The organism is Pseudomonas sp. UM16, assembly GCF_050312595.1.
Classification (GTDB): Bacteria; Pseudomonadota; Gammaproteobacteria; order Pseudomonadales; family Pseudomonadaceae; genus Aquipseudomonas.
The window spans coordinates 112,054-159,545 of the sequence record NZ_JBNPJT010000015.1 but is presented as its reverse complement, the minus strand read 5'-3'; the positions used below and the strand labels follow the sequence as shown (position 1 = coordinate 159,545).

Annotated in this window: 40 protein-coding genes and 2 pseudogenes (1 of these 42 running past the window's edge); 25 read left to right on the top strand and 17 right to left on the bottom strand. The window is 60.4% G+C overall.

All coding sequences use genetic code 11. The features are described 5' to 3' along the window. The 4 genes and pseudogenes from ACQRAX_RS19025 to ACQRAX_RS19010 all read right to left on the bottom strand — a co-directional run. On the bottom strand, nucleotides 1–647 hold a 647-nt coding region (locus tag ACQRAX_RS19025), incomplete at its 3' end, for a hypothetical protein (protein WP_427867749.1). Next, nucleotides 644–3,916 (bottom strand): toxin VasX, encoded by a 3,273-nt coding sequence (locus ACQRAX_RS19020; protein ID WP_412040935.1) that lies wholly within the window; start codon nucleotides 3,914–3,916, stop codon nucleotides 644–646. The genes ACQRAX_RS19025 and ACQRAX_RS19020, both read right to left, overlap by 4 nt. Further along, nucleotides 3,913–4,764, bottom strand: coding sequence for a DUF4123 domain-containing protein (locus ACQRAX_RS19015; protein WP_412040934.1), 852 nt, complete (start codon nucleotides 4,762–4,764; stop codon nucleotides 3,913–3,915). Before ACQRAX_RS19015 ends, ACQRAX_RS19020 begins: the two co-directional genes overlap by 4 nt. Continuing rightward, nucleotides 4,761–6,785, bottom strand: a pseudogene (locus ACQRAX_RS19010) (type VI secretion system tip protein VgrG). Before ACQRAX_RS19010 ends, ACQRAX_RS19015 begins: the two are co-directional and overlap by 4 nt. A 441-nt stretch (nucleotides 6,786–7,226) precedes the next feature. Between ACQRAX_RS19010 and ACQRAX_RS19005 the strand changes: the two are divergent. From ACQRAX_RS19005 to ureG, 8 genes are read left to right on the top strand one after another with little or no spacing between them, the layout of a single operon-like run. Next, nucleotides 7,227–8,060 (top strand): urease accessory protein UreD, encoded by an 834-nt coding sequence (locus tag ACQRAX_RS19005; protein ID WP_045190138.1) that lies wholly within the window; start codon nucleotides 7,227–7,229, stop codon nucleotides 8,058–8,060. Nucleotides 8,061–8,069: 9 nt separating this feature from the next. Next, nucleotides 8,070–8,372, top strand: a complete 303-nt coding sequence (locus ACQRAX_RS19000; RefSeq protein ID WP_045190136.1) for an urease subunit gamma — start codon at nucleotides 8,070–8,072, stop codon at nucleotides 8,370–8,372. 9 nt (nucleotides 8,373–8,381) lie between these two features. Next, nucleotides 8,382–8,699 (top strand): urease subunit beta, encoded by a 318-nt coding sequence (locus ACQRAX_RS18995; protein ID WP_412040933.1) that lies wholly within the window; start codon nucleotides 8,382–8,384, stop codon nucleotides 8,697–8,699. Further along, nucleotides 8,696–10,399: an urease subunit alpha gene (gene ureC / locus ACQRAX_RS18990; protein WP_412040932.1), complete on the top strand. Its 1,704-nt coding sequence runs from the start codon at nucleotides 8,696–8,698 to the stop codon at nucleotides 10,397–10,399. Before ACQRAX_RS18995 ends, ureC begins: the two co-directional genes overlap by 4 nt. 10 nt (nucleotides 10,400–10,409) lie before the next feature. Then, the gene (gene ureE / locus ACQRAX_RS18985) at nucleotides 10,410–10,889 is read left to right on the top strand and encodes an urease accessory protein UreE (protein ID WP_412040931.1); all 480 of its coding nucleotides are present in this window, start codon (nucleotides 10,410–10,412) and stop codon (nucleotides 10,887–10,889) included. Nucleotides 10,890–10,910: 21 nt separating this feature from the next. After that, a complete protein-coding gene (locus ACQRAX_RS18980; protein ID WP_412040930.1) occupies nucleotides 10,911–11,456 on the top strand; it encodes a HupE/UreJ family protein in 546 nt (181 codons plus the stop codon). Continuing rightward, nucleotides 11,456–12,130, top strand: coding sequence for an urease accessory protein UreF (locus ACQRAX_RS18975; protein ID WP_412040929.1), 675 nt, complete (start codon nucleotides 11,456–11,458; stop codon nucleotides 12,128–12,130). Before ACQRAX_RS18980 ends, ACQRAX_RS18975 begins: the two co-directional genes overlap by 1 nt. A gap of 10 nt (nucleotides 12,131–12,140) precedes the next feature. Beyond that, nucleotides 12,141–12,755 carry an urease accessory protein UreG gene (ureG, locus tag ACQRAX_RS18970; RefSeq protein ID WP_045190125.1) on the top strand — a complete coding sequence of 205 codons (615 nt, stop codon included), beginning with the start codon at nucleotides 12,141–12,143 and terminating at the stop codon, nucleotides 12,753–12,755. Nucleotides 12,756–12,818: 63 nt separating this feature from the next. Here the strand turns inward: ureG and ACQRAX_RS18965 are convergent, their stop codons facing one another. After that, nucleotides 12,819–13,871: an NAD(P)-dependent alcohol dehydrogenase gene (locus tag ACQRAX_RS18965; RefSeq protein WP_412040928.1), complete on the bottom strand. Its 1,053-nt coding sequence runs from the start codon at nucleotides 13,869–13,871 to the stop codon at nucleotides 12,819–12,821. Nucleotides 13,872–14,050: 179 nt separating this feature from the next. Here ACQRAX_RS18965 and ACQRAX_RS18960 point away from each other — a divergent pair, with 179 nt between their 5' ends. Then, entirely contained in the window at nucleotides 14,051–14,956 is a 906-nt protein-coding gene (locus tag ACQRAX_RS18960; protein WP_412040927.1) for an AraC family transcriptional regulator, read from the top strand. Between the two features lie 27 nt (nucleotides 14,957–14,983). On the opposite strand, the gene ACQRAX_RS18955 is transcribed toward ACQRAX_RS18960, so the two are convergent. Further along, nucleotides 14,984–15,310: a cupin domain-containing protein gene (locus ACQRAX_RS18955; protein ID WP_412040926.1), complete on the bottom strand. Its 327-nt coding sequence runs from the start codon at nucleotides 15,308–15,310 to the stop codon at nucleotides 14,984–14,986. Nucleotides 15,311–15,382: 72 nt separating this feature from the next. On the opposite strand from ACQRAX_RS18955, the gene ACQRAX_RS18950 reads away from it, so the two are divergent. From ACQRAX_RS18950 to chrA, 5 genes are all read left to right on the top strand, one after another. Further along, complete coding sequence (locus ACQRAX_RS18950) at nucleotides 15,383–17,287, top strand: M14 family metallopeptidase (protein WP_412040925.1); 1,905 nt, start codon at nucleotides 15,383–15,385, stop codon at nucleotides 17,285–17,287. Nucleotides 17,288–17,295: 8 nt separating this feature from the next. Beyond that, nucleotides 17,296–18,321: a helix-turn-helix transcriptional regulator gene (locus ACQRAX_RS18945; protein WP_412040924.1), complete on the top strand. Its 1,026-nt coding sequence runs from the start codon at nucleotides 17,296–17,298 to the stop codon at nucleotides 18,319–18,321. An 82-nt stretch (nucleotides 18,322–18,403) separates the two neighbouring features. Next, nucleotides 18,404–20,146: an amidohydrolase gene (locus ACQRAX_RS18940; RefSeq protein WP_412040923.1), complete on the top strand. Its 1,743-nt coding sequence runs from the start codon at nucleotides 18,404–18,406 to the stop codon at nucleotides 20,144–20,146. Between the two features lie 96 nt (nucleotides 20,147–20,242). Next, entirely contained in the window at nucleotides 20,243–20,983 is a 741-nt protein-coding gene (locus ACQRAX_RS18935; RefSeq protein WP_412040922.1) for a TorF family putative porin, read from the top strand. Between the two features lie 84 nt (nucleotides 20,984–21,067). Further along, nucleotides 21,068–22,261, top strand: coding sequence for a chromate efflux transporter (gene chrA / locus ACQRAX_RS18930; protein ID WP_412040921.1), 1,194 nt, complete (start codon nucleotides 21,068–21,070; stop codon nucleotides 22,259–22,261). 1 nt (nucleotide 22,262) lies between these two features. Here chrA and ACQRAX_RS18925 read toward each other — a convergent pair. The 3 genes and pseudogenes from ACQRAX_RS18925 to ACQRAX_RS18915 all read right to left on the bottom strand — a co-directional run. Continuing rightward, nucleotides 22,263–22,523 (bottom strand): annotated as a pseudogene (locus ACQRAX_RS18925) (DUF7693 family protein); the annotation flags it as partial. Nucleotides 22,524–22,610: 87 nt separating this feature from the next. Then, the gene (locus tag ACQRAX_RS18920) at nucleotides 22,611–22,997 is read right to left on the bottom strand and encodes a hypothetical protein (protein WP_412040920.1); all 387 of its coding nucleotides are present in this window, start codon (nucleotides 22,995–22,997) and stop codon (nucleotides 22,611–22,613) included. An 86-nt stretch (nucleotides 22,998–23,083) separates the two neighbouring features. After that, nucleotides 23,084–23,818, bottom strand: coding sequence for a hypothetical protein (locus ACQRAX_RS18915; protein ID WP_412040919.1), 735 nt, complete (start codon nucleotides 23,816–23,818; stop codon nucleotides 23,084–23,086). 124 nt (nucleotides 23,819–23,942) lie between these two features. Between ACQRAX_RS18915 and ACQRAX_RS18910 the strand changes: the two genes are divergently transcribed. Both ACQRAX_RS18910 and ACQRAX_RS18905 read left to right on the top strand, forming a co-directional pair. Continuing rightward, nucleotides 23,943–24,500: a MarR family winged helix-turn-helix transcriptional regulator gene (locus ACQRAX_RS18910; protein WP_412040918.1), complete on the top strand. Its 558-nt coding sequence runs from the start codon at nucleotides 23,943–23,945 to the stop codon at nucleotides 24,498–24,500. 6 nt (nucleotides 24,501–24,506) lie between these two features. Continuing rightward, the gene (locus ACQRAX_RS18905) at nucleotides 24,507–25,202 is read left to right on the top strand and encodes an MOSC domain-containing protein (RefSeq protein WP_412040917.1); all 696 of its coding nucleotides are present in this window, start codon (nucleotides 24,507–24,509) and stop codon (nucleotides 25,200–25,202) included. A gap of 13 nt (nucleotides 25,203–25,215) precedes the next feature. On the opposite strand, the gene ACQRAX_RS18900 is transcribed toward ACQRAX_RS18905, so the two are convergent. The 8 genes from ACQRAX_RS18900 to ACQRAX_RS18865 form a co-directional block, all read right to left on the bottom strand. After that, nucleotides 25,216–26,289: an NAD(P)-dependent alcohol dehydrogenase gene (locus tag ACQRAX_RS18900; RefSeq protein WP_412040916.1), complete on the bottom strand. Its 1,074-nt coding sequence runs from the start codon at nucleotides 26,287–26,289 to the stop codon at nucleotides 25,216–25,218. Nucleotides 26,290–26,456: 167 nt separating this feature from the next. Then, complete coding sequence (locus ACQRAX_RS18895) at nucleotides 26,457–27,272, bottom strand: gamma-glutamyl-gamma-aminobutyrate hydrolase family protein (protein WP_412040915.1); 816 nt, start codon at nucleotides 27,270–27,272, stop codon at nucleotides 26,457–26,459. A gap of 304 nt (nucleotides 27,273–27,576) precedes the next feature. Next, nucleotides 27,577–28,365: an amino acid ABC transporter ATP-binding protein gene (locus tag ACQRAX_RS18890; RefSeq protein WP_045190096.1), complete on the bottom strand. Its 789-nt coding sequence runs from the start codon at nucleotides 28,363–28,365 to the stop codon at nucleotides 27,577–27,579. Between the two features lie 18 nt (nucleotides 28,366–28,383). Further along, nucleotides 28,384–29,625 carry an NAD(P)/FAD-dependent oxidoreductase gene (locus ACQRAX_RS18885; RefSeq protein ID WP_412040914.1) on the bottom strand — a complete coding sequence of 414 codons (1,242 nt, stop codon included), beginning with the start codon at nucleotides 29,623–29,625 and terminating at the stop codon, nucleotides 28,384–28,386. A gap of 25 nt (nucleotides 29,626–29,650) precedes the next feature. Next, nucleotides 29,651–30,361 (bottom strand): ABC transporter permease, encoded by a 711-nt coding sequence (locus tag ACQRAX_RS18880; protein WP_412040913.1) that lies wholly within the window; start codon nucleotides 30,359–30,361, stop codon nucleotides 29,651–29,653. Continuing rightward, complete coding sequence (locus ACQRAX_RS18875) at nucleotides 30,358–31,077, bottom strand: ABC transporter permease (RefSeq protein ID WP_045190090.1); 720 nt, start codon at nucleotides 31,075–31,077, stop codon at nucleotides 30,358–30,360. Before ACQRAX_RS18875 ends, ACQRAX_RS18880 begins: the two co-directional genes overlap by 4 nt. A gap of 138 nt (nucleotides 31,078–31,215) precedes the next feature. Continuing rightward, nucleotides 31,216–31,974: a transporter substrate-binding domain-containing protein gene (locus ACQRAX_RS18870; RefSeq protein ID WP_045190088.1), complete on the bottom strand. Its 759-nt coding sequence runs from the start codon at nucleotides 31,972–31,974 to the stop codon at nucleotides 31,216–31,218. 34 nt (nucleotides 31,975–32,008) lie between these two features. Continuing rightward, on the bottom strand, nucleotides 32,009–32,878 hold the full coding sequence (locus ACQRAX_RS18865; RefSeq protein ID WP_412040912.1) for a MurR/RpiR family transcriptional regulator: 870 nt from the start codon (nucleotides 32,876–32,878) through the stop codon (nucleotides 32,009–32,011). A 149-nt stretch (nucleotides 32,879–33,027) separates the two neighbouring features. Here ACQRAX_RS18865 and ACQRAX_RS18860 point away from each other — a divergent pair, with 149 nt between their 5' ends. The 9 genes from ACQRAX_RS18860 to ACQRAX_RS18820 all read left to right on the top strand — a co-directional run. Further along, nucleotides 33,028–34,053 (top strand): Ldh family oxidoreductase, encoded by a 1,026-nt coding sequence (locus ACQRAX_RS18860; RefSeq protein WP_412040911.1) that lies wholly within the window; start codon nucleotides 33,028–33,030, stop codon nucleotides 34,051–34,053. Between the two features lie 124 nt (nucleotides 34,054–34,177). Further along, nucleotides 34,178–35,374, top strand: coding sequence for an aromatic amino acid transaminase (locus ACQRAX_RS18855; RefSeq protein ID WP_412040910.1), 1,197 nt, complete (start codon nucleotides 34,178–34,180; stop codon nucleotides 35,372–35,374). A 209-nt stretch (nucleotides 35,375–35,583) separates the two neighbouring features. After that, complete coding sequence (locus tag ACQRAX_RS18850; RefSeq protein WP_412040909.1) at nucleotides 35,584–36,861, top strand: serine/threonine transporter; 1,278 nt, start codon at nucleotides 35,584–35,586, stop codon at nucleotides 36,859–36,861. Between the two features lie 163 nt (nucleotides 36,862–37,024). Then, nucleotides 37,025–37,525 carry a thiol peroxidase gene (tpx, locus tag ACQRAX_RS18845; protein WP_412040908.1) on the top strand — a complete coding sequence of 167 codons (501 nt, stop codon included), beginning with the start codon at nucleotides 37,025–37,027 and terminating at the stop codon, nucleotides 37,523–37,525. Nucleotides 37,526–37,733: 208 nt separating this feature from the next. After that, a complete protein-coding gene (locus tag ACQRAX_RS18840; RefSeq protein ID WP_412040907.1) occupies nucleotides 37,734–39,017 on the top strand; it encodes an MdtA/MuxA family multidrug efflux RND transporter periplasmic adaptor subunit in 1,284 nt (427 codons plus the stop codon). Beyond that, nucleotides 39,014–42,115 (top strand): MdtB/MuxB family multidrug efflux RND transporter permease subunit, encoded by a 3,102-nt coding sequence (locus ACQRAX_RS18835; protein WP_412040906.1) that lies wholly within the window; start codon nucleotides 39,014–39,016, stop codon nucleotides 42,113–42,115. Before ACQRAX_RS18840 ends, ACQRAX_RS18835 begins: the two co-directional genes overlap by 4 nt. Next, nucleotides 42,112–45,219: an efflux RND transporter permease subunit gene (locus tag ACQRAX_RS18830; RefSeq protein ID WP_412040905.1), complete on the top strand. Its 3,108-nt coding sequence runs from the start codon at nucleotides 42,112–42,114 to the stop codon at nucleotides 45,217–45,219. Before ACQRAX_RS18835 ends, ACQRAX_RS18830 begins: the two co-directional genes overlap by 4 nt. After that, nucleotides 45,216–46,703 (top strand): efflux transporter outer membrane subunit, encoded by a 1,488-nt coding sequence (locus ACQRAX_RS18825; protein ID WP_412040904.1) that lies wholly within the window; start codon nucleotides 45,216–45,218, stop codon nucleotides 46,701–46,703. Before ACQRAX_RS18830 ends, ACQRAX_RS18825 begins: the two co-directional genes overlap by 4 nt. 280 nt (nucleotides 46,704–46,983) lie before the next feature. Next, nucleotides 46,984–47,492, top strand: the start of a protein-coding gene (locus ACQRAX_RS18820) for a putative bifunctional diguanylate cyclase/phosphodiesterase (protein ID WP_412040903.1). Its footprint extends 1,576 nt past the window's final position; 509 of the gene's 2,085 nt are visible here — the first part of the coding sequence; its start codon is at nucleotides 46,984–46,986; the stop codon falls past the right edge of the window.

Here is a 47,492-nt window from a genome sequence, read left to right as displayed (position 1 = left end):
TAGTAGCGCAGGCTCCCGCCTGAGTTAAGTGCAGCCGCCTCCGGCGCTGCATCCGGCCCAATCTCCATATAACTGCGCATGCACTCCCACAACGCCATGGCGGTGGTGCCACCTCCACAGTTAAAGCCCAGTGAGAAATGCTTGTTATCGTCTTTGGCCTGCGGGTCGGGGTTCTCAAAGCCGATGATCAATAAGCCCATCGTTGCTTTACCTGCCTGGCTCACCGACGAATGTTGCGTCGCCGCCGCCGTCACGCTTTCCCAAGGGACAATCCAGTACTCGCCATCTGCTTGCGGTACACACACCTCACGGCGTTGCCGGTTGAAACGCACGGGTAAGGGCACCTCGCGAAACAGGCCCTGGATTACAAACATGATCGGGATGCCCACAATGATTAGTCCGCCTCCCAATATTAGAGAGTTAGACGTGATGTAATACATAAGCGCAAATAGCATTGCCATTGACCATATGACCATCACCGCCGAGCCGATGCTGTAGTTACCGATATCGAGAAACACCTCATTCTTGCGCCAAATAGTGTTGAGCACATCCGAGGGTTTTCGACCGGTGGGGATGGGCAGTGGTGCCAAGTAGTCATTGCGCGAAAATATCCGCTTTTTTGTGGTGCCTGCCGGTGGCGTACTCATGTCTTGTCCTTGGGTTGCAGGTAATAGGCACCGGGTCGATCTGCGCCCAGCCCATACCTCGGCACACTATCCAGTTCCGGTGTCGGGTCGTCCCGCAGGGCAACCACGCCGCCGCTGTCATTCAACGTAAAGGCGAGCCCCCGTTCACCACCGATGAAGGTGTCGGCACCCAGCATCGCGATCAAGGGGGTGCGGTACCACAAGCGCAGGGAGACAGTACTGGGTTGTGTACTAAGAACACCTGGTTCTGTGTTGAAGGGCCCGCTCAGGCGCAAGCCTTGACCTTCCTTGGCCGGTATCCAGCAACAGCTGCTGCTGGGTAGCCAGTGCGGGACCATATTCCGCCAAGGTCTGGGCGGCTGACGATTTTTGCTCAGGCTGTTTTTGATCAGGTAGCGGTGGCGCTGGGTATCCACTGGGTCACCGATCAGGCTCAGTCCCAGGTAGACGCTGCTGGGCTCAGCCCCTGGCAGGTCGATGGTCAGGCAGTCGATGGAGCTGATGGACGTCAGTCCTGAAGGTCCATTGGCGCTGCCTACCTCCGAACGGCTCTCCATGCTCACTCGAGGTGTATACAGGATGCCGTACAGGTGGTTGAGTTCGCTTTGTTGGGCCTTGGCCGCGATAGGCTCCAGATTGCCCGCCCGTGCTTTTGACCAGCAGCAGGCGCTGAGGAAGTTTTGCAGTGGCGTTTGCTGAAAGAACCAGGTGATCAGGTACAGCACGCCCAGCGCGGCAATGATCCAGTTCAGCGGTCCCATGTACAGCGAATAGCGCATGATGGCGGTTTCCACTTCCACTAAACCCGCCAAGGCTTTGCCCGTTTGTACTACGCCCAATAACGCCTGGGCTCCATAGGCCGTTACCTGGCCCGAGACCACGGCCAGGCGCATCTCCAGCCAAGGATCGACTTGTGTTTGCGCACTTTCTAACTGTGTTTGCAGCGACTTGTACTCTTCCGCCGCCGCACCCAGTGACAGTCCACCAATCACCGCACCAAACAGGGTCAGGGTTGGAGCCGGAGAGCCAAAGAAATAGAACCGATCCTTCTTCAGCCCCAACCGTACCTGATTATCAACCACCGCCGTTAACGCCGCACCAGCATACAAAGCCGCAGAAATAGTGTCGTTAACACGCCGGTCGTCCATTCCCTCCACGGTCTCAGCCTGACTCAGATAATTACTCGCGTTGAACGAGTTCAGCAGCAAGGCCGCCAGGGGGACGACTCCACCGCTATGGGTCACAAAGGTGGAGTTCGTAATCCCTGCCACGCGCCCGGCACCAATGGCTTCCCCTGTGGCGCGGGCCCAGCGGGTCAGGCCTTCGGCTTTTTGCCCCAGTAACGTCCAGATCTGGCGGCCACCTTCGGTCACGAACTGCAAGCGCGCTTCGCTGCCCAGGCGCGCGGCAACGAAAATGCCGAGCCAGGCCGTGCTGAAGGTTTTCTGCTCTTTGAGCAACAGCAACGCCGCGGCCAGGCGGTTGACCAGCACGCTCCATGGGCCGTTGGCGTCTTGGGCCATGGCCGCGAGGTCATTGATGATCGGCAGGGTCAGAGGGGCCAGTGCCTGATGGGTGGCGGTGATGTTCTCGGCGGCCAGCGCCGCCAGCAACTCGCCCAGGCGCGTGCTGCTGTTCATGGCCGCATCGAGCGAAGGCGTCCAGGCGCGGAAGAGGTGTGTCAGTGCGCCGCCATCGGCGGCCCGCACATAGTCGGCATATTGTTCGGCGCCCTGGGCCCGAATGCATTGGGCGCTCAGGCAGCCCGTGGCCAGTTCAGTCAACCAGAGCCGTGTGTTCAGGTCATGGTAATCGACAAACCAGGTGCCATTGGCGGAACGCTTGAGGAACACGCCGCGGTCGCTGAACAGTGCTTGATGGCGTTGTTCGATCTGTTGGAAATGGCTGGGGGCGGTGGTTTCGAGCCAGGTGTTCATCGCCTCCAGGTCGATGTATTCACTCACCTTGGCACTGAGGAAGTCGTTATCGCGGTTGGCCTGTTTTTCGGCGCGGTATTCGCGCACCAGGCGTTCTGCTTCGGGGTACAGGTCGGCCGGTATAAAGGCGCGCACGGGCGCTACGATACTGGCAATACGCGCATCGCGGGTGCTGGCTTCAACCCGGCTGGGCTGGCCGCCGTAGCGGCGGGCCTGGGTTTCAGCCCTGAGCGCCTCATCCAGCTGATGCTGGGTGTCGAGCATGACCTTGCCCTGCTCGGGGGTGAGGCTGATATCACGCCCCTTGTAGCGGTAGTTGAGGGTACCCGCCAACTCAGCCCCGTCTTCGCTGACCAGGCTGCGCACAAACCCACCGATGCTCAGGCGCAGGGTGTTATCAGCGATCCACTGTTGGTGACGCGCTTCCAGCCACTCCTGCTCATGGTTGATATCGCGCAGCACGCCGAGGTCATCGTCCAGGCAGGCAAAGACAGGAAACAAGCCATTGGCCTGGGCCTTGGCGGTTTCCAGCCAATCCTGAGTGCGCTGGCCCTCCCAGCGTTCGGCGCTCCACTCGCCCGGCGCTTCGTCGCTGGCGTCGGGGTGTTGGCCAATGACCCTTTCCCGTTCTCGTGCGCGGTGCATCGCCGTGGTGTAGGCGTTGATGTTATGGGTTGTCGGCGATTTCATCGCCGCCGCGCCCAGTGCGTCGGTATCGTCGCCGCCGCGCTTTTGATCGGCCTTCATCGATCGGGCGTAGGTGGACGGGATCAGTTCGGCCCTCACCTGCTCAGCATCGGCCAGCGCAGGGCAATGAGGCGCTTGCAGCTCGTTGGCCACCGTGCGCAAGGCCACGTGGCGCATGTGCGCGCTGCGCTGGGCACTGCTGTCGCTCAACGCCTGGCAGTGTTCCGGGGGCAGGGGGTACTCGCAGTAGAGCATCCAGGCGTTATGGATCTTTTTCAGCGCCAGGCCCGCCAAGGTGCCGTTCAACACGAGCGTGTCATCGTCCTCCAGCGCTTGCTCGCTGAGCAAACCATCGGGTGCGATGGCGTAGCGTTGGAGCGGGCCCTGGTCCTGCCACAGGTAAAGATAACCTGCGCGCAGGCGGCGGGCCGCCATGGGATGGCTGTGGCTGGCAACGCCAGGCGCGCAGCAGGGATGGGGCGCTTGTTCTTCGGCCAGCGCATAGCGCACCGGCACCACGAACAGTTCAGGCTGACCGGCAGGGCAGGGCGTTATGGCGCAGTTGATATCTTCGTGGGGCATCGCCCTGGCGGCTCGGTCAGCTCGTGCCAGTCGATCAAGCATTTCCAGCTTGTCTGCACTCATGCAATCAGTCCCTTTTCGGTGAGCAACTGACGGTGCAGTTCGGCGCTCAGGTTATCCAGACGCTGTGTGGGTAGAACCTCTTTCTCGTCCAGGATCTGCCGGTAAACGGTGTGATCCGCTGCGTTGGGGAAGTCATCACCTAGCACGGCGTGAAAGTTGGCCCAGCGCATGATTTGATCGGCGGTGCTGTAGCCTTGCCGCTCAGCGCTGTGCTGGCAGGCCGAGGCCCACTGCTGTTGTGCAGCGGGAGCCAAGCCTTGCAAGCGTTGAGGAACATGCAGCTGGCAATGCTCGATCAACTGCTGGGCAAGACGCTGCCGCTTGGCTGCGCTCAAGTGCCCCAGTTGCTCCAGGGTAAGGAATAACCAAGGCTTGTCCGTGTACTGAGCGATGGGTTGATCAGGGTTTTCCTGGGCAATGAAACCCGATGGATGAAGCGATTCCGGCAACAAAATTCGGCGGATCGGCCCCATCAATCGATCACGTGCCTGGGGTGCTAGATCCGCCAACCACAAGTGGGTGATACGGGGGTCGAAGTATCGAAAGAAAACGCTGACATCGCCCTCGATGCGGGCGTGAATCAGGCTACGCAAGTGCTGCACTACAGCCGCTTCATTCACCTCGGATTCCAGCCAGATACCGGCCGTCGCACACCACTCCTGGGCAAACGTGTGCGCCAGCGGGCTGTTCGGAATTACCGGCACCAACACCGGGCTAACCGTTACCAGAGCGCTGTAGGCAGTCTGTTGATACAGCGATTGAAACGCCGTACTGCCTCCGTGCTCAATCAGACGGCTTGGCAGATTATCGATCAGGGCACCATCCAGCAGCAGATAAGCCTGACTCATGCGTTGAGCTCCGCTAGTTTTTGGCACACGGCGCAGACGGGTGCAGCTTGCTGAGCGGCTTGGATCAACGCCGCACCTTGTGTAACCCGTGGCAGAGCAACCAGCGCCTGGGTGACCATTGGTATGGCCGAAAGGGCCTGCTGCGCGGGAACCCCCATAACCGGCGTACCACCCAGTACGATGGGCACGCTGCTGAAAATTCCCCCGGGCCCGATGACGATGTGCTGGCCGCCGCCTTTCAAGGTGATGCTGGCGCTGGCATCGAGAATCACATGGGCACCCGCTTTGATGTGCAGTTGCTGGCCCGCTTCAACTGCCAGCGTTTGTCCGATGCGGGTATGGCTGCTGCTGGCGACCTGCAAGTAGTCGTTGGCCTTGAGTTCGACCTTGCGGTCCGCGCTTACGGTGCGCTGGTCTTCAGATTCCAGCACCGCAATGCTGTTGCCCTTGATGGTTTCCCACCGCTCGTTACCGATCTCAAGCTGGCTGTCGTGTTCGATCTTTTGCTCCAGGTCGCGCTGGGCGCGCAGGTAGATCAATTCTTGGCCTTAGCGGTCTTCAATCGACAGTTCGTTGTAGCCACCGCTGTCAGGCGAGCTACGGCTGCGCAGCACGGTCTTGGTTTTGTTCGCGGGCAACGGGTAAGGCTGCGGGGTGAGCTTGTTGGGCACGCAACCGGTAATCAACGGCTGGTCGGGATTACCCTCCAGGTAGGTCACCACTACTTCCATGCCGATGCGCGGAAGGGTCACCGCGCCAAAACCCTGTCCAGCCCAGCTCGACGCTACCCGTAGCCAGCAACTGCTCTTGTCACTGTTGAGCTCGGCACGGTCCCAGTGAAATTCGACTTTGACCCGCCCGTATTCATCGCAGTAGATGTCTTCCCCTGCTGGCCCGGTAACCCGCGCCGTCTGGCTGACCAGCTCGGCGTTGCGGGTGACCAGCGGCGGCCGATAGAACACGTCCCAGGGAATGGCGCTGAAGCTGTTGCGATAGCCTTGGCTGAAGCCGCCTTCGGGTTGGCTGTCGCTGCTGACTGACTCCTCAAGCACCTGCGGCTGCTTGCCTTCATGGGTGACGCTGAGCAAGAGCCACAAGTCGTTGCAGTCTTTACGCGGGTGCTCGGTCAGGTCGAAGAAGTGGCCGCTGCGCAGAAATGGTTGGTCACTTTGACCTTCGGCCAACTGGTAGTCACAGCGGTGCCGCTCCAGGGCCTGGCGAGCGCGTTGCCTGCCAAGGCTCTCGGTGTCCATCGACAACGGGTAGCGGTAGTCCTCAAGCTTCGGGCTGAACTCGGCGGTGAACTGGCTTTCCAGCAGCAGGCTTGGCCGCTGGAAGTCATAGCCGCGGCGCGTGACCGTGCTGGTGCGGATGCTGAAGCGCCGGGAGAACTGGCTGATGACCGGGTGATCGGCCACCAGACCACCGCCTTGCTGATACGGCGTGGCGCCAAGCTTGGGGAAAAACGTCTGGTCGTCGGTGAACACCAGCCGATGGCCGTCCGGGCTGTGTTGGTGATGCCAGGCAATCCCGTCCTCACTGCACAGCCGCTGGATCAGTTCGTAGTCGTTTTCAAAATATTGAGTGCAGTATTCGCGTTCAGGGCTGGTGCGGACATGGAAGGCAAAGGCATCAGCCTGAATTCCATGGCCCTGGAGCACCTGGGCAACAATCTGCGGCACCGTCAGTTGCTGGAAGATCCGCGGGTTATGGCTGAATTGCAAGTAGTGCAGCGCGGGCACCAGGGTCAGCTGATAGCGGGTCAGGCGTCTGCCAGGTTCGCCGACCAGGACATCGTCGATATGCCCGTGAATCCCTTCACCCTGCAGGCCAAAGCGCAGGAACGCCGGCTGACCGAGCAGGCTTTCCAGATCGAAATCAGGGTACTCGCTGACCAGCTCGACGCTGATCGCATACAAGCAACTAATGGCTTCAGTACCGCTGAAAGCCAGCACTTTGAAGTCATTGCGAACCTTGGGGATCTGTAGCTCGAAAAGCGCAGCATTGGCCGGCGCGAACATACACTTATCCTTAAGCTGAAAGGGAAAGCAAAAGGCGATGCGCAAGCCATTGCCTGAGCAAGCTCAATTTTTCGAGCACGCTAACAAGGCGACATGGGAATTGATGCAGGATGCGTCCTAAGCATCTGTGCGAATTTTCGTTTGTTTGTACTGGCAGTGGCTTTTCTCGACCTGGATACAGTGGTTTGCGAGCACCTGCGCGATTCGTCAGCCTCCCATGAGGTGCCCGAGTTGCGACTGCCCTGCAGTCGATCGCAGCCTCGTGTCTCGGCAGCGGCTACATGCTGCGCCTACGATTGCGCCATTCTGGCCCGCTATGTGCTTTGCCCCCTGTATCGATTGCTGATCGATTGGTCAAACCTGCAACCTTGCATATGCCCTGGTTGAGGTCGGACCCGTCCGTCAAATGCGTCGACAACAGCATTTACAGGGACCAGACCCATGACACTTGCCCAACCGCACGACCTTGCTGCCCGCGATACCGGCTGGAGTGCCGAGTTGTCGCTGCGCTTTGTCCGGCGCGGGACGAAGACCTGTATTGGTGCACGGCGGCATTTCGGTCCTCTTTTGGTGCAGCGGCCGTTCTATCCTGAAGGCGCACCGTGCCACGTCTATGTGTTGCACCCACCCGGCGGTGTAGTCGGTGGCGACAAATTGGTGCTTGATGTGCAGCTGGAAGCAGGCAGCCATGCCTTGCTGACCATGCCCGGTGCCACCAAGTTCTACCGCAGCGGCGGCGACACCGCGAGCCTCAGCCAGCATTTTCATCTGGCCGCTGACAGCGTGCTGGAGTGGTTGCCCCAGGGCAGCATTTGTTTCCCGGGCGCGCGGGTACGCCTGGAAAACCGCTTCAGTCTGTCGCCAGGTGCCCGTCTTTTGGCCTGGGAAACCCTGTGCCTGGGCCGGCCGGTGATGAACGAAGTGTTCAGCCATGGCGCCCTGGACAGTCGCTTGCAGATCGATGTGCCTGACGACCCTGGCCTGTACGAACGCCAGCGTATCGACGGTGGTCAGTTGCAAAAGCTTGGCGGCTACCCGCTGCTGGCGACCTTCTGCGCGTATCCGGCCAACCAGACATTACTCGATCAGACCCGTGTGCTGATCGATGACTTGAGCGTACCCGCCGGTGCAACCCTGCTCGGCCAACTGCTGGTTGTACGCCTGCTCGATCACGATAACCAACGCCTGCAATCCACCCTGCAGCAGATATGGCATGCCTTGCGACCGACTGTTGTCGGTCTGGCGCCATGCCCGCCGCGTATCTGGGCCACTTGAGAGAACGCCATGGAGCTGACCCCGAGAGAGAAAGACAAACTGCTGCTGTTCACAGCGGCGCTGCTGGCCGAGCGTCGGCTGGCCCGTGGCCTGAAGCTCAACTACCCGGAAGCGGTGGCCTTGATCAGCGCCACGGTCATCGAAGGCGCTCGCGATGGGCGCACCGTCGCCGAGCTGATGAACCTGGGCCGTGAAGTACTCAGCCGGGAACAGGTGATGGAAGGGGTCAGCGAAATGATTCCTGACGTGCAGGTAGAAGCCACCTTTCCCGATGGCACCAAGCTTGTGACCGTGCATGACCCGATTGTCTAGGAGCGCAGGATGATTCCCGGAGAAGTACAGGTCGCCGAGGGCGACATCGAACTCAATGTGGGGTGCCCAACCGTGAGTGTCACCGTGGCCAATCATGGTGACCGACCGGTGCAGGTCGGCTCGCATTACCACTTTTATGAAGTCAACCAGGCCTTGGTGTTCAAGCGTGAGCTGAGCTTGGGTTGGCGCCTGGACATTGCCGCCGGTACCGCCGTGCGCTTCGAACCGGGTCAGGCGCGGACGGTGACCCTGGTGCCGTACGCCGGTAAGCGCGAGGTCTACGGCTTTCAAGGCAAGGTGATGGGCAAGCTGGAGACGCAAGGATGAGTCGAATTTCGCGTCGGGCCTATGCCGATATGTTTGGCCCCACTGTGGGTGACCGGGTGCGGCTGGCCGACACCGAGCTATGGGTGGCGGTGGAAAAGGACTTCACGATCTATGGTGAAGAGGTCAAATTCGGCGGCGGCAAGGTCATCCGCGACGGCATGGGCCAGGGACAGATGCTGGCTGCCGAGGCGATGGACCTGGTGCTGACCAATGCGCTGATCATCGATCATTGGGGCATCGTCAAGGCTGACATCGGGGTAAAGAACGGGCGCATCTTCGGCGTGGGCAAGGCCGGCAATCCTGACGTCCAGCCGGGCGTGACCCTGCCCATTGGCCCAGGCACCGAAATCATTGCCGCCGAGGGCAAGATCGTCACGGCAGGCGGCATTGACTCGCACATCCACTTCATCTGCCCGCAACAGGTGGAGGAAGCGCTGGTTTCGGGTATCACCACCTTTATCGGGGGCGGCACCGGTCCGGCTACGGGCACCAACGCCACCACCTGCACCTCCGGGCCTTGGTACCTGGCGCGTATGCTCCAGGCTGCCGATGAGCTGCCGATCAATATTGGCCTGCTGGGCAAGGGCAACGCCTCGCAGCCTGAAGCCCTGCGCGAGCAGATTCACGCGGGTGCGGTAGGCCTGAAACTGCATGAGGACTGGGGCTCGACGCCCGCTGCAATTGACTGTTGCCTGACCGTTGCCGAGGAACTGGACGTGCAGGTGGCGATTCACACCGACACCCTCAACGAATCCGGCTGTGTCGAAGACACCCTGGCGGCCATTGGTGACCGCACCATCCACACCTTTCACACCGAAGGGGCGGGCGGCGGCCATGCCCCTGACATTATCCGTGCGGCAGCCTTTGCCAATGTGCTGCCGTCGTCGACCAACCCGACCTTGCCCTACACCGTCAACACCGTCGACGAGCATCTGGACATGCTTATGGTCTGCCACCACCTGGACCCGAGCATTGCCGAAGACGTGGCTTTCGCCGAATCGCGTATTCGGCGCGAGACCATCGCTGCCGAAGACATCCTACATGACATCGGCGCGTTCTCGATGACCTCATCCGACTCTCAGGCCATGGGTCGGGTCGGCGAAGTGGTACTGCGCACCTGGCAGGTTGCGGACCAGATGAAGCGCCGACGCGGCCCGCTGTCCCCCGATAGCCAATACAGCGATAACTTCCGGGTCAAGCGCTACATCGCCAAGTACACCATCAACCCGGCGCTGACCCATGGCATCGCCCATGAAGTGGGTTCGGTGGAGGCCGGCAAGCTGGCCGACTTGGTGCTCTGGGCCCCGGCCTTTTTCGGGGTCAAGCCGGCGCTGGTGATCAAGGGCGGGATGATTGCTATGGCGCCGATGGGCGATATCAACGGCTCGATCCCGACGCCGCAGCCGGTGCATTACCGACCCATGTTCGGCGCTTTGGGCGCGGCGCGTAATGCAACGCGCATGACCTTCCTGTCGCAATCGGCCCATAGCCGCGGTGTTCACCAGCAACTGGGGCTGCGCAGCCTGATTGGCATGGTCGATGGCTGTCGCACGGTGCGTAAGGGCGACATGCTGCACAACGGCCTGCTGCCGCTGATCGAGGTGGATTCGCAGACCTACGAAGTGCGCGCTGACGGTGAACTGTTGATGTGTGAGCCCGCCACGGTGCTGCCGATGGCACAGCGTTATTTTCTGTTTTGAAGGAGCGAACATGATTGTTTTGACCCATCGGTTGAGTGAAGCCGAGCAGGTAAGCGCCACGCTGACCCTTACCTTGGACACGCGGATCAAAAGCCGGGTACGCGTCACCCTCGACGACGGCCGTGAGGCCGGCTTGATGCTTGAACGCGGCCAGTTGCTGCGTGGCGGCGAGCTGCTCGGTGATGAATACGGCTGCGAGGTGGTTCGCGTGCTGGCTGCGCCTGAGCAGGTGTCCACCGTGCGCTGTAGCGACTCGTTGCTGCTGGCGCGTGCCAGCTATCACCTAGGCAATCGTCATGTGCCGTTGCAGATCGACACGGGGTTTGTGCGCTATCAGCACGACCACGTGCTGAACGAGATGGTGCGTGGCCTGGGCTTGCAGGTCACGGTTGAACAGGCCCCGTTTGAGCCTGAGGCCGGTGCCTATCAGAGCGCACCGCACAGCCATGTCCATAGCGACCATCCCTTTGTGCGCGTCGCCCAGCACTGATTTTGATAAGGAGTATCACCATTGAAAAAGACCCTCGCGCTGACCTTGCTGCTGGTTGCTGTTCCGGCCTTTGCCCACCCCGGCCATGACGCCAGCCCGCTGCAGGATGGCCTGCTGCACCCTTTGACCGGCCTCGACCATCTGCTGATGCTGCTCGGCACCGGTGTGCTTGCGGCCTTGACCGGTCGCACCCTGGCGCTGCCGCTGTTGACGCTCTGTGCGATGTTCGCCGGGGCGTTGCTGGGCCACCTGTTCGGTGGCGTACTCGGCATGGAGCAGATGATCATCGGCTCACTGCTGGTGGCGGCAGCCGCGCTGTTGCTACCTGCACGTCAGCTCATGTTGGCCTTGGCTTTGCCCGTGTTCGCCCTGTTTCACGGTTGGGCCCACGGCGTTGAAGCCAGCCCGGGGGCATTCTGGGTGTTCAGCGCAGGCTTTGTCGCGGTCAGCGGCTTGTTGTTGCTGGCAGGCTATGGCGCCGGCCGCCTGTTGCGCCGTCATGCGGGGCTGCAAAAAGCCTTTGGTGGCGGTTTGCTGGCCGGGGCAGCCCTGGTGTTGGCGGGCTGATGAGCAGCGATCTGAAGCTGCTGCGGCTGCTACAGCTGGCCAGCCCGAGCCTTCCAGTGGGTGGTTTTACCTACTCACAAGGGCTGGAGTGGGCGGTGGAAGCCGGTTGGGTGCAAGGCGCTGAAGGCTTTCGCGCCTGGCAGTTGCAGCAAGTGCAGGACACCTTGGGTTGCCTCGACTGGCCACTGTTGGCGCGGCTGTACCAGGCGTGCCGTGACCATGATGCGCAAGCGTTCGCCCGTTGGAGTCAGTTCTTGCTGGCCAACCGCGAAACCGCCGAGCTGCGCCTGGAAGAACGCCAGCGTGGCATGGCTCTGGCACGGCTGCTCGATGGCTGGCAATTGGCCCAGGCGCCCGAGTGGCGGTCCAGCCTGGCCATGAGCCAACTGGGTGGGATGGCCTGGCTAGGGGCGCATTGGCAGATTCCCTTGCGTGACCTGGCGTTGGGCCACGGCTTCGCTTGGCTCGAAGGCGCGGTGATGGCCGGGGTCAAGCTGGTGCCCTTTGGCCAACAGGCGGCGCAGAGCCTGCTACGCGATCTATGTGAAACCCTGCCCGAGGTGCTGGAAAACGCTTTGCAACTGCCTGACGAGCAGTTGGGCGCCGGTTTACCGCTGCTGGCGATTGCCTCGTCCCGTCATGAAACCCAATACACCCGATTGTTCCGATCCTGAGGAAAGCCCTATGCAAAGCTATCAGCAACCCCTGCGCGTCGGTGTTGGCGGCCCGGTCGGCTCCGGCAAGACCGCGCTGCTCGAAGCTCTGTGCAAGGCTATGCGCGATCACTATGAAATCGCCGTGGTGACCAACGACATCTACACCAAAGAAGACCAGCGCATCCTTACCGAAGCCGGTGCTCTGGAACCTGAACGCATCGTCGGGGTGGAAACCGGCGGCTGCCCGCACACCGCGATTCGCGAGGATGCCTCGATGAATCTGGCGGCGGTTGAAGAGCTGGCACGCAAGTTTGGCAACCTGGAAGTCATCTTCGTTGAAAGCGGCGGCGATAACCTCAGCGCTACCTTCAGCCCGGAGCTGGCTGACCTGACGGTGTATGTGATCGACGTGGCCGAAGGCGAGAAAATCCCGCGCAAGGGCGGGCCGGGGATCACCAAGTCGGATTTTCTGGTGATCAACAAAATCGACCTGGCGCCTTATGTCGGTGCGTCGCTGGAGGTGATGGAAAAGGACACCCAGCGCATGCGGCCCGAGCGGCCCTGGACCTTCACCAACCTGAAGACCGGGCAGGGCTTGCAGCGGGTGATCGATTTTATTGTCGAGCGTGGAATGCTCCGCTAACGCGCAACCCTACTGTAGCCGCAGCCTGGCGGCAGCGGCTACAGATCATTGTGCAAATGGCCCTCAAGCTTTGAGCGACGCCATATCAATCACAAAGCGGTACTTCACATCGCCGGCAATCATCCGGCTGTAGGCCTCGTTGATATGACGTATATCGAGCATCTCGATATCGCAGCGAATGTCATGTTCAGCGCAGTATTCCAGCACTTCCTGGGTTTCGGCGATGCCACCAATCAATGAGCCAGCCAGTACCCGACGCTTCATCACCAGGTTGGCCGCGTGCAGGGCCGGGTCCACCGGCTCGATCAAACCCACCAGAATGTGCACCCCGTCAAACTTCAGGGTCTGCAAGTATGGGTTCAGGTCATGTTGGACCGGAATGGTGTCGAGGAGGAAGTCAAAACGCTCGGCGGCGGCCTGCATTTGCACCTCATCGGTCGACACGATCACATGATCAGCCCCCTGGCGCCGGGCTTCTTCGGCCTTGCTCGGCGAGCGGGTGAACAGGGTGACTTCAGCGCCCATGGCTTTGGCAAATTTGATGCCCATGTGACCGAGGCCACCCATGCCGAGAATGCCGACGCGGTCACCGGGCTTGACCCCATAGTGCTTGAGCGGCGAGTAGGTCGTGATGCCGGCGCAGAGAATCGGTGCGGCATTGGCCAGGTCGAGGGCGGCGGGGATGCGCAGGACGAAACGTTCGCTGACCACGATGCTGTTGGAGTAGCCGCCCATGGTGTTGCTGCGGTCAACACGGTCAGGGCTGGCATAGGTCAAGGTCGGGCCTTCCAGGCAGTACTGCTCGAGATCAGCGCGGCAGGCTTCGCAATGCTGACAGGAATCGACCATGCAGCCGACGCCAACGCGGTCACCGACCTGGTAGCGGCTGACATTGGTGCCCACGGCGGTGACCTTGCCGACGATCTCGTGACCCGGCATCAGTGGGTAGACGGCAATGCCCCATTCATTACGAGCCTGGTGAATGTCGGAGTGGCACACGCCACAGTAGCGAATCTCGATGGCCACATCGTCAGGGCGCAGGGCGCGGCGCTCGAAGGTCATGGGGGCGAGGGGGGCGGTAGCGGACTGGGCGGCATAACCGATAGCTGTGTACATAAGTGCCTCTGCAATGCGATCAACAGTGAATGCTGACCATTGTCCGCAGCGGCAGGGTACTTGCCTATTGTCATTCCTCCGCCTGTCATGCCTAAAACTCCGTAGTTGTACGATGTTTGCGTACAGCAAGCCGTGAAGCTGCGATGATGCCAGTGTCTATTCCTCCGTCCAGGTTCACCATGCAACTGACCCGTCACGTTGATGCCAATGCCACCCTGTGCGCCTTGATTCGTTCATTGGCCTCGCGCCCGGGATTTGTCGAAACTCACCTGCCACAGGTCCAGGTGCTGTCGGCATACGATTACGTCGCCAGCAGCCCACAGATCTATGAGCCGAGCCTGATGATTCTCGCCCAGGGCAGCAAACTGGCGCGACTAGGGCCGCGTACCCTGGAATATGGGGCCGGACATTACCTGGTGCAGGCGCTGTCGGTACCGTTCATGTGCGAAACCTTTGCCACGCCGCAAGCGCCGCTATTGGGCGTGGCGGTGGCGATTGACCGTATTGTCCTGGGCGAGCTGGTGCAGAGCATGGGTCTGGCGCCGGACCCGGTAATCAAGGCGCAAACCCCGGAGTCAATGACTTCAGCGGTGCTCGATGCGGCCATGCGCGATAGCGTTGAACGGCTGCTGCGCTGCCTGCAGGATCCGCTCGACAGTCAGGTGATGGGCGCGGCACGCGTGCGTGAAGTGCTGTATGTGGCCTTGCGCGGCCCACAAGCGGGGGTGTTGCGGGCCTTGGTCGAGCAGCAGGGGCACTTCGCCCGGATTGCTGCGGCACTCAACCACTTGCGGGAGCATTACGCCGAGCCTTTGAGTGTCGAAGCGTTGGCCAACTGCGCCAACATGAGTGCCTCGACCTTTCATGAGCACTTCAAGCGCAGCACCTTGCTTTCGCCGATGCAGTACCTCAAGCGATTGCGCCTGCTCAAGGCCCAACAGATGCTGATCGGTGAAGGCTTGGGCGTGGCGCAGGTGGCCCATCGAGTGGGCTATCAGAGCACCTCGCAGTTCAGCCGTGAGTACAAGCGCCATTTCGACCGCAGCCCAGGCGAAGAGCAGCCCTACCTGAACCTGACGGCCTGAACCGTGATTTGTGATCACGTAATGCCGTTACACCGCATCAAAATGCACCGCCAGCCAGACCGTGGGCGCGCTGGTATCGGTCCACTCGACCCGATGCCGGCAATGCGCGGGTATCTCGACAAAGTCCCCAGGGCTCAGCACCCGCTCGCTTGGTTCATGCGCCAGGCGCAAGCCTGCCGAGCCACTGAGCAGCACCACCCACTCGCCTTGCGGCTGGTCATACCAAAACCCGGTAGGGCTCGCCTGGCCCTGGGAGACGATGCGCTCGATACGCAAACCCGGTCGCCTCAACAGCTCATCGAAGTGCTCTTGAGCCGCCGCAGCGGAAACAGCGCTAAACAGGTTGTTGATCATCGCCGCATGACCCTCGTCTGAGCAGGCATTGTGGTTTATGGTGGCGTCTGCCACTCATGATAGGGATAGATCATGAAACATCCGCTTTTGCAGCCTCTGTGTGTCGCGATGTTGATCACTACCAGCCTGCCGGCGCTGGCGGCATTACCCAGCGCTCCGTCGTATATTGACGACAGTGGTTACCCTGAGGCGGCCAAGCAGCGCATTCTGCCGCCGATGTTCGCGCAAACGCTAACCAGCACGCGCTACATTGCCAAGGCAGACGACCCGCTGATCACCGCAGCTGAAGCCAGCGGCTTCAATCAAACCAGCAATTACGAGCAGACCCGCGCGTACCTGAACAAACTGGTTACTGCTGCCGGGGGCAGCGTCGTGCTGCACGAGCTTCCGGAAAAAAGCGCCGAAGGCCATCCCATGATCATGGCCATCGCCTCGCTTGAAGTCGACAAATCACCTGCCGGGCTTAACGAGTCGGGCAAGCCAACGATCTTCGTCGAGGCCGAGATTCACCCTGGCGAAGCCAATGGCAAGGACGCCATGTTCATGTTGCTGCGCGACATGACCACCGGTGACAAACCTCTGGCCAGCGTGCTGGAGAGGGTCAACATCCTCTTTATCCCCACCGTTAACATCGACGGTGACTTGCGCCGCAGTACCTATGGGCGGATCAACCAGAACGGCCCAGAGGAAACCGGTTGGCGGGTCAACGGCCTGAACTACAACCTCAACCGTGATTTTACCAAGCTCGACAGCGCCGAAATCCGTAACGTCGCCTGGGTGTTCAACACCTACGACCTGAGCTTCTTTGCCGATACCCATTCCACCGACGGCGCCATGTACCCCTACGACAGTTCCTATTGCCACAACGGCAACGGCTGGTCACCGGCCAGCAGCGCGTGGATGGACAGCGTCATGCGCGCGCCGGTGTATCAGGCACTGGAGAAGGAAGGGCATGTGGTGCATGAGTGCATCAGCCTCAATGACAATCAGGACCCGACTCAGGGTTACTACCCGTACCGGACCGACCTAGCTCGGTTTTCCAACCAGTATGGCGACATTCGCAACGTTCCCTCGATTCTCATCGAACAGCATGCCTTGCATCCGTACCAGACCCAGGTACTGGGCAACTACGTGATGCTCAAAAGCATGTTTCAGGTGATTGGCGAGCAGTCGGCATCGCTCAAGGAGGCCATTCGCCAGGACCGCGAACGGGCGGAAACACAACAGCAGGTGACGCTCACCTGGAAACCGGGCAAAGCCCAGACCACGCCGTTCAATGTCGGTGACTATCGCTACGAACAGTCGCCAATCACTGGCGCCAAAACCATCGTCTGGAGCAACAAACCCAAGCAACTGACGGTACCGGTGACCGGCAATACCGAGCCGGACCTGGTAACCAAACGCCCGCAGCAGTACGTGGTGCCCGCGCAATGGCGCGAGGTGATCGCCCGGCTCAAGGCCCATGGCATTCAGATGACCACCCTGGACAAGCCCACGGCGATCGCGGTCACCCTGTATCGTATGGACGAGGTCAAGGTGGCCGGAGGTTTTGAGCCCGACCGCGCGCAAACCAATCAGATTCCCGGCTATGAAGGGCGCCTGCTGGTCAGTGGTGAGGCCAAACCGTTCGAGCGGCTGCAGACCTTCCCGGCAGGTTCTGTGGTGATCGACCTTGATCAACCCTTGGGGGTTCTGGCCGTCAACTTGCTCTACCCCGAAAGCCCGGATTCGTTCTGGGCCTGGGGCTTCTTCAATTCGACCCTGGTCGTCGCTGAAGAGCCGGAGGAGTATGTGATGGAGCCGATGGCACGCAAGATGCTCGGCGAAAGCCCGGCGCTCAAAGCCGAGTTCGAGAAGAAACTCAAGGCCGATAAAGACTTTGCCGCCAGCCCGAGCGCACGCTTGCAGTGGTTTTACCAGCGTACGCCATTCTACGACGTGAACGCCTTTGTCTATCCGGTGGGAGCGGTGTATTGAGTGGTGTCGTGCAAACACAGCTGACTGCGCAAACCAGCAGTACGCAGCTTTCGCTGGAAACGCTGCAGGCATTTAATCAATGCGTTTTGCAATTGGCGAGCCTTGCGCGCGAGCGCGGGGGCTCTGATTTCATTGCCAATGGCCTGCAGGCGTTTCGCCAACTGGTGCCGTTCGCGTCGGCCTGGTGGGGAGAGATGTCTGGTATCAGCGCCAGCGTCCCGCCGCGCAGCTGGATGCACGGGCGCATTGACCTACCGGCTTCGTTCGCCAGTGAATGGCGCTACGTGGCTGGCTTCGACAGCTTCGCCCACGACACCCTGGCAAGGCCGGGGCGAGTGCTGCGTGACAGTGAGTTCACCGACCCGGTAGAGGCGGTTAACGTGTTTGCCCGCCGCTATGACCTCTACCACCTGATGTGCATCACCTTCGAATTGCCTGAGAGCGGGCTGAATTTTTTTGTCTGCTTGTACCGCGGTGTGGATGAGGTGGCTTTCGACCTCAATGAGGAGGTGGTGTTTTCCGCCTTCTGCGATCACTTGCTGCAATTGTGGCGTTTCCAGGTGCAGGACATGATTCGCCTGGATGTGGGCAGTGCTGCGAGTGATTTTGGCGTTGCCCGGCAGGACGGCAGCCTGTTGTACATTGGCGCACGTCTGTGTGCGGCGATCGAACGTGAGGTGCCTGGCTGGGGTGGCTCGCTGTTACCGCCTGCAGTTGTCGAACAGTTGCACAAAGTCCCTTGTGTGATGCGCCTTGGGCGTTGCGCATTGACACTGAGTCCGAATGCCAGCCACGTGATCTTGTCACTGGAAGCACCGTCTGCGGGAGTAACGCTGGCACCGCGGGAACGAACGGCTGCGATGTTGTTTGCCGCTGGCCATTCGTACAAGGAAATCGCGCGTATTTTGTCACTGAGCCCGGCCACCGTGCGTACGTACCTGCGCAATTGCTATGCGCAGCTAGGGGTCAAAAGCAAGGTGGAGTTGGGTTCTGCCCTGCGCTCAGGGCAGTCTGGAGGTGAAAAAAGCGCCTGACCCTCCTCATTTGCAGAGGTCCGTTCTTTTGTCGCGCACGATAGGGTGTGAGCAGCCCCGATAAAAACAAGAGAGCGTTCCGATGCAACGATTTATTCCCACCCTGTTGGCCACCACACTGGCCTTTTCCTCCCTGCAGGCGCTGGCTGCTGCCGACTTGGTGCTGGTCAATGGCAAGGTGTACACCGCCGAGCCCGGTCAAGCCCTGATGCAAGCGGTGGCGGTCAAGGATGGCAAGATTCTGCAAGTGGGCAGCGATGCCCAGATCAACGCCCTGGCCGATGCCAACACGCAACGGATCGACCTCGCTGGCAAGGTGTTGATGCCCGGCATGATCGATACTCACAGCCATCCGATCGCCGGTGGCTTCGCCAGCCTCGGCGCCAACCTGGAAGATGAAGTCAAACCGGTAGCGGAACTGGAGCAATGGATACTGGCCGAAGTCAAAGAAGGCCGGGGACGCGCCGGTGATGTCATCAGCATTGCGGGTGCAAGTTCGGCGTACTGGGAAAAAAGCCGAGAGCTGGGCCAGGTGTTCAACCAAGGCCGCTGGGCAGAGCAGCCGTTGGTGCTCAACGGAATCGACGGTCACACCGGTTGGGCCAACAATGCCATGCTCAAACGTTTGAAGATCGATGCCGCAGCGGTCAAGGGCATGTCCGAGCAAGACCGTAGCTATGTTGGTCACGAGGCGGACTTCACCCCCAACGGGTATTTTGCCGAGTCGCGCTGGGATCAGGTGCGTAGCGAGATTCCGGCTGCCAGCGAGGCATTCATGCTCAAGGCCGCCCGTGAAGCGGTGAAGATCAACAATCAGTACGGTGTCACGGCATGGATGGACGCGGCGTCCAATGCCGGCAGTGATGATTCGCTGTTTGATTTCAAACCCACCGAAATCACTTACGGAGTGTTGCCGCTCTACCGCGCGTTGGCCGAGAAGGGCGAGCTCAGCGCGCATGTCGCTGCCTTGATGATCGCCAACCCCAAGAGCAAGCCTGCTGACCTTGAAGTATTGGCCAAGGTGATGAAGACGTTTGAAGGTGTGCCCAACCTGAGCTTCCCGGGTATCAAGGTGTTCGTTGATGGTGTGTTGGAGTATCCCGGGCAGACCGCTGCAATGCTTGAACCCTACAAGAACAGCAAAAAAGATGGCCAGTTGCTGATTGAGCCTGCGCACTTCGGCGAACTGGTGGTGGCCGCCGAAAAACGTGACTGGATCGTCCATATGCACGCGGTCGGCGATCGTGCGGTACGTGAGTCACTCAATGGCGTTGAGTATGCACGCAAGCTCAATCACACAGACAAGGTGCACAGCATCAGTCACCTGCAAGTGGTTGACCCCAAGGATTTTCCACGCTTCAAGCAATTGGGGGTGATCGCGTCCATGCAAATGTTGTGGGCCACGGGTGAAAACTACACCGTCGAGCTGGTCAAACCCTACATCAGCGCTTCGGCCTACAGCTACCAGTACCCGGCGCACTCCCTGCAACAGGCCGATGCGACGATTGCCGGCGCCAGTGACTGGCCGGTGTCCAGCCCCAATCCGTGGAACGCCATCGCCCAGGCCAGCACCCGCAAGGGACCGTTGGGGGTGCTCAACGCCAGAGAAAGCGTAGATCGCCAGTTGATGTTCCAGGCCTACACCCTCAATGCCGCCAAGGCTTTGCGCCTGGATCAGCAGATTGGCTCGTTGGCCCCCGGCAAGCAGGCCGACCTGATCGTCCTCGATCGTGACGTATTCAAGGTCAGCGACGATGAACTGTTCGAAACTCAAGTGCTGAAGACCTTCTTCGCCGGCAAACAGGTGTACGCCCCCGCGTCCTGACCGCTCCCCCTGACGAACCCTGGTTCCTTGCCCTGCGAGGGGCCCGGCTTCGCCTGCACGAATCTGCCCGCACACCGATAACAATAAGGGTTTTGTATGAACGCACGTGCCATTTGCTCTCTCGCCGGCCTGCTGTTGGCTCCTTTGACCAGCCAGGCGGTGACCCTCAATGATGACTTCAGCCTCGAACTGACCCTGGACGCAGTCAGTGACTATCGCTCCCGCGGGGTTTCGCAGACGCTCGGAGACCCGGCGCTGCAGGCGGGGGCGACGTTGATCCATAGCAGCGGTTTGTACCTGGGGGCCTGGACCTCGAATGTCGATTACGGTTTCGACTATAAGACTCGCCAGGAAGTCGACTACTACGCCGGTTGGTATTGGCAGGCGACCGACGCGATCAGCCTCGACCTTGGTTACCTCAAGTACAGCTATCCGAAGGAAGGCCAGTTCAACATGAGCGAGGTCTACGCCATCCTCGACCTGTATGGATTCAAGCTTGGCGCCTATTATTCAAGCGATTCGCCCAATGCGTTTGGTAAAGATCAGGACACGTTGTACAGCTACGTGGGTTACAACCTTGCCTTGCCGGGTGAGGTGGGGCTGGAGTTGCGAGCAGGGCGCAATGATGTGAAGGATCCGGCGTTCTGGTCCGCCAGCGGCGATAACCGTGAAACCTATTACGAGTGGCAAGCCAAGCTCACCCGGGAGTTTGTCGGGATCACCTGGGGACTAAGCTATATCGACACGGACCTGTCGAAAAGTGAGTGCGTCAGTTGGTATGGCTATGACGATCTGTGTTCGGCTACGGTGGTGGTCAGTGCCAACAAGACCTTCTGACGTCTGACCTGCCTGACGGCAGCGGCTATCCCCTGGTGCCGGATGAGCTATTGTTCAATCTGCTACTTTTCAGAAGAACAGTTCATGCCCTCCATCCAACCATGCCGCCCCTGGCAGGTCTTTCTGATTTTTCTGCGTTTGGGCCTGACGTCCTTTGGTGGACCGGTTGCCCATCTTGGCTATTTCCGTAGCGAGTTCGTGACGCGCCGCCAGTGGTTGAGCGAGCGTAGCTACGCGGACCTCGTCGCGCTCTGTCAGTTCTTGCCCGGCCCCGCCAGCAGTCAGGTCGGTATCGCCTTGGGGTTGTCACAGGCGGGCTATCGTGGCGCACTGGCAGCCTGGGTCGGTTTTACGTTGCCCTCGGCACTGGCGTTGATGCTCATTGCGCTGGGTATTGCCGGGGCCGGCCAGGCAATGCCCGATGGCATTCTTCATGGCTTGAAAGTAGCCGCGGTGGCGATTGTTGCCCAGGCAGTTTGGGGGATGGGGCGCACCCTTTGTCCGGATACACCGCGTATCACGGTGATGGTTGTGGCCAGCTGTTGGGTGCTGCTGGTGCCGTCCGCCTGGATGCAGCTGGGGGTGATTGCGGTGGCAGGTGTAATAGGGCCGCTCATCGTTAAGCCGGATAAACTCGCAGACCGCGACGCCTTGCCAATCACCGTCAGTCGTCGCGCTGGGCTGTACTGGCTAACGCTTTTTTTTGTACTGCTGCTGGGATTACCGCTGCTGAACGCGTTCTGGTCCAGCCAGGTCCTTAGTTTACTGGATGCCTTCTACCGCAGTGGCGCGCTGGTGTTCGGCGGTGGTCATGTGGTGCTGCCGCTGTTGCAGGCTGAGGTGGTGCCAAGCGGCTGGGTCAGCAATGAAACGTTCCTTGCCGGCTACGGCATCACCCAAGCGATGCCCGGACCACTGTTAACTTTTGCAATGTTTCTCGGTGCGTCGATGCAAAGCGCGCCGTCGGGTTGGCTGGGTGGTTTGCTGTGCCTGATTGCGATCTTTGCGCCGTCGTTTTTCTTGGTGTTTGGCACGTTGCCGTTCTGGGAGCAATGGCGGCGCAACCTGCGCCTGCAGGCGACGATGCAGGGCATCAATGCAGCAGTGGTGGGGCTGCTGCTGGCAGCGCTCTATCAGCCGGTGTGGATCACGGCCATCGTCCAGCCACAGGATGTTGTTCTGGTCCTGGTCGCCTTGATGGCGCTGATGGCCTGGAAGCTACCACCTTGGCAGGTGGTGAGCATGTGTGCGCTGGTTGGGTGGTGGCCAGCGCGGTAACCAGCAAGCGTTCGATCTGCGCCAATTCCCAGGTACTGAGCAAGCTGACCGGATCGGTGTCGCGGGGCCAGCTGTCGAGCGAGCCCTGGCGTCCATCGACACTCTGGCAACGCAGACAGTGATGCAGGCGAGCACCGTCGAAGTCCAGTGTCATACGCCAACCGTCAATATCGATTTCTGCACCCAGACGGCGTAAAGGGCGAATGCCTTGGGCGGCATCACGTAATTGTTGGTAGACCTCGCGAGAGGGGAGCGTAAACATCAATCCTGTTGTCCTGTAACGGGGGTAGTTGGGATCGCGAGTGCGCATGCTTTCATTGCTGCGTAAGCCCGCGCCCTCAATACCGTATCAGGCATCGCGCAACAGGTCCTGAGCATCCAACAGTCGATACGCAATTTCCGGCTGCCGTTCCAGGGCCCGGCGAATGGCCGCCGGGATACTCTGTCGGGTCTTGCGACACAGGCCAGGCAGTGCTTCGAGCTGAATGCTGAAGCCGCGCATGGTCCGCACTTCGTTGTCGCTGGGGCTGATCTGCAGGCGAATGCCCAGGTTCTCGTAGAGCTTGCGTTGCATGTGCTCAAGGTCGGCCAGGCTCTGCAGATTTTCCAGGCGTTCGAGCAGGCGCTTTTCCTCCTGCCGAGTGAGCAGCAGGATGCGCGTGTCCTGCAGCGTTTCACGGCCGCAATCACAGGCGCCGGGCGGGCAGGGAGTGCGGGTTGGCACGGAGGCGTTCATGACCTCCAGCATAGCGATGTGTACGGGCTTTTGCCCAGAGGCGAGCCGATGCCTGTCGTCGGCGCAGCTCGCCCGTGGTCTGCGACTCAATCCTGTTTCAGCTTCCAGGTACCCGGCAGCGACAAATCGCCGGAGCTGATGTCCCACACGCTGCTCACGCACAGCAGGGGATTGTGCAGGTCGGCATTGACCTTCAGCGCCGCGGTCACCCCGTCATAATTGAAACGCTGCGGGAAGCCCACGGCAGCCAGCGGCACGCTGATCTGCGCGGCGTTTTTGTCCACGCTCAGGGCATAGCCGGGGGAGTCGATGTAGATCGGCGCACCGGGCCAGGTGGCGGGCAGCTTCGGCTTGGCCCCTTTAGGGATGTCGCGCACCTTAAGCCCACTCGGCCCACAGCTTTGATCCTTGCTCAGCACCACCCAATGGGAATGCCACAAGCCGCCGTCGTTGTCGGTCTTGCCGTCGCGGTTTTCGTCGAGTTTGGGGGTGTCATCGAAGTCCGGGTGTGAGGTCAGGGCCAGGGCCAGAATCCCGGCCTTGGCCTCGAAGCCGACGCTGCTGCTGTCCAGGCTGGTCGGCCAGACATAGCTGTAGACCTCAGCGCCGGCAAACGCGCCTTTGGCGCTTGGCAGACGACTGCCGGCCTTGCCGTCGACAAGTTGCTCAAACACCAGGTTGTCGCCTTGTTTGAAGACCCGCGTCTGGACCAGATCGAAAGCTGCTTCGGCGTTGCCCTTGGCGCTGGTAATACCAGGGCTTTGGTGGGCCCAGACCTGGGTGGCGAGCAAACTCAGGGTGAAGGCCAGTGTGCGTTTCATGGGATGACTCCAGCTGGGTTATAGTTTCGATTCGATACCAATAAGCCTATTCTCATCCACACCTTTGTCAACATAGTTTTTATTCGATACTATCTATCGACATCATCAATCGAGGTCACCTGCCGTGCTATTCGACCTGTTGGAAAGGCTGTCGAGCCTGACCCGCGTCTGGTTTCGCCAGCACCCGCTGTTGGCCGAGCTGCAGCCGATACAGCTGAGTGCCTTGTTGTACCTGGCCCGTTGCAACCGCTATTCGAATACACCGCTGGCAGTTACTGAGTATCTGGGGTTGACCAAGGGTACGGTCTCGCAATCGCTCAAGGCGCTGGAGGCCAAAGGCCTGATCAGCAAGACCCAGGACGCTGCAGACAAACGCAGCGTGCACCTGAACCTGACAGAACCGGCCCGGGCGTTGCTCGCAGCGGTGATGCCACCGGATTTTCTAGCGACAGCGGCTGCGCATATGGGACCGCGAGCTCAGGACCTGGAAGGTTTGCTCGGCGACTTGTTGCGAACTATCCAGCGCCACGAAAACGTACCTGGCTTTGGCCTGTGCAAGACCTGCCGGTTTCATCGCAAGACCGCCACTGGAGGCTTTTGCCAACTGACCCAGGAGCCTCTGGCTGCGGCCGAGCGCGAGTTGATATGCCGCGAGCACCAGCTCGCCGAAACGACGGAGTAAGTGCCTATGACAGCTACCCCCTTCACACTTGACGCGGTGCTGACCGGCAAGGCCGTGGCCTACACTCGGCCAGGCTCGTGCAGTGCCATCGACAAGCGACCACGCAGTGGCGAGCTGATGGTCACCGCGCTTGGCCTTGGTGGCGACGAGCAGGGCGACCTGCGGGTCCATGGTGGCAAGGACAAGGCCATCCACCATTACCCACGTGAGCACTATGCGTTGTGGGCAGCCGAGTTGGGTGAGCAGGCGTTGTTACAAACACCGGGTGCCTTTGGTGAAAACCTCAGCACCTACGGCTGCACCGAACAGACGGTGTGTTTGGGTGATCGCTTTCGTGTCGGCAAGGCATTGCTGGAGATTTCCCAGGGGCGGATGCCGTGCTGGAAGCTCAATGACCGTTTCGGGGTCAAGGATATGTCGCTACGGGTTCAGCAGACGGGGCGCACCGGCTGGTATTACCGGGTGCTGGAGGAAGGTGTGCTTGCCGCAGGGGCATCCTTTGAGTTGATTGCCCGTCCACATCCGCAGTGGACGGTGGCACGCTTGTCGGCGGTACTGTTCGACAGGCAGGTGGATGCAGAGGTGATTCGCCAATGCCTGGCATTGCCCCTGGCGCCTTCCTGGCGGCGCACCCTCGAGCGCCGCCTGGAAAAAGCTGCAGTGGAAGACTGGTCGCCACGCCTGGTGGGGCCGCAGGCGTGAGGCTTGTTCGGGATCAAGGGGTGATCGCGACCTTCATCACGCCATCGCGCTGATGCGCGAACAGCTCGTAGGCGGCTTCAATATCGTCAAGTTTGAAGCGGTGGGTAACCAGGGGCTTGAGGTCAACGCTGCCACTGCCGACCACCTCCATCAATCGCCGCATCCGCTCCTTGCCGCCGGGGCACAGGGTGCTGACGATGCTGTAGTCACCCAAGCCAGCGCCAAAAGCCGAAAGCGGGATGGTCAGGTCAGACGAATAGACACCCAGGCTCGACAGGGTGCCGCCTGGGCGCAGGACACGCAGGGCAGACTCAAAGGTCGACTGGGTGCCCAGTGCTTCAATGGCCACATCCACCCCGCGACCGTGGGTCAGAGCCATGATCTGCTCCACCACATTGCCCTGCTTGAAATCGACCACGTGGGTGGCGCCCAACTGGCGGGCGACGCTCAAGCGTGCGGCAACGGTGTCGACCCCGATAATCGTGGTTGCACCCATCAAGCGCGCCCCGGCCACGGCGCACAAGCCAATGGGGCCAAGGGCGAACACCGCAACCGTGTCACCAATACGCACGCCACCACGCTCGGCACCGGAAAAACCGGTGGACATGATGTCCGGGCACATCAGCACCTGTTCATCGCTCAGGCCGTCTGGAATCGGCGAGAGGTTGGCCATGGCGTCGGGCACCAGCACGTATTCGGCCTGACAGCCATCGATGGTATTGCCGAACTTCCAGCCGCCAGCGGGACGAAACCCGTGAGGCGTACCGGGTCCATCCTGAGACGCGCAACCGCACAGGCAAGCGTAGCTATGACCACTGGGAGTGATGGCGCCGGCGATAGCCCGTTGGCCCTCGGTGAACCCCTGGACTTGGCTGCCAAGCTTTTCAATGATGCCGACCGGCTCATGGCCGATGGTCAGGCCCTTGGCGACCGGGTACTCACCGCGCAGGATATGCACGTCGGTCCCGCAGAGGGTGGTGGTGGTTATGCGCAGCAGCGCATCGGAGGGACCTACCTCGGGGATAGGTTTTTCATCCAGAACTATTCGATTCTTTTCAACGAAGATTGCCGCTTTCATGCGGGACATGGCCATTTCTCCTGAACAGGTGTGCGTGGCTTGGTCGTGCAGTCTTCGTTCAGGGTGCGCGTGTTGGCGGATAAACGCTATTGATCAGCATCATTAAAGCAGCGCGATGTATGGTAGATAGCGTCTTGCCCGGTGACGGACAAGACGCTATCTACAGTGGCTGTAAATCAGGCAGCTGAGCTGTACTTCTTCACGCCTTGAGCCTTGACCACTTGCTTGCGGCAGGCTTCACCAAAGGCTTCGAACATCTTCACCGAGTCCGGGTTTTGCGCCGCTTGCCATTCCGGGTGCCATTGCACCGCGAAGAGGAAAGGCGACAGGCTTGGCGCGTGGATAGCCTCTACCAGGCCATCTTCAGCGCGAGCCAGTGGCTCGATGCCTTTGCCGAGGGTTTTCAGGCCCTGGCCGTGCAGCGAGTTGACGCGGATCTCGTCGCTTTGCAGCAACTTCTGCAACCAGCTGCCTTGCTCTAGACGTACGCTGTGAACAGCGCTGTACTGCACGTCGACCGGATCTTCCGGGTTTTCCCGGTGATCATTGAAACCGGCTTCGGCGTAGACCTTCTGGTAGATGTCACCACCCAGGGCTACGTTGATTTCCTGCATGCCACGGCAGATACCGAAGATCGGCAGGCCACGCTCGATTGCCGCCTTGACCAGCGGCAGGTCGAACAGGTCGCGATCACGGTCCTGAGCTTTGCCTGGGGTTTCGTTTTCCTGGCCGTACAGCGCCGGGTCAATGTTGCTACCGGCACCGGTCAGGTAAACACCATCGGCCATGTCCAGGTAGGTTTCGAGGTCTTCAACGCCGCAGCAAGTCGGTACCAGGACCGGTACGCAACCGGCATGTTCAACCAGCGGCACGATGTATTTGTGGGTCATGACCTGATAGTTGTGACCTTTGCGCTCTTGGGCGCCCATGGTCATCAGCACGATGGGTTTACGCAGGGTTTGTTTCTTATTGCCAATGTTGCTGTTGGGCATATGTCACCTTGGGACAGGCGCGGCCTGTCATTATTGTGCAGGCGCGCACTAAAACCTTTGCGCTGCCTGAGGTTTCGAGCACTGCCGGAATGGCGCAGAGGGCCAGTGTTTCCGGTCGAAACCTGTCATACAGCTTGCCAGAGCCGTTTAATATGTCAAACGACTTCAGATTGCGCGGAGGAAGCCTGTCATTGCTTGAATGCAATTAACGCTATGCAAGCCTTGCCAGCCGGTGCTCCCAAGGTTTTTATCGGTTAATTATAGTTGACAGTGTAGCGATGGGCTGCAGTGCAGCCCGCGCGGTTCAGTGCAGAATTTGTGCAAGAAACCCCTTGGCCCGTGCACTCTGTGGGTTGTTAAAAAACGCTTCAGGGCTGGCGTCTTCGATAATCTGCCCGCCATCGAGAAACAGCACCCGTTCTGCCACCTGCCGGGCAAAACCCATCTCGTGGGTCACGCAGAGCATGGTCATGCCGGTATCAGCGAGCTTGACCAGCACGTCCAGTACTTCGGCAACCATCTCCGGGTCGAGCGCCGAGGTGGGCTCATCAAACAGCATGATCTTCGGTTTCATGCACAGCGCCCGGGCAATCGCCACGCGTTGTTGCTGGCCACCGGAAAGCTGGCTGGGGTATTTGTTGGCCTGGCTTTCGATCCCCACCTTGTTCAGGTAAAACCGTGCGCGTTCCTCGGCGTCCTTGCGCGACAGGCCGCGCACACTCATCGGTGCCAGGGTGCAGTTGTCCAGCACACTCATGTGCGGAAACAGGTTGAAGTGCTGGAACACCATGCCGATTTCACTGCGCACATCGGCAGCTTGACGGGTGGTCAGGGCAAGGTCGGTGTCGTTGACGCGGATTTGCCCTTTCTCAGCGATTTCCAGGCGGTTGATGCAACGGATCAGCGTGGATTTTCCCGAGCCGGAAGGCCCGCACAGGACGATACGCTCACCTTCGCGCACGTTCAGGTTGATGTCGCGTAGCACATGGAAGGCGCCATAGTGCTTGTTCAAACCCTCGATGCTGACCACGACTTTGCGCGGATCGGTGTGTGGAGCAGGGGTGCTTGCTGCAAGGCTCAGTGAAGCGGTCATGTTGTTATTCTCCCGCAATCAGTTGAAGCGTGCCGCGCTGTAGGGCGCAGGGTCGGTAAAGGTTGTTTCGCCGGTGAGCATCTCGGCCAGCAGACGGCCGCTGACTGGCCCCAGGGTCAGGCCGTGATGGGCATGGCCGAAGTTGAACCACAGGCCCTTGTGCCGGGCTGCCGGGCCGATCACCGGGCGCATGTCCGGCAGGCACGGCCGCCGCCCCAGCCAGGGCTTGGCGTCCAGGCGCTGGCCGAGGGGGAAGATCTTGCGGGCCAATACTTCACAGCGTTTGAGCTGGATTTCATTGGCGGCGTCATTGCTGGCGGCAAATTCGATACCGGTGGTCAGGCGTATGCCCTGGGCCATCGGTGCGAGCACATAACCACCCTGGGCATCGCAGATCGAATGCTTGAGCTCGGCGCCATCACGGCCCTGATAATGCATGTGGTAACCGCGTTTGATTTCCAGCGGAATGCGGTAACCCAACGGTTTGAACAGGTCCGCCGATTGTGGGCCGAGAGCGATCACCACTTCGGCTGCGGTGACCGGCCCTTGACGGCTGTCCACCTGCCATTCGCTGCCGATCTGACGCAGGGTGCGGGCATCGCCATGGATAAACTGGCCGCCACGCTTGACGAACAGTGCCGCGTAACCGCGGGTAAGGCCACCAGGGTTGGTGACGGTCTTGGGGTCGAGCCAGTGGATGCCACCCACCACGTTATCGCTAAGGTCGGCTTCGCGCTCATGCAGTTGCTGGCGGTCAAGTATTTCGTAGCTCAGGCCAAAAGGCGCAAGTGCCTGTGCATCGGCCTTGGCCTTGCTGAAAGCGCCTTCGTTGCGGAACACCTCGATCCAGCCGTTGGCCTTGACCAGATCGCCAAGCCCGGCGGCATCGATCAGCGCGTCATGTTCTTCCACACAGCGTTGCACCAAGGGCAACATCGCCTGCGTGGCGACGTTCAGGCCGGCTGCAGACGAATTCTGCCAGTACTTGAACAGCCAAGGTGCGACCTTGGGAATGTGGGTCAGGCTGTAGCGCACATCGGATTGGCGATTGAGCCCATAGCGCAGCAGGCTCGACAGCTCGCGAGGGAACGCGTAGGGGATCACGCTGGAGCGCTCGATCAGGCCGGCGTTGCCATGGCTGGTGCCGCTGCCGGGTTCGTCGCGGTCGATCAAAATGACCTTGCGACCACGTGCCTGCAAGTGAAGGGCCGTGCTGACGCCGACGATGCCGGCGCCCAGAACGATAGTTTGACAATGCATTGGAACGATCCTCACAGGCTGGCTATCAGCGCAGGTGGCGGCCCAGTCGGGCTTCTATGTGTTTGAGGCTGCGACGCACGATCTCGACAATCAGCAAGTAGAGCACTGCGGCCCACAGGTAAATCTGGAAGTCGAAGCTGCGCGAGAAGGCCAATTTGGTCACGCCCATCAGGTCGTAGATGGTGACCAGCGAAGCAATCGCACTGGCCTTGATCATCAGGATCAGCTCATTGCCCAGCGGGCCGATGGCGATGATCATCGATTGCGGCAGGATCACCTTGAAGAAGGTGGTCGAGCGCTTAAGGCTCAAGGCTTTGGCCGCTTCATACTGGCCGGGGGCAACGGCTAGTAAGGCACCACGGAAGATCTCGGCCTGGTAGGCCGCAGTGTTGAGGACGAAAGCCAGCAGGGTGCAGTACCAGGCGTCGCGGAAAAACCACCACAGCCCCACGTCTTGCCAAAAGCCTTTCAATGAGCCCAGGCCGTAATACAGCAAGAACAGCTGTGCCAGCAGCGGCGAGCCGCGGAAGAAATAGATGTAGCTGGCGCTCAGGCGCTGCAACACGAGGTTGTTGGACAACCGGGCCAGGGCCAACAGCATGCCGAGCAGGGCGCCGAGGGTGAAGGAAATCGCCACCAGCTTGCCGGTGACCAGCAGGCCGTCAATAAAACGCGGGCCGTAACGCTCCAGCAGATCGGGGTCCAGCACCAGTGCCAGCAGTTGATCGAAACTCATGTCCGGGCACTCCGCAGGTGGCGACTGAAGTACTGTTCGATGAAGACGAAGACCCGTCCCGACAGGGCGGAAAACAGCAGGTAGCCCAGGCAGGCGACACCATAGAAGAACATCGGCTCCTTGGTTACACTGACCGCCAGGTTGGTCTGGCGCATCAGGTCAACCAGGGAGATGGTCGACACCAGCGACGTGTCTTTGAGCAACGACAACCAGTTGTTTGACAGGCCCGGCATGGCTATGCGCACCAGTTGCGGAAAGATCACCTTGCGAAAGGTCGTCGCCTTGCTCAGCCCCAGGGCTTGGGAGGCTTCGTATTGACCTTTGGCGACAGTCTTGAAGGCGCCCAGCCAGATCTCACTGGAAAAGGCGGCGAACACCAGGCTAAAGGCGATCATGGCGGCGAGGAAAGTGTTGATCAGCACTTCGCCTTCGTAACCCATGGCGGCGAGGATCTTTTGCGCGGCGATCTGGCAGCCGTAGTAAATGATCAGCAGCGTGAGCAGTTCCGGCAGGCCGCGGAATACCGTGGAAAAAATCGTTGCAGCGGCGCGTGGAAAACGCTTGGGCGAACGGGCCATTAGCGCCACGCCCAGGCCAAGCGGCAAGCCGATGGGCAGGCAGGCCAGGGCCAGGGAAATGGTCACCAGCGCGCCGGCCAGCAGGGCCTGACCCCAGCCGCCGCTGGCAAAGGATAACAGGGACAGTTGTTCGAGCATGGGCGAACCCTCTTGCGAGACAGACGCGCACCCTCGTAGGTGCCGGCCTTGCCAGCGATAGCAGCAACGCGGTGTCAGTCAGTCCCCGGTGTCTGCTTCGCTACCAAGGCCAGCGCCCACAGGTGGCCTGGGCCAGGATTACTGATAGATATCGAAGTCGAAGTAACGACTGGCGATCTTCTTGTAAGTGCCGTTGGCGACGATTTCGTCCAGCGCCTTGTTCAGGCGCTCACGCAGCGCTTCGTCTTCCTTGCGCACAGCAATCGAGGCGTCGGCCTTGGTGCCATTGACGTCGCCAAGGATCTTGCAGCAATCCTTGCCAGCCTTGCCCAGCCATTCGGTCAGGGGGAACTTGTCGGCGATCACGCCATCCAGGCGCCCGGCGGCGAGGTCAGCGTTGGCCTCATCGAGGGTAGGGTAGAGTTTGACGTCAGCGCCGGCCTTGCCGTAGACGTCTTCGGCGTAAATGGCCTGGGTCGAGGAGGCTTGCGCGCCGACGGTGTAGCCCTTGAAATCAGTCTGGGCGTCGGTGATTTCGCTGTCTTTGGGCACAGCCACTGACAACGGCGTCTTGTAGTAGTGATTGGTGAAGGCGATTTTCTTGCGACGCTCTTCGGTATTGATCATCGAGGCGACCACCGCATCGTACTTCTTGGCCATCAGCGCCGGAATGATGCCTTCCCAGTCCTGGGCCACCAGGGTGCATTCCACCTTCATCTGCTCGCACAGCGCCTTGGTGATATCGACATCAAAGCCGTGTAGCTGGTTATCCGAATCGACATAGTTGAACGGCGGGTAAGCGCCTTCAGTGGCAATTTTCAGGGTTTCGGCCTGAACCTGGGTGGCGCCGGCGAGCAGCAGGGCGCACGCGCCTGCAAAGCGGATAACGGGTTTCATGGAACACCTCGATCTGTTGTTGTATGCACTCTTGCTATTGTTTGCTCGCTGACGTGTAGCCAACGAATTCGTTGTGTAGAGCAGCAGTTGCTTCCAAGCGTTTTTCAACATCCGGTCCGAGCTTCTTGCAGACCTCGTTGACCATCAGGTGCACCCACGACAGCATGGTCGCGGTGGACTCCCAGAACAGATTGAATTCGGTGGGGATGCGAAACACCTCAGTGGCATTGGCATCGGCCCAGTCACAGAAGGTGTCGGTCACCAGGGTGACCGGGATGCCGGCCTCGTGGGCCTTGTGGCAGAGGTTCAGGGCATGGCGTGAATAGCGCCGTGCTTCGAACACCACCAGAGCGCAGTCGGCCGGGTCGCTGAGTAACACTTCGCCAAAATGTCCGGCGCTGCCATCGACCAGTTGCACACCGTCTCGCAGGTATTGCAGCAAGTGGGCCATGCACATGGCCACGCCGCGTTCGGTCTGAAATCCTGCGACCAATACCTTGCGCCGCTGCGCCAGGCGCTGGCTGACCATTTCCCAGGCCGGGGTACGGCTGTATTCGTAGACGCGCACCAGCGCACCGACTTCCTGCTCAAGGCTGCGGGCTAAACCAGCGGTATCTTTGCCCTGTTGTTGGCGGAATTCTTGCAGCCGATCGCCGACCAACCAGGGGCCCTCGCCGAGGTCGTCCTTGAGGTCGTGTTTGAGCGCCTTGAGGTGCTCGTAACCCAGCGACCGGCAGAAGCGCCCGACGCTGGATTCGCTGACGCCGACCTTGGTGGCCAGGCTTGCTGAGGTTTCGAAGGGCAGGTCGGTGAGGTTGGCGAGCATGTAGCTGGCGATCTTGCGGCCGGAAGCCGCTGCACTGTGCAGGCTGTTTTCCAGGCGTTGCTTGATCGGTTGGCTCACGGGCAATTCTCGAGGTCGGTTGCACTTGGAAACAGAAAATGAATGTTTTCTGTCATCAAGTCAATATTTGACAGTTTGCTGTCACAAGAGGAAAGTTTCGCCATTGCTCACTGCTGTCGCCCATTCCAAATCCAATAAGGGAGCTACAGATGTCCGCACACCCCGACACTGCGGTTACACAGATTGCCTTTGCTGATCTGCAGGCCTTGTTGCAGCGCATTTTCGTCCGTCACGGCTGCAGCGAAGCGGTAGCCAGCGCGCTGGCCTTCAACTGCACCAGCGCCCAGCGCGACGGCGCCCACAGCCATGGTGTGTTTCGAATTCCCGGTTACGTCTCGACCCTGGCCAGCGGCTGGGTCAATGGCCAGGCCGTGCCTGAGGTGGAAGATGTCGCCAGTGGTTATGTGCGGGTAGACGCCAAGGGTGGCTTTGCTCAGCCGGCGCTCGCTGCGGCCCGTGGATTGTTGGTAGAAAAGGTCCGCAGTGCTGGCATTGGCGTACTGGCGATCCATAATTCGCATCATTTCGCCGCCCTTTGGCCGGATGTCGAACCCTTTGCCGATGAAGGCCTGGTGGCCTTAAGCGTGGTCAACAGCATGACCTGCGTGGTGCCTCATGGAGCCCGGCAGCCCTTGTTCGGCACCAACCCGATTGCGTTTGCCGCGCCTTGCGCCGGTCATGATCCGATTGTCTTCGACATGGCCACCAGCGCCATGGCTCACGGCGATGTGCAGATTGCCGCGCGCAAGGGCGAGCAACTGCCCGATGGCATTGGCGTGGACAATGAGGGAGAACCGACCCGTGACCCGCAGAAAGTTCTCGACGGCGGTGCGCTGTTGCCGTTTGGTGGGCATAAGGGCTCGGCCTTGTCGATGATGGTCGAGTTGCTGGCGGCCGCGCTAACCGGCGGGCATTTTTCCTGGGAGTTTGACTGGTCGCAGCACCCGGGGGCGAAAACCCCGTGGACCGGGCAGTTGATCATCGTGATTGATCCGAGCAAGGCTGCCGGCAATTGCTTTGCTGACCGTAGCCATGACCTGGTGCGCCAGATGCAATCGGTGGGCTTGCAGCGGATGCCGGGCGAGCGGCGCTACCGCGAGCGGGAGTTGTCGGCGCGCCAGGGGGTGACGGTGACGGTGCAGGAGCTGGAACAGTTGCGGGCCTTGGCTGAATGAACGCGCTGTCTGTGCGCCGATGCACAAATCAGTTGCACCACAGGTAATGTTCCTGCGCCTCAGGTACAGGTATCCTCGGCACAGCATTTTCTCCGAACTGTCCTGACTCAAGGAGCTGCACGCTGTGTTCAAACATGTCGATGCCTATGCCGGCGATCCGATTCTCTCCCTGATGGAGACCTTCAAGGCCGATCCACGTGCCAACAAGGTCAACCTGAGTATCGGTCTGTATTACGATGCCGCAGGCGTGGTACCGCAACTGGCGGCAGTCGGCGAAGCCGAAAAGCGCATGGCCGACCAGCCCCATGAGGCCTCGCTGTACTTGCCGATGGAAGGCTTGAATAGCTATCGCCAGGCGATCCAGGCGCTGCTGTTCGGCGCTGAGCACCCGGCGGTGCAGGGTGGTCGTGTCGCTACTGTGCAGACCGTCGGTGGTTCCGGCGCGCTGAAAGTCGGTGCCGACTTCCTCAAACGCTATTTCCCTGAATCGCAGGTCTGGGTCAGCAACCCGACCTGGGACAACCACCGGGCGATCTTTGAAGGCGCAGGCTTCAAGGTCAACACCTACCCATACTTCGACCAGGGCACACGTGGCCTGGACTTCGATGCTATGCTCGGCGCCCTGCAGGGCCTGTCGGCCAACAGCGTCGTGCTGTTGCACCCGTGCTGCCACAACCCGACCGGGGTCGATCTGAGCCAGGCGCAGTGGCAGCAGGTAATCGAAGTGGTCAAGGCGCGCAACCTGATTCCGTTCCTCGACATCGCCTACCAGGGCTTTGGCGAAGGCTTGGTCGAGGATGCCTACGCGATCCGTGAAATGGCCCGTGCCGGTGTGCCGTGCCTGGTGAGCAACTCGTTCTCGAAGATCTTCTCGCTGTATGGCGAGCGGGTCGGTGGCCTGTCGGTGGTCTGCGACGATGCCGATACCGCGCAAAGCGTCCTCGGCCAGCTCAAGGCCACCGTGCGTCGTAACTACTCCAGCCCACCGAACTTCGGTGCCCAGCTGGTCGCCGCTGTGCTCAGCGATGCCGCACTCAATGGCCAATGGGCGGCTGAAGTGGAGCAGATGCGCCTGCGTATCCTCGAGATGCGTCAGGGCCTGGTCGATGCCTTGGCGGTGCTGCTGCCGGGTCAGGACTTCCAGTTCTTCCTCAGCCAGCGCGGGATGTTCAGCTACACCGGCTTGAGCGTCGAGCAGGTCCGCCGTCTGCGTGATGAGTTTGGCGTGTACCTGATCGACAGTGGCCGGGTGTGCATGTCCGGGCTGCGTCCGGACAACCTGCAGCAGGTGGCTGAGGCTATCGCTGCAGTGCAGGCCTAATCCCCCCACTGTGGGGATTCACCGGTCCGACGCCCGGTGAATCCGCTCCCGCGGTACTCCATGGTGCAACCGCTCGGTCGGCCAGGGCTTTTCAAGGTGCAACTATTGGGCGCACAATCGCGCCCTCATTTATAGGGTTGAGAGGCGGTGACGCCTCTGTTTCGCCGCTCTCAGCCCTGTTGCAGTCTTGCGAGTGGAGTTGCACCCGGATGAACGAGCAGGCCCCAGGCGTTGAACAACGCTTCGAATCAACCCCAACCGCCCTTGGCAGCTGGGCCCGTCAGGACACCACCTGGATGCTGGGCCTGTTTGGCACGGCGATTGGCGCCGGAACCCTGTTCCTGCCAATCAATGCCGGGCTGGGCGGCTTCTGGCCGTTGCTGATCCTGGCGTTGCTGGCCTTCCCGATGACGTACTACGCCCACCGCGGGCTGACCCGTTTCGTGCTGTCCGGGCGCGGGGATGGCGACATCACTAAAGTGGTTGAAGAGCATTTCGGCATCGGTGCCGGCACCTCGATCACCTTGCTGTACTTCTTCGCCATCTTCCCGATCCTGCTGATCTACAGTGTGGCCTTGACCAATACCGTTGGCAGCTTCATGGAGCACCAACTGCACATTGAGCCACCGCCACGCGCCGTGCTGTCTTTTGTGTTGATTCTGGGCCTGCTGGCCATCGTGCGCTGCGGCGAGCAGGCCACCGTCAAAGTCATGAGCCTGCTGGTCTACCCGTTCATCGTCGCCCTGGCCTTCCTGGCGGTGTTCCTGGTCCCGCACTGGAGTGGCGGTATCCTCAGCACCGCCACCGAGATGCCATCGGCTTCGGCGTTTTTGCACACGCTGTGGCTGGCCATTCCGGTGATGGTGTTCTCGTTTAACCATTCGCCGATTATCTCGGCCTTTGCCGTTGACCAGAAACGCCGTTACGGTGTGCACGCTGACGAGCGCAGCGGGCAAATCCTCTGCCGCGCCCACCTGTTGATGGTGCTGATGGTGATGTTCTTCGTGTTCAGCTGTGTACTGACCCTGACCCCGGCGCAACTGGCCGAAGCCAAGACGCAGAACCTGTCGATCCTGTCGTACCTGGCCAACCATTTCAGCAACCCGACCATCGCCTTCGCCGCGCCGCTGATTGCCTTCATTGCCATCGCCAAGTCGTTTCTGGGGCACTACATCGGGGCCAGCGAAGGTCTCAAGGGCCTGATCGTCAGAACCGGCAAGCGCCCGGGTGCCAAGGCTCTGGATCGTATGACCGCAGCGTTTATGCTGGTGATCTGCTGGATTGTCGCGACCCTTAACCCGAGCATCCTCGGCATGATCGAGACCCTCGGTGGCCCGGTGATTGCCGCGATTCTGTTCCTGATGCCGATGTACGCCATCCGCAAGGTGCCGGCCATGCGCAAATACAGCGGGCAGATGTCCAACGTGTTTGTGGTTGCTGTCGGTCTGGTGGCTATCTCGGCGTTGGTGTATTCGCTGCTTAGCTGATGGGCTGCAAGGCATTCGGAAGCAGGATTGTGTGCTTCCGAATGCCGTAATTGTCCACAATAATTGTCTGGCAATACAACAATTTACGCTTGCCCATAGGTGCTTCGGGCACTTTCATGATTAACTCTGGTCCTTTACACACCCCCGCATAAGGACTCAGCTCATGGCTCAAGTGACTCTCAAAGGTAATCCGGTTCAGGTCAACGGCGAACTGCCAAAGGTCGGCGCCAAAGCCCCAGCGTTTTCCCTGGTTGGTGCAGGCCTGGCTGACGTCAGCCTGGCAAGTCTGGCCGGCAAGCGTAAAGTGCTGAACATCTTCCCAAGCGTCGATACCCCGACCTGTGCCACTTCGGTCCGCACCTTCAATAAAAAGGCCAACGAACTGAATAACACCGTGGTGCTGTGCATTTCTGCCGACCTGCCATTCGCTCAAGCGCGCTTCTGTGGCGCTGAAGGCCTGGAAAACGTACAGAACCTGTCGACCCTGCGTGGCCGCGAGTTCATCGAGCACTACGGCGTTGCCATCGCTGACGGCCCGCTGGCCGGTCTGACTGCCCGTGCCGTGGTGGTACTGGATGAAAACGACAACGTGCTGCACAGCGAGCTGGTTGGCGAAATTGCCGATGAGCCGAACTACGATGCAGCGTTGGCGGTACTGAAGTAAGCGCGTAGCCTGTCGGGGCTGCTACGCAGCCGACTGCCGGCAAATAATTGCAAAGAGTTGTTACGGCCTGGCCCTGTCCAGGCCGTTTTTATTTACAGTTCATTGTCTTAGCAACGTAAGCTCAAGGTAAATTGCCGGTAAAGGCGCTTTGCTTATCCCGCGCCAGTGCTTATCGTTCAGCCTCCTCAAAAGAATTCTTTCCAGTCCAATGGTCGATCAACCGATGCTTTCTCGTTCCCGTTCCTCCCGTCGCTGGCTTTTCGGCCTGCTGATTCTGCTGCTGGTCGCTGGCCTGTGCTGGTGGTTGTGGCCGTCTCCGGTGGCGCAGAAGGCTGCCGGTGCGCCGGGCGGCAAGGGCGGGCGACCTGGCTTCGGTGCCTTTGGTGGGCCGGTACCTGTTCGGGTGGAACCGGCCACGGTCGGCGACTTCCCGGTCTATCTCAAGGCGTTGGGCACGGTGACCGCGACCAATACCGTTAACATCCGCAGTCGGGTAGGCGGCGAACTGGTCAAGGTCAACTTCCAGGAAGGGCAGAAGGTCAAGGCGGGTGATTTGCTCGCTGAGATCGACCCGCGTAGCTACCAAATCGCCCTGCAACAAGCCGAAGGCACCCTGGCGCAAAATCAGGCACAGTTGAAGAACGCCCAGATCGACCTGGAGCGTTATAAAGGCCTGTACGCCGAAGACAGTATTGCCAAACAGACGCTCGACACCCAGGTGGCGTTGGTCGCTCAGTACCAAGGCACGATCAAGACCAACCAGGCGGCTGTCGGTGATGCCAAGCTGAACCTGGACTTCACCCGTATTCGCGCGCCTATCACCGGTCGCTTGGGCTTGCGTCAGCTGGACGTCGGTAACCTGGTGGCGGCCAATGACGCCACGGCGTTGGTGGTGATCACCCAGACGCAACCCATCACTGTCGCCTTTACCTTGCCCGAGACGGAACTGAGCGGGGTGCTCGCCCGTTACCGCAGCGGTGCGCAGTTGCCCGTCGAGGCCTGGGACCGTGGCGACCAAAAGCAGCAAGCCGTTGGCGTGTTGCGCAGTCTCGACAACCAGATCGACACCACTACCGGCACGCTGAAGTTCAAGGCGTTTTTCGACAACCACGACGAAGCGCTGTTCCCCAACCAGTTCGTCAATGTACGCCTGCTCGCCGATACCTTGAAGAACGTCGTCCTGGCCCCCTCGGCAGCCATCCAGTTCGGGACTGATGGCTCGTTCGTGTATGTCATGGAAGGCGAGAACAAGGTGCGCATCCGCAAACTGACCCTGGGCGCCAGTGATGGCGACAACACCGTGATCATCGACGGCCTGGCCAAAGGTGAACGGGTGGTGCTTGAAGGTACCGACCGTCTGCGCGATGGCAGTGAGGTGGAAGTGGTCAATGATAGCTCGCAAGTTCCGGCAACCCCAGGCCAACACCTGCAAGGGCAGGACGCCAAAGATGCTTCCGCTGCCACCAAGCGTAAGGACAAGGCGGGCGCATGAACCTCTCGCGGCTGTTCATCCTGCGTCCGGTAGCGACCACCCTGAGCATGCTGGCCATTGTTCTGGCCGGTCTGATCGCTTACACCTTGCTGCCGGTGGCGGCCTTGCCACAGGTTGATTACCCGACCATCCGGGTCATGACCCTGTACCCGGGTGCCAGCCCGCAAGTCATGACCAGCGCCGTCACTGCACCGCTGGAGCGCCAGTTCGGGCAAATGCCGGGGCTGACCCAGATGGCTTCGACCAGTTCTGGCGGCGCCTCGGTGCTGACCCTGCGCTTTAGTCTGGACATGAACATGGACGTCGCCGAGCAGCAGGTCCAGGCTGCGATCAACGCCGCTACCAACCTGTTGCCGAGCGACTTGCCAGCACCTCCGGTGTACAACAAGGTCAACCCGGCGGACACCCCGGTGCTGACCCTGGCGATCTCGTCGAAAACCATGCCGCTGCCCAAGCTTAACGACCTGGTTGACACCCGCGTGGCGCAGAAAATCGCCCAGATCAGCGGCGTCGGCATGGTCAGCATCGCCGGCGGTCAGCGCCAGGCGGTGCGGATCAAGGTCAATCCCGATGCGCTGGCCGCTGCCGGCCTTAACCTGGCGGATGTGCGCACCTTGATCGGCGCGTCCAACGTCAACCAGCCCAAGGGCAACTTTGATGGCCCGACCCGGGTGTCAATGCTCGACGCCAACGATCAGCTGCGCTCCCCCGAGGAATACGCCAACCTGATCCTGGCCTACAACAACGGTGCGCCGCTGCGCCTTAAAGACGTTGCCGAGATCGTCGACGGAGCCGAAAACGAACGCCTGGCAGCCTGGGCCAACCAGAACCAGGCGGTGCTGCTGAACATCCAGCGCCAGCCCGGGGCCAACGTCATTGAAGTGGTTGACCGGATCAAAACCCTGCTGCCGTCAATCACCGACAATTTGCCGGCCGGTCTGGATGTCAGTGTGCTCACCGACCGCACCCAGACCATCCGTGCCTCGGTCAAGGATGTGCGCAACGAGCTGCTGTTGGCGATTGCCCTGGTGGTGATGGTGACCTTCGTGTTCCTGCGCCGTTTCAGCGCCACCATTATTCCGTCGGTGGCGGTGCCGCTGTCGCTGATCGGCACCTTTGCGGTGATGCACCTGGCCGGTTTTTCGATCAACAACCTGACCCTGATGGCCCTGACCATTGCCACTGGTTTTGTCGTCGATGACGCCATCGTCATGCTGGAGAACATTTCCCGCCACATCGAAGAGGGTGAAACGCCGATGCAGGCGGCGCTCAAGGGCGCGCGGCAGATCGGCTTTACCCTGATCTCGCTGACTTTCTCGTTGATTGCGGTACTGATTCCACTGTTGTTCATGGCCGATGTGGTCGGGCGACTGTTCCGTGAATTTGCCATTACTCTGGCGGTGGCCATCCTGATTTCTCTGGTGGTGTCGCTGACCCTGACGCCGATGATGTGCGCGCGCTTGCTCAAACGCGAGCCTGCCGAGCATGAGCAGGGGCGCTTCTACCGCGCTAGTGGCGCCTGGATCGACTGGATGATCGCCTGGTACGGTCGAGGCTTGCAGTGGGTGCTCAAGCACCAGCCGCTGACCTTGCTGGTGGCGGTGGCGACCTTGGGCCTGACCGTGCTGTTGTACCTGGTGGTGCCCAAGGGCTTCTTTCCGGCGCAGGATACCGGGGTGATTCAGGGCATTTCCGAAGCACCGCAGTCGGTCTCCTTTGCGGCCATGAGCGAACGTCAGCAACAACTGAGTGCAGTGATCCTCCAGGATCCGGCAGTGCAGAGTCTGTCATCCTACATTGGTGTCGACGGCGACAACGCCACGCTCAACAGCGGTCGCCTGCTGATCAACCTCAAGCCGCATGGCGAACGTGACCTGACCGCCGCGCAGGTGATCGCCCGACTGCAACCTCACGTCGACAAGCTGACCGGTATCCGGCTGTTCATGCAGCCGGTGCAAGACCTGAGCATTGAAGACCGGGTCAGCCGCACCCAGTACCAGTTCAGCCTGTCGTCACCGGACGCCGAGTTGCTGGCCCTGTGGAGCGGCAAACTGGTCGATGCCCTGCAGCAGCGCCCTGAGCTTGCGGACGTCGCCAGTGATCTGCAGGACAAGGGCTTGCAGGTGTTCCTGGTGATCGACCGCGATGCCGCCAGCCGCCTGGGCATCAACGTCGCCGACATCACCAACGCCTTGTATGATGCCTTCGGCCAGCGCCAGATCTCGACTATCTACACCCAGGCCAGCCAGTACCGTGTGGTGTTGCAGGCCGAAGCTGCTTCCAGCCTGGGCCCGAAGGTGCTAGAGCAGATCCACGTCAAGGCCAGCGATGGCGGGCAGGTACGCTTGTCGAGCCTGGCGCGTATTGAGCAGCGCCAGGCGCAGTTGGCCATTGCCCACATCGGCCAGTTCCCGGCGGTGATGATGTCGTTCAACCTGGGTGAGGGGGCCTCCCTCGGCGAGGCCGTGAAAGCGATCGAGCAGGTGCAGCAGGAGATCGGCATGCCGGTCGGCGTGCAAACCCGCTTCCAGGGCGCCGCTGAAGCCTTCCAGAACTCGCTGTCGAGTACCTTGCTGTTGATTCTGGCGGCGGTGCTGACCATGTACATCGTCCTCGGCGTGCTCTACGAGAGCTACATCCACCCGGTGACCATCCTCTCGACCTTGCCGTCGGCGGCGGTCGGTGCCTTGCTGGCGTTGATCCTGTCCGGCAACGACTTGGGCATGATCGCCATTATCGGCATCATTTTGCTCATCGGTATCGTCAAGAAAAACGCGATCATGATGATCGACTTTGCCCTGGAGGCCGAACGCAACCAGGGCATGGCGCCGGAGGCGGCGATCTATCAGGCGGCGTTACTGCGTTTCCGACCGATCCTGATGACCACCCTGGCGGCCTTATTTGGTGCCATCCCGCTGATGCTTGCCAGTGGTTCCGGGGCCGAACTGCGCCAGCCGCTGGGCCTGGTGATGGTTGGCGGCCTGCTGCTCAGTCAGGTGCTGACGCTGTTCACTACACCCGTGATCTACTTGTACTTCGATCGACTGGCGCGGCGTATGCGTCCTCAGCCTGATGCTGTGGTGCAGGACGCGCCATGAACCTGTCTGCTCCGTTTATCCGCCGCCCGGTAGCGACCATGCTGCTGAGCCTGGCAATCCTGTTGCTGGGCGGTGTCAGCTTCGGCCTGCTGCCGGTGGCGCCGCTGCCACAGATCGAGTTTCCGGTGATCGTGGTCCAGGCCAACCTGCCGGGGGCCAGCCCTGAGGTGATGGCCTCTACGGTGGCGACTCCGCTGGAGCGCTCGATGGGTGCGATCGCCGGGGTCACCACGCTTACCAGCAGTTCCAGCCAGGGCTCGACCCGGGTCATTCTCGGCTTTGACCAGGGCCGTGACATCGATGCTGCCGCCCGCGAAGTGCAGGCGGCGATCAATGCCTCGCGCAACCTGCTGCCCAGCGGTATGCGCAGCATGCCGACCTACAAGAAGTACAACCCGTCCCAGGCACCGATCATGGTTCTGGCCCTGACCTCCAGCGTGATGCAAAAGGGCCAGTTGTACGATCTGGCCTCGACCATCCTCTCGCAAAGCCTGTCGCAGGTACCCGGGGTAGGCGAGGTGCAGATTGGTGGCAGCTCGCTGCCAGCGGTGCGCGTCGAGCTCGAACCGTACCTGCTCAATCAATACGGTGTTGCGCTGGACGATGTGCGCGAGACCATCGCCAATGCCAACCAGCGTCGGCCCAAGGGCTTTATCGAAGATGGCCAGCGCAGTTGGCAGGTACAGGCCAACGACCAGTTGGAAAAGGCCAAGGACTACGAACCGCTGGTCATCCGTTACCAGGACGGTGCAGTACTGCGCCTGAGCCATGTGGCCAAGGTCAGCGACGCGGTGGAGAACCGTTACAACAGCGGTTTCTTCAATGACCAGGAGGCGGTACTGCTGGTGATCAACCGCCAGACCGGGGCCAACATCATCGAGACGGTGAGCAAGATCAACGAGCAGTTGCCCGCCCTGGAATCGCTGATGCCCGCCAGCGTCAAACTGGACGTCGCTATGGACCGCTCGCCAGTGATCACCGCGACGCTCAAAGAGGCTGAACACACCCTGATCATCGCAGTGGTGCTGGTAGTGCTGGTGGTGTTCCTGTTCCTCGGCAACCTGCGCGCTTCGTTGATCCCGACCCTGGCAGTACCGGTGTCGCTGGTCGGCACCTTTGCCGCGATGTACTTGTGCGGGTTTTCCCTGAACAACCTGTCGCTGATGGCGCTGATCCTTGCCACCGGCCTGGTGGTCGATGATGCCATTGTCGTACTGGAAAACATTTCCCGGCACATCGACGAGGGCGTGGCGCCGATGCGCGCTGCCTACCTGGGGTCAAAGGAAGTCGGTTTTACCTTGCTGTCGATGAACCTGTCGCTGGTGGTGGTGTTTGTCTCGATCCTGTTCATGGGCGGTATTGTCGGCTCGTTGTTCCGCGAGTTTTCCATTACCCTGGCGGTGGCGATCCTGGTTTCTCTGCTGGTGTCGTTGACGCTGACGCCCATGCTCTGTGCGCGCTGGCTCAAACCCCACGCGCCCGGCGAGCAGACGCGCCTGCAGCGCTGGAGCGAACAGCTCAACGAACGCATGATGGCCAGCTACGGGCGCAGCCTTGATTGGGTCTTGCGTCATCGGCGCCTGACCTTGGCCAGTCTGTTGGTGACCATTGCGGTCAACATTGCCCTGTATGTGGTGGTACCGAAGACCTTTCTGCCGCAGCAAGACACCGGGCAGCTAATGGGCTTTGTCCGCGGTGATGACGGGCTGTCGTTCCAGGTCATGCAGCCGAAGATGGAGATCTACCGCCGGGCCTTGCTCAAGGACCCTGCGGTGGAGAGTGTCGCCGGCTTTATCGGCGGCAACAGCGGTACCAACAACGCCATGATTCTGGTGCGCCTCAAGCCGATCAGCGAACGCAAGCTTTCGGCGCAGAAAATCATTGAGCGGATGCGTAAAGAGATGCCCAAGGTGCCCGGCGGCCGCCTGTTCCTCATGGCTGACCAGGATCTGCAGTTCGGCGGCGGCCGCGACCAGAGCAGCTCGCAGTTTCTCTACACCTTGCAGAGCAGTGAGCTGTCGGCGTTACGCGAGTGGTACCCGAAGGTGGTGGCAGCGTTCAAGGCCCTGCCAGAACTTACCGCCATCGATGCCCGTGAAGGTGGTGGCACCCAGCAGATTACCCTGGTGGTCGACCGCGAACAGGCCAAACGTCTGGGCATCGACATGAGCATGGTTACCTCGGTGCTCAACAACGCCTACAGTCAGCGGCAGATCTCGACCATCTACGACAGCCTCAATCAGTACCAGGTGGTGATGGAGATCAACCCCAAGTACGCCCAGGACCCGCGCAGCCTGGAGCAGGTCCAGGTGATTACCGCCGAGGGCGCTCGGGTGCCATTGTCGACCTTCGCCCATTATGAAAACAGCCTGGCCGATGACCGGGTCAGCCACGAAGGTCAGTTCGCCTCGGAAAGCATCAACTTCGACATTGCCGAAGGCTACAGCCAGGATCAGGCCCTGGCCGCGGTGGAGCGGGCGGTAGCCAAGGTCGGCTTGCCGGAAGATGTGATCGCCAAGCTTGGCGGCACCGGTGATGCCTTCACCGAAAGCCAGAAAGGTCAGCCATTCATGATCCTTGGGGCATTGTTGGCGGTGTACCTGGTGCTGGGGATTCTCTATGAGAGCTACATTCACCCGTTGACCATCCTCTCGACCTTGCCTTCGGCCGGGGTAGGGGCCTTGCTTACCTTGTATGTGGTGGGCAGCGAATTCAGCCTGATTTCGTTGTTGGGCCTGTTCCTGCTGATTGGCGTGGTAAAGAAGAACGCCATCATGATGATCGACCTGGCGCTGCAACTGGAGCGTCATGAGCACCTGAGCCCGGAGCAATCGATCCGCCGCGCCTGTCTGCTGCGTCTGCGGCCGATCCTGATGACCACCGTTGCCGCCATCCTCGGCGCCTTGCCGTTGTTGCTCAGCCATGCCGAAGGTTCGGAAATGCGTCAGCCGCTGGGCCTGACCATCATTGGCGGGCTGGTCTTCAGCCAAGTCCTCACGCTTTACACCACTCCGGTGGTTTACCTCTATCTGGACCGCTTGCGCCATCGCTTCAACCGCTGGCGCGGCGTGCGCACCGACGCTGCTTTGGAAACCCCGCTATGACCCGACGTCCATTTCTCTGTGCTCACTCGCTGCAGCCTGTGCTTGCTGCCCGTGGTTTACGCTTGCTGGCCACAAGCTTGTGCCTGGCCATGCTCAGCGCTTGTACCTTGAGCCCGGACTACCAGCGCCCGGACAGCCCGACCCCGGTGCAGTTCAAGCATGCTGCGGGCTGGAGCCAGGCGAACCCCTCGGATGCCTTGGCCCGTGGCGCCTGGTGGGAGCTGTATGGTGATGCCCAGCTCAACGGCCTGATCGAGCAGCTCAACAGCAACAACCAGACCGTTGCTCAGTACGCTGCCCAGTACCGTCAGGCCCAGGCCCTGGTACGCAGTGCCCGTGGCACGTTGTTCCCGAGCGTTGACCTGAACGCGGGCAAGACGCGCTCAAGCCAGGGCACCGGCAGTTCCAGCTCCAGCCTGAGTAACAACAGCAGCGGTATCCGTGACACCTACAGCACCACCCTCGGCGTCAGCTGGGAAGCTGACTTGTGGGGCAAGCTGCGCGATGGTCTGGCAGCCAATGAGGCCAGTGCTGAGGCGAGCCTGGCCGACATGGCGGCGATTCGCCTGAGCCTGCAGTCGGAGCTGGTGCAGAACTATCTGCAATTGCGGGTGATGGACGAGCAGAAGCGCTTGCTTGAAGCCACAGTTGCGGCCTACCAGCGTTCGTTGACCATGACCGAGAACCAGTACCGCGCCGGGGTCTCCGGCAAGGATGCAGTGGCTCAGGCGCAAACCCAACTGAAAAGCACCCAGGCCGACCTGATTGATTTGGTTTGGCAACGGGCCCAGCTGGAAAACGCCATCGCCGTACTGCTCGGCAAGGCGCCGGCTGACTTCGCCCTGGTCGACAGCCAAGACATACCGGCGCTGCCTCAGGTGCCGCTGGCGTTGCCGTCGCAGTTGCTTGAACGACGCCCGGACATTGCTTCGGCCGAGCGCAAAGTGATGTCGGCCAACGCCAGTATTGGCGTGGCCAAAGCTGCTTATTTTCCAGACCTGACCTTAAGCCTCAACGGTGGCTACAGCAGTAGCAGTTTTAATGACTGGATCAGCCTGCCCAACCGCTTCTGGTCGGTGGGCCCGCAACTGGCAATGACCTTGTTCGACGGCGGCCAGCGCTCCGCCGAAGTCGATCGCACCGAAGCGGTCTACGACCAGACCGTGGCGCAGTACCGTCAGGCGGTGCTCGATGGTTTCAAAGAGGTGGAAAACTACCTGGTGCAGCTCAAGGTCTATGAAGATGAGGCCAGGGTGCGCAGCGAAGCGCTGGACGCGGCGCGTGAATCGCTGCGCCTGACCAGCAACCAGTACAAGGCGGGGCTGATCGCCTATCTGGATGTGGTCAACGTGCAGACTACCGCGCTGAGCAACGAGCGAAGTGTGCTGACCTTGCTGCAGGGCAGGCTGGTAGCCAGTGTGCAATTGATCGCAGCGCTGGGTGGGGGGTGGGATGCACAAGCAGCTTTTGCTGAATCCGATTAAAACCATAAAAACAACAAGATAGGTAATTTACTTAATGTAAAACATCTCTTCTGTCAGGATTCGTTGAAAATTGCACGATTTAATAGGTTTTTGCTTAAAATATCAGTCGTAACATATTGTTTTTGAAGGTATTTATATAAATATTTGACTGTAAAATTGGCGATGCGCCATCATTGCTAAGTGCCATCGAAACTCCGTGCGTTTCGGCAAAGGTTGAGTACAATCATCGGCTTTTCGCGGGCCACTCCAGTGCCCGATTCCAAGGGTTGTGGAAGGCCAAATGCTGATCGGTAGTTACTCTTCTTCGCTGGTGGTCATTTCGCTCTGTGTGGCCATCCTTGCTTCCTATACCGCACTGGACCTGACCGGGCGCATCGCCACCGCCAAAGGCCGTGCGGTGTACCTGTGGATCAGTGGCGGAGCACTGGCGATGGGGTTTGGCATCTGGTCGATGCACTTCATCGGCATGCTCGCCTTCAACTTGCCGATCCCGTTGGGCTATGACCTGGCCCTGACTTTGCTGTCGTTGCTGATCGCCGGGCTGTCTTCAGGCTTTGCCCTATGGTTGGTCAGTCAGCCGAGCCTGCCTTGGAGCCAACTGGCGTTGGGTGCGTTGATCATGGGCGCAGGCATCAGCAGCATGCATTACACCGGCATGGCTGCATTGTTGATTCAACCGGGTATCGATTACGACCCGGTGCTGTTCGGCCTGTCATTGCTGATCGCCGTAGGCGCCTCGGCGGCGGCCTTGTGGATTGCCTTTCGCTTGCGTCAGCAAACCCTTTATGT

Excerpts from the sequence above, each read along its gene's own strand:
- ACQRAX_RS18840 (WP_412040907.1), top strand. The coding sequence starts at position 37,734 with ATGGTCGATCAACCGATGCTTTCTCGTTCCCGTTCCTCCCGTCGCTGG.
- ACQRAX_RS18935 (WP_412040922.1), top strand. The coding sequence starts at position 20,243 with ATGAACGCACGTGCCATTTGCTCTCTCGCCGGCCTGCTGTTGGCTCCT.
- ACQRAX_RS18875 (WP_045190090.1), bottom strand. The coding sequence starts at position 31,077 with ATGCTCGAACAACTGTCCCTGTTATCCTTTGCCAGCGGCGGCTGGGGT.
- ACQRAX_RS19020 (WP_412040935.1), bottom strand. The coding sequence starts at position 3,916 with ATGAGTGCAGACAAGCTGGAAATGCTTGATCGACTGGCACGAGCTGAC.
- ACQRAX_RS18835 (WP_412040906.1), top strand. The coding sequence starts at position 39,014 with ATGAACCTCTCGCGGCTGTTCATCCTGCGTCCGGTAGCGACCACCCTG.
- ACQRAX_RS18880 (WP_412040913.1), bottom strand. The coding sequence starts at position 30,361 with ATGAGTTTCGATCAACTGCTGGCACTGGTGCTGGACCCCGATCTGCTG.
- ureG (WP_045190125.1), top strand. The coding sequence starts at position 12,141 with ATGCAAAGCTATCAGCAACCCCTGCGCGTCGGTGTTGGCGGCCCGGTC.
- ACQRAX_RS19000 (WP_045190136.1), top strand. The coding sequence starts at position 8,070 with ATGGAGCTGACCCCGAGAGAGAAAGACAAACTGCTGCTGTTCACAGCG.
- ACQRAX_RS18850 (WP_412040909.1), top strand. The coding sequence starts at position 35,584 with ATGAACGAGCAGGCCCCAGGCGTTGAACAACGCTTCGAATCAACCCCA.
- ACQRAX_RS18920 (WP_412040920.1), bottom strand. The coding sequence starts at position 22,997 with ATGAACGCCTCCGTGCCAACCCGCACTCCCTGCCCGCCCGGCGCCTGT.
- ACQRAX_RS18885 (WP_412040914.1), bottom strand. The coding sequence starts at position 29,625 with ATGCATTGTCAAACTATCGTTCTGGGCGCCGGCATCGTCGGCGTCAGC.
- ACQRAX_RS18950 (WP_412040925.1), top strand. The coding sequence starts at position 15,383 with ATGAAACATCCGCTTTTGCAGCCTCTGTGTGTCGCGATGTTGATCACT.
- ACQRAX_RS18890 (WP_045190096.1), bottom strand. The coding sequence starts at position 28,365 with ATGACCGCTTCACTGAGCCTTGCAGCAAGCACCCCTGCTCCACACACC.
- ACQRAX_RS19005 (WP_045190138.1), top strand. The coding sequence starts at position 7,227 with ATGACACTTGCCCAACCGCACGACCTTGCTGCCCGCGATACCGGCTGG.
- ACQRAX_RS18915 (WP_412040919.1), bottom strand. The coding sequence starts at position 23,818 with ATGAAACGCACACTGGCCTTCACCCTGAGTTTGCTCGCCACCCAGGTC.
- ureE (WP_412040931.1), top strand. The coding sequence starts at position 10,410 with ATGATTGTTTTGACCCATCGGTTGAGTGAAGCCGAGCAGGTAAGCGCC.
- ACQRAX_RS18905 (WP_412040917.1), top strand. The coding sequence starts at position 24,507 with ATGACAGCTACCCCCTTCACACTTGACGCGGTGCTGACCGGCAAGGCC.
- ACQRAX_RS18825 (WP_412040904.1), top strand. The coding sequence starts at position 45,216 with ATGACCCGACGTCCATTTCTCTGTGCTCACTCGCTGCAGCCTGTGCTT.
- tpx (WP_412040908.1), top strand. The coding sequence starts at position 37,025 with ATGGCTCAAGTGACTCTCAAAGGTAATCCGGTTCAGGTCAACGGCGAA.
- ACQRAX_RS18955 (WP_412040926.1), bottom strand. The coding sequence starts at position 15,310 with ATGATCAACAACCTGTTTAGCGCTGTTTCCGCTGCGGCGGCTCAAGAG.
- ureC (WP_412040932.1), top strand. The coding sequence starts at position 8,696 with ATGAGTCGAATTTCGCGTCGGGCCTATGCCGATATGTTTGGCCCCACT.
- chrA (WP_412040921.1), top strand. The coding sequence starts at position 21,068 with ATGCCCTCCATCCAACCATGCCGCCCCTGGCAGGTCTTTCTGATTTTT.
- ACQRAX_RS18940 (WP_412040923.1), top strand. The coding sequence starts at position 18,404 with ATGCAACGATTTATTCCCACCCTGTTGGCCACCACACTGGCCTTTTCC.
- ACQRAX_RS18965 (WP_412040928.1), bottom strand. The coding sequence starts at position 13,871 with ATGTACACAGCTATCGGTTATGCCGCCCAGTCCGCTACCGCCCCCCTC.
- ACQRAX_RS18900 (WP_412040916.1), bottom strand. The coding sequence starts at position 26,289 with ATGTCCCGCATGAAAGCGGCAATCTTCGTTGAAAAGAATCGAATAGTT.
- ACQRAX_RS18895 (WP_412040915.1), bottom strand. The coding sequence starts at position 27,272 with ATGCCCAACAGCAACATTGGCAATAAGAAACAAACCCTGCGTAAACCC.
- ACQRAX_RS18830 (WP_412040905.1), top strand. The coding sequence starts at position 42,112 with ATGAACCTGTCTGCTCCGTTTATCCGCCGCCCGGTAGCGACCATGCTG.
- ACQRAX_RS18960 (WP_412040927.1), top strand. The coding sequence starts at position 14,051 with ATGCAACTGACCCGTCACGTTGATGCCAATGCCACCCTGTGCGCCTTG.
- ACQRAX_RS18860 (WP_412040911.1), top strand. The coding sequence starts at position 33,028 with ATGTCCGCACACCCCGACACTGCGGTTACACAGATTGCCTTTGCTGAT.
- ACQRAX_RS19015 (WP_412040934.1), bottom strand. The coding sequence starts at position 4,764 with ATGAGTCAGGCTTATCTGCTGCTGGATGGTGCCCTGATCGATAATCTG.
- ACQRAX_RS18995 (WP_412040933.1), top strand. The coding sequence starts at position 8,382 with ATGATTCCCGGAGAAGTACAGGTCGCCGAGGGCGACATCGAACTCAAT.
- ACQRAX_RS18870 (WP_045190088.1), bottom strand. The coding sequence starts at position 31,974 with ATGAAACCCGTTATCCGCTTTGCAGGCGCGTGCGCCCTGCTGCTCGCC.
- ACQRAX_RS18975 (WP_412040929.1), top strand. The coding sequence starts at position 11,456 with ATGAGCAGCGATCTGAAGCTGCTGCGGCTGCTACAGCTGGCCAGCCCG.